The following is a 57671-nucleotide window of genomic DNA, read 5'->3' as shown; positions in this document are numbered from 1 at the left end:
GAACCGGTTTGGCCGTTCCGCCGGGACGGAGTCGACTTCGCCCTGAAGGTGCGAGGCGCCATCGAGGCGAACAGTGGCGAGACACTGGGCCAGCTGGCGCTCGACGGCGTCGGCATCGCCCGTGTCGGCAATTTCAGTCTCGGGGACGCGATCGCGGAGGGGCGCCTGGTCCCGCTTCTCGAACCGTTCAATCCTGGTGACAAGGAGATCTTCCACGCCGTCTTCGTCGGCGGGCCGAACATGCCTGCTCGCGTCCGAGTATTCGTGGACTATCTTGTGGAGTGCATGGGCGGCAGTCGTGTTGAGGGAAAATCTGGTTGGCACGCGAGGCGTGGAACGGAATCGGTTTCGACCTGACGCGACGGAGGCGGTCGCCGGTTTCGGTGCCGTCGACGGCGTCGATCTCACCCTGAAGCGCGGCGAATGCCTCGGCCTCGGCGATCTTCCCAATCCGCTCAATCCACCGAACGGATGTGCCTTCAGCCCGCGGTGCCGGCATGCGGAAGCCGTGCGTCGGAGCGAGCCGGGGCCGGTGCTGGAGACGCGGCCCGATGGACATTCGGTAAGATGCTGGCGTGCCGACGAGATTGCTGCAACGAGTTCCGTTCTATCCCCGTCATCCTGAGGTGGCCGCTTCTTCAGCGGCCCTCGAAGGACGACGGCCCGGCTGCAGCATCCGTGCCGTCTTTCGAGGCTCCGCCTGCGATGCGTTCACGTCGCATGCCTCGCACCCTTCAGCGCCAACGGCTTCGCTATTGCGCGGAGATGACGGGCATTGTTGACACTCCTTGGAGGAGCGAACGGAAACACACTGCCGGCGGGCTCGTCTTGCTGACCTTTAAAAACAGCAGCGGCGTCTTTCCGACCCTGCCACTAGCCACTCTCGTCATTCTGTGACCGACGAAGCCGGCGTCGAGGGCGCCCTTATCATGGCAGCCCGAGGGCGCCATTCTCTCTGAAAAACCGGTAGGGGCGTTCGGTAGCCGCGATCTCGGGGGTCCGAAACCACTTCAGGGAAAAGACAAGAATGAAAGATGCTCCGGGATAAGGCTTCACGTTCAGATCAATGTTGGCTCTCCAGAGCAGTCTCGCTTTGCGGTGTGGATTGGGTCGGCGCTTGTCCGATTGGGTGGATGGATGATCGGCTGTCGAATTGAGTCGATGTCGATGCAGGGACGCTATCTCCGCTGACCTTCAACTCCCGTCAGGGGCTCTCGCCCTTCTTCAGGTTCTTGGCCGTGATCAGTTAAAAAAGCTCTGTTCGAAACGAGTGGCTGTACTGCGCGCGAGATCAAGAAATTGCTCGAGAACGGTAGCGACTCGTTGCCCTTCAACTGGCTCGACCTTGGTGAAACCAATATCGCAGCCGAACTTAGTTTGTCCGCCCATCACAGTTGCGTTGGCTGGAAGTCGCCAGAGTCGCGCCACCTTGAATTCGTCGTAGCGGGGGGAGTTTACAAGATCCAAATCACCGGGCTCTGGGATATGAAATTTCAGATTGAACTGGAAGCCTGGAATCGTCGAAGCGATCGGCACCACGGTTTCGTGTGTGTCCATGTTTCGCAGAGTATTGAGGGACCAAAGAAGATCGTTGCCACCCCGATATGGATTCAGCTCGCCGATCATTGCCCACGCCTCAGCTCCGAACTTCTGCTCCCCTTGGAGTTTCTTGCTTTCGAATTTCTCCTTGCTGCCAGCAATCGGGAAATTTGAGTGATTAGCAGGTTGGCCGTTCCTGACAGCCAAGGCGCCGGCTAGATGATCCAGAGACGATCTCGTATTGCTGAGTGCATCCCCTATCCGGGTGTAGATTGTCCCCGGCAGGTCCCGCAGGTGTTCAACCTTGAAGACTTGCTTGTCTCCCTCAATATCAACGTAAGACCGGACGGGCTTGGGGTCTGTCGTGTAAAAGGCGTTGATGAGGACGACCAAGTCTTTGATATGGCTGTCGGCAGCATCGAGCTTAAGTTTGGTGCTGGCAAGTTTGTCGGATTCCACGGGCGCCTCTTTGTATGCGTCGGAGGACCAGCAACATGTCAGTGCGGCTTACTGGCTTTCAGCCGCACGGTCCCCAGCTTGCGAATTGCCGAACGGACACTGCTTCATTCGATTGTCCGTCCATCCAGGACGGTAATAGAAGCAATAAGCCGAGCGATCAGCCAAGCAATCGTCGGTAGTTCTCTTTTGGCTAAGTACGGCAGCTTACGGCAACCATAGATGCACCTCCACTCCCTAAGGGACCTGCCACCGACGCGACAACCGCCATCCTGACATCGTGCTCCTGTTTTGCCCGACGTATCAAGCGCAGTCGTGGCGCGGCTATGGATTGCCCGTCAAGCCTATCGTCGGACACCGATCAGACGAGGGCGGCGGTTTGTGTTCTCGGCCTGCAGCGCACGCAGCCACGCGCGAAAACTGACGACCTCAGGGCAATCCGCGGTGCCTTCAGGCGCAACCAGCCAATCACCCAAACCCGATCCCTCGTCGATCCGGTCGCAGCGATAGCCGGGATGGTGGCCGAGGCCGCGGGCGATCAGCAGGTCGACCTTGCCTTCGACCAATTCGTGCAGGCCGGCCGGATGCAGCACCCGCAAGCCGATCTCCGCATGCGTGCTGCGAAACGCTGCCAGTTCGAGGCGCCGCAGATCAAAGCTGCCATGGACCCCCAATTGCAGCAGCACTGCACCTGCCGGTTTCAATTGCGAGGTCGCCTCCGCAATGTGGCGAAAGCCTTCGGAGACGCCGGGCAGATAGGCCTGACCGGCCGCGGTGAGGATGAGCTGCTTATGCAGCCGCTCGAACAGCTGCACGCCGAGGCGCGCCTCCAGCGCCTTCACCTGCTGCCCCACGGCGGCGGGCGTCACGTGCAGCTCGTGTGCGGCCAGCTTGAAGCTGAGATGCCGGGCGGCGGCCTCGAAGGCGCGGAGCGCGTTGAGTGGGGGGAGGGCGTAGGTCATTGGGCTTTCACTTTGACACTGATGGGCTGTGGCCTTGCAATAGATTTTCTTGCGCTGAGCCGCAGCAATGATGCTTTGCGAAGCGGTGACGGCGCCGGATACGGTCGACCTGCAATCCGGAGAAACCCTATGCCCCCAGCTCACATCGTCAGCCACAATCCCGCAACCGTCCACGCTCCCGCCGGCGGCTACTGCATGGGACTTGAACTGACGCAGCATCGGCGCCTGTTGTTCATCAGCGGCCAGGTGCCCCAGAGATCCGACGGCACCGTTCCCGACGGTTTCGAGGCGCAGTGCGAGCAGGCTTGGCGCAATTTGATCGAGGTGCTCGCTGCCGCCGGCCTTGGGATCGCGCATCTGGTCAAGGTCAACACGTTCCTGACCGACCGCAATCAACTCGAGGCCAACCGCTCCATTCGTCGCGCAGTGCTGGGCGACCACCAGCCCGCGCTGACGGTCGTGATCGTCGAGACCGTCGACAGCAAATGGCTGCTGGAGATCGAGGCGATCGCCGCGGCGTGAAACCAGCCGAGTTTGCAATGAGCCAATCATATCAGGTGTCCCATGGCTGAAATCATCCATCCGTTCTACGAAGCGCATCGCGGTGCCATGGAGGCCGCCATGCGCGAGCGGCTCGATTTGGCCGAAGCGATGCTGCGTGAGCGCGCGCAGCTTGCCGAGATCGACGGCATCAGGCGGGAGGTGATGGACGAATTCGAGATCGTGCTGACCCAAATGCCCTATGTCGGCGGCGCGGCAAGCCGCATGAGCGATTTCTTCATGCGTCTGATGGGTTTCACGGCCATCAGTCGGGTGCTGCGACGCCACGGTGTGCCGGTGCCTGTGATCGGCGAGATCGAGCGGGAAACCTACAACGCGCAATTGCTCACCGTATCGGAAGCGGAACGTCTCGCCTCGGGTCGTCAATTCATGTCGCCGGAGAACCAGGCCCTGCTACGCGAGCAGGCGGCGAGAAGCACGACCGAAAGCCATCAGACCGAGTTTCCGGAAGATTTCGTCTACGATTTCGTCGAGCCGGATACGGGTGACAGTTTTGAATTCGGCATCAACTACAAGGCTTGCGGCTTCTGCAAGCTCGCGGCGCGCCACGGCGACAAGGACATCCTGCCGAATATTTGCGGGCTCGATTTCGTCGCCTACGCAGCGCGAGGCATCCGCCTGGAGAGGACGCAGACGCTCGCGGGCGGTGCGAGCCACTGCAATTTCCGGTTCTCGCGGCTTGGGTCGGATGAGAAGGCGGAGAGTTAGGCCGCGGTCCTCATGCTCTGCGATGAAGGTGAGGCTCGATTGCCCCTGCTGTCACCTCGTCATTGCGAGCGCAGCGAAGCAATCCAGAATCGTTCCGCGGCGGCAGTCTGGATTGCTTCGCTGCGCTCGCAATGACGGAGGTTGGGGCGCTGTCCGGAGCCGACCCGCGCACATCGCCATGATGACATCCTGCTCCTGTTTTGCCCGACGAGTCAAACGCCGCCACGGACGCAGCTACACAATTTCGGGTTTTTGTAACTCGTTGAATTCCCTCACAGTCTCTACTGTGCATGGGGTTGTTTTCGCGCTTTTTGTTTTGACGGGCGGCTACTCCACCGCCTTTTCCCTCAACCGCTGTGCATAGACGTTGATCACCAGCGCTGCCAGCAGGATCAGGCCGCGGATCAGGATCTTCAGGAAGCTGTCGATGTTGACGTGGTCGAGACCGTTGTTGAGAACGCCGAGAACGAACAGCCCGACGATGGTGTTGCCGATGCCGCCGCGGCCGCCGAACAGGCTGGTGCCGCCGACCACGACGGCGGCGATGGAGTCGAGCAGATAGGTATCGAACTCGTTCTGCTGCGCGCTGCCGAAATGCGCGACACCGAGCATGCCGCCGATACCGGAGCACACCGCCGAGATCACCATGACCGCGCCGAGGATGAGCTTGACGTTGAGGCCGGAATATTCGGCCGCCTCGCGGTTGCCGCCGACCATGTAGACGTAGCGGCCGAAGCGCGTGTAGGTCAGCACCAGATGTCCGCCGAGGAGCATGATCGCTGCGACGATGACGATCCATGGGATGCCGCCGATCGATCCGGAGCCGAGCGTGGTGATCACGCCGGGCACCTTGTAGGCGATCTGGCCGCGCACCAGCAGCGCCGAGATGCCCGCCGCGATCTGCATCATAGCCAAGGTCATGATGAAGGAAGGGATGCCGATCACGGTCAGCCCCAGCGCATTGACGAGGCCGAGCAAAGCGCAGAGCAAAATCGCCAGCAGGATCGCCGCGGCGCCGGGCAGGGGAATGTTGGGAATGTTGACGTAGGATTCCTGGAGCGTGAAGTAGGCGACCGCGATGCCGGTGACGTTGGCGATGCTGGCGATCGAGAGGTCGATCTCCGCGCAAAGGATCACGAAGGTGAGGCCGACGGCGATGATGCCTGTGACGGAGACCTGCGTCAGGATGTTGCCGAGATTGTCCAGCGTCGCGAAGGAGGGACTGGCCAGCGCAAAGAAGCCGGACAGGAAGATCAGCGTCAGGAACGGGGCGATGTTGCGCATCTGCGAGCGCAGGAATGGTGCAAGGCCCCGCGCCCGCGCACTCGCCGCTGGAACTGTCTCACTGCTCGCCATGGTGCTTCTCCGTCACGCCGCTTCCAGCAGGCGGTCCTTGCTGACCAGCTCGTTCGTGAATTCGCGCACCAATGCGCCGCGCTTGAGCACAAGGATGCGGTCGGCCAGCGACAGCACCGTTTCCGGCTCGGTCGACAGCACGATGATCGCGAGCCCCTTGGCGCGGAGATCGCGGACGATGTTGATGACGTCGTTCTTGGCACCGACATCCATGCCGCGGGTGGGCTCGCACAGCACGAGGAGCTTGGGCGGGTAGGTCAGCCATTTCGCCAGCGCGACTTTCTGCTGATTGCCGCCGGAGAGCATGCCGAGATCGAGCCCGACCACCGGCGGCCTGATCTGGAGCTGCTCGACCTGGCGCTGGGCAATGTCGCGCTCCTGCGCCGGCTTGAGCAGCAGCGCCGAGATGCGATCGAGAATACTGATCGAGATGTTCTTGTAGACCGGCTCCTGGTGAAACAGCATCGCGCGCCGGCTCTCGGGCACCAGCGCCACGCCGGCGCGCCGCGCCGCAGCCGTGCTCGCGAAGGTCTTGGGCTTGCCCTCGACCGCGAGCGTGCCGCCGTCCGGCTTTAGCTTGCCGAACAGGATGCGGGACAGCTCCTGCTGGCCGCAGCCCATGAAGCCGTAGATGCCGAGCACTTCGCCGGCGCGCGCCTCGAAGGAGATGTCCTTCAGGCTGCGGGCCAGCGACAGCTGGTCGACCTTCAGAACCACCGAGCTGTCGCTCGGCCGCGGCAGCATCAGATCGTCGCTATAGCTGTGCTCGAGCGCTTCGCCACCGCGACCGATCATGGCCTCGATCAGCGCGCCCTTGCTGGTCGCAGCACTTGCCGTCTCCGCGACCTTCCGTCCGTTGCGGAACACGGTCACCGTGTCGGACACCCGAAGAATGTCTTCGATGAAATGCGAGATGAAGACGATCGCCGTGCCTTCCTCGCGCAGCCGCCGCAGCGTTGCGAACAGTCGCTCGACCTCGGGCGGGGAGAGGGCGGAGGTCGGCTCGTCCAGGATGACGATGCGCGCGCCGGAGAACAGCACGCGCGCGATCTCGATCAGCTGCTGGAGCCCGATGGGTAAGTCGCCCAGCCTGCTCATCGGATCGACGTCGATGCCGAAGCGGGCGAGCTGCTCGCCGGCCTCGCGCGCCATCCGCCGCCATTGCACCAGGCCGAGGGCGTTGGTCGGCTGGTTGCCCAGAAACACGTTCTCCGCGACCGTGAGGTCGGGCGCGACCGAGAGCTCCTGGTGCACCATGGCGATGCCGGCGCTGTGGGCATCGCGGGCCGAGCGGAAATGCGTCTGCTGTCCGTCGATCAGGAAGCGGCCGGAGAATTCGGTGTGCACGCCGGCGATGATCTTCATCAGCGTGCTTTTTCCCGCGCCGTTCTCGCCGACGAGACCATGGATCTCGCCGGGTGAAAGCGCGAAGTCGACACCACGAAGCGCTTCGACGCCGCCGAAGCTCTTCGTGATGCCCTGCAGTTCCAGGATGGGCGAACGATCCTCTCGCATGGAGACTCAGATCAGGAAATGATCCTGCATCCACTGCATGCCGGCGGCGTTGGCCTTGGTGACGACCGGTCCGTCGGTGACGACGTTCTTGGGGATGCCCTGTCCGCTCTTTTCGCCGCCGACCACGGCGGAAACGCCCGCGATGACGGCGCCGCCATGAATCCGGCAGGACGGATTGCGAACGGTGGCGAACATGCGGCCTTCGCTGACGGCCTGGATCGCCGGCGGCATCGCGTCGACACCGCCGATCAGGATGTTGGTGCGGCCCCGCGCCTTCATGATGTTGGCAGCGGCGAGCGCCATGTCGTCATTGTGGAAGAACGCCGCGTCGATCTGCGGATACTTCGTCAGGTAGGTTTCCCAGAGACGTGCAGTCTTCGACACATCCCAGTCGGCCGGCTGGGTGTCGAGGACCTCGATCCCGGGGAATTGCTTCACGACATTGTTGAAGCCCTTCGCGCGTCCTTGCGCGCCGGTATGTCCGAGGGCTCCTTGCGTCATGATGATCTTTCCCTTGCCGCCCATGGCGTTGCACAGCGCCTGCGTCACGGAGGCGCCCATGAACTCGTTGTCGGGGGCGAGGAAGGAGTGGACGTTGATCTGGTCCAGCGGCGCGATCAGCGTGTCCATGTCGATCACCGGCGTGCCGGCGTCGATCATCTTCTGCACCGGCTGGGTGAGGGTGCCGATGCCGAAAGCCTGGATCGCGACGAAGTCCCATTTCTGCGAGGCCATGTTGTCAATAGCCGCGCGCTGCTTGACGGCATCGAGCTGGCCGTCGAACCAGGTGACCTCGACATTGAACAGCTTGCCCCAGAATTCCGCGGCCTGCTTGCCCTGCGCGCACCAGGTCGCCTGGAGTCCTGCGTTGGAGAACGCCGCCTTCAGCGGCTTCTCGCTGCGTCCGACTTCGGCTGCAAGGGCGGGGTTAATGCCCATGCTGCCGAGGATGGCAGTCGCGGCGCCGGCGGTTGCTGCCGCCTGAAGAAGATCGCGCCTCGTCGTCGAGAAATCTTTCGTCCCGGACATCGCTCGCTCCCATACAGTTTTATCTTCGGCGCGTCATTGATTGCGCGACCGATGACCGAAAGTGTCTCACAAGAGTTGGTGCCACTCAATCCGCAATCAACGGCGGGATTGCCGCGAGCCCGCGTTGGTGCAGCGCAAAGCGTCAGGCCTGAACGGCGGCGAACGCGTCGATCTCGATGAGCAGTCGGTCCCAGGCCTGCGCGATGTCCGGCGACCATTCATCGCGCAGCAGATCGCGCAACGTATCCCTGATGACGGCGAAGAAGGCGGTGAACAGCTCGCGCGGCGTGCCGTAGCCATCGTGCGAGGCGACCTCGCACGCGATCAGCCGGAATTGCCCACGGCGATCACCGGCGAAGTCGAGAATCGCCTCGATCGTGAGCGCCAGCATCGATCCCATCACGAGTTCGCAGCCCTGCGTGCGGAACATCGCCCGCGTTTCGGGATGCTGTTCGAACAGCCGTTGATAGACATGTGGCGTGAGATCGGTGCAGCGCGAGGCTGCAAGTTCAAAGCTCTGTTCGATCGGATTGGGAGAAGCATTCATCGGTGCTTTAGCCCCGCAGACAAAAAAAGAGCGGGGCCCTAGCCCCGCTCGAAAATTGTGTCGACCCTATTATCCCCGATTCTAAGATTTGATCTTGATTGGCGGGGCGACGCTGCATTTTGCGCGTCAGGGGCTCCTCCCGAGACTTGGACCACCAGACTTCGACCTCGCGGCCAGCCTGAGCAAGGGGATGCTAGATCAACTTTTCTCACTTGTCATCATTTTCGGCAACGAATGTTCAAAATTCGAGCAATTGACGAAATGATCGGGCTTTCGGCTCTGTAAGCACATGACAAATATAAGAAATCTGTGGATGGGGCCGGGTGCTCGACTGCCTCAAATGCCGGAGGTTCCCTCCCGCGCGCGGCCGGACCACAGTTTTCCGGGAAGTTTGCGCTGGATTAAGGAGGCGGCGGAACCGGGCTCGACTCGGCCATCCGCCGGTGTTTAGTTAGTAGACGAACAAACGGTTCGGCGGATGCGCGCACGGCTGCAAAAATTCCTCCCCCTGGTCCTGCTCGCTTTGGTGATGCAGGTGCTGGCGCCGATTGCCGCCTGTCTGGCGGCCGGCCAGTCCGTGGCCGATCCGCTTTCTGCTGCCGTCATCTGCCATAGCGCGAGCGAGCAGGGCGGCCTGAACGATCCGGCGGGTACGCCGGTCGCACATGCCGGTGCGTGCGCCCTCTGTTGCCTGGCGCAGATGGGCGCGTCGCTCGATTCGCCGCCGCACGCCGCGCTCTCCGTTCCCTTCCGCCACGCGGAGCGCGTGGTGTGGCACGCGGCGGAGGCATCCGCCGGCGCGGCCCATAAAGGCACAAACGCGCAGGCGCGCGCGCCGCCTCAATTTTCCTGACGACTCTCGTGATCGCCGCGGTCCGCCGCAGGCGATTGATGCTGTCGAATGGCCGGAGAGAAAGCCCGGCGTCAGGAATGCCCCATGTTACGTTGTCATGCCCGCCGTGGTGTGAGCGTCGTTGCCATTCAGGCCGCGCTGCTTGCGTCGTCGAGCGGAGCCTTTGCCCAAGGCAGCAGCGCAGTGCTGCCGCCAATCACCGTTGAAGCGCCTCAGCAGAAACGTGCGCCGGCGGTCCGACCGCCACGCAATTCTGCGCGATCGGCCCGCGTCACGCGAAGCCTGCGGACGACCCCATCCCCGCAGCAAACCGCGAGCGAACAGAGTGCCGGGGCTCCGGGTGCCCTGACGGTTCTGACGGCGCAACAAGCGCTGGCGGAGATTAACCAGGCTCCGGGCGGCGTGGCGCTCGTCTCGGCCGAGGCGTACAGGAACTCGACGCCTTCCAACACGATCAAGGATGTTCTGGATTACGTGCCCGGCGTGTACGCCCAGCCTAAATGGGGCGACGACACCCGCCTTTCGATTCGCGGGTCCGGCCTGTCGCGCAATTTTCATCTGCGCGGTGTGCAGCTCTATATGGACGGCATTCCGATCAACACTGCGGATGGCTATGGCGATTTCCAGGAGATCGATCCGAGCGCCTACAAATATGTCGAAGTCTTCAAGGGCGGCAACGCGCTTCAGTTCGGCGCCAATTCGCTGGGAGGCGCGATCAACTTCGTGACCCCGACCGGCCGCGACTCGTTTCCGAATGGTGTGTCCTTCGACGTCGGCGGATTCGGCTACAAGCGACTTCAGGCGAACGCAGGCGGCGTCAACGGGCCGTGGGATGGTTTCGTGACCGCTTCCACGCAGGCCGCAGACGGATTTCGCGATCACAGTTTTGGCTCGAGCAACCGTTTGAGCGGCAATATTGGGTATCAGTTCTCCCCGGATGTCGAGACCCGGTTCTACCTCAATGCCAACGAAGTGCGGCAGCGAATCCCCGGTACCGTGACCAAGACGTCCGCTTTGACCGATCCGGAAGCTGCTGCACCCGCGAATGTTGCGATGGATCAGCAGCGCAACATCGATACTGTCAGGCTCGCCAACAAGACCACCGTTCGTTTCGATGACACCAAAGTCGAATTCGGCGCCTTTGGCGTCGATCGGCATTTGATGCATCCGATTTTCCAGTGGCTGGACTACCGTTACAAGGACTATGGAGGATTTGCGAAGATCACGGATGACCGCACCATTGGCGGCTTCCGCAACAAGTTGGTCGCGGGCGTAAATGTGCTGAACGGCAGCATCGACAACCAGCAGTTCGCCAACATTGGCGGGCAGAAGGGCGCGCTGCTTTCTTCCTCGATCGATCGGTCGGAGAATACCTCCGCCTATGTCGAAGACAGCTTCTACGTCATTCCAAATCTTGCAGTTATCGGCGGCACGCAATTTCTGTACGCGACCCGCAATCGGCAGGATCGTTTCCTCAGCGACGGGGATCAATCGGGGGCAACGCGCTTTAATCTCTGGTCGCCGAAAGGCGGCCTGTTGTGGCAAATCGATCCGAGCTGGCAGGCCTTCGCCAATGTCTCGCGGAGTGCCGAGGTGCCGAGCTTTGGCGAAAGCGCGATTGGTCCCGGCATTCCGACGCTCCCGTTCACCAGCATCCGCCCGCAGATTGCGACCACGTACGAAATCGGGACTCGCATGAAGCGACCTGATTACGCCTGGGAACTGACGGCCTACCGGGCCAACATTCGCGACGAATTGCAATGCCTCTATAGTGCTTTCGGCAATTGCAATGTGACCAATGCCGATCGCACCATCCATCAGGGCATCGAAGCCGGCGCGAGCGCAGCAATCTTTCGTGACATCTTCGTCAACGGCCCGGCTCCGGACAAGATCTGGCTGAATGTCGCTTATTCCTTCAGCGACTTCCGCTTCGACAAAGATCCGACCTTCGGAAACAATCGATTGCCGGGAGCTCCAAATCACTACCTGCGCGCGGAGCTTCTCTACAAGCACCCTTTCGGGTTCTATGTTGGACCCAACATCGAATGGGTGCCACAGGCCTACTTCGTCGACAGCATGAACACGCTGACGACAGAGCCTTACGCCCTGTTGGGATTGAAAGCCGGCTTCGACAATGGTGGCCCGATGTCTGCCTACATCGAGGGGCGCAATCTCACCAACAAGACCTACATAGCCAGCGCGAGCATCATCGATCGAGCGACGGCGACGTCGGCATTGTTTGAGCCGGGTACGGGACGGGCAGTGTACGCTGGAATGAGGTATCGATGGTGACGTGCAAATGGGCGCTTGGGTCTATATTCGGCTCCGCGGCAGGCCGGCATTCCGAATGCCGATGCTGACGGTGGCGGAAGGTCGTCGTGGAAGAAGGCAGGGCCATTCTCGGCCCGATCAATCGCGAAAGAGGCAATCAACATGAAGACTATCGGACGAACTCTCCTCGCAATTTCACTGTTGCTGACCGCCTGTGCCGTCGCGCAGGCCGAGGACGTCAAGGCCGGCGATCTCGTCATCTCGCAGGCGTGGAGCCGGGCGACACCAGGCGGCGCCAAGGTGGCCGGCGGCTATCTCACGATCGAGAATAAGGGCACAGTGGCCGACAAGCTGGTCAGCGTTTCCGCCGATATCGCGGGGAAGGCTGAGGTCCACGAGATGGCGATGGACAATGGCGTGATGAAGATGCGCCTGCTCGACAAGGGGCTCGTGATCGATCCCGGCAAGACGGTGAAGTTCGCCCCCGGCGGCTACCACCTCATGCTTCAGGAGCTGAAGGGCCCCTTCAAGCAGGGCGACAAGGTGCCGGTGACACTTCAGTTCGAGAAGGCCGGCAAGGTCGCCGTCTCCCTCGACGTCCAGGGCGTCGGCGCCCAGGCGCCCGGCGATAGCGGACACATGATGAAGAAAATGCCGGATCATTCGGGAATGAAGATGTGATGAAACAGATCAAGCCTTCCATGACAATGCATCGAATCCTTGCGAGTCTGATCGGGGCGCTCGCAGCGTCGCCCGCGGCGGCGCATATCACGCTAGAGACCAAACAGGCGGCGGTCGGCTCCTACTATAAGGCCGTCTTCGCTGTGCCGCACGGCTGCAAGGGTTCACCCACGGTGAAGATCCGGGTGCAGATTCCGGAAGGCGTGATCGCGGTGAAGCCGATGCCGAAGGCGGGTTGGACCGTGGATATCGTCGAGGGCAAATACGCCAATGAGTACGACTACCACGGCAACAAGCTTTCCTCCGGCGTCAAGGAGGTGGCCTGGTCCGGCGGCAAGCTGCCGGACCACAATTACGATGAGTTCGTCATCAGCAGCTTCCTCACCACGAGCCTGAAGCCGAATACGACGCTGTATTTCCCCGTCGTCCAGGAATGCGAGATGGGCGTCAGCCGCTGGATCGAGATTCCCGCGGATGGAACCGGGCATTCGCACGAGGACAAGTCACCGGCGCCTGGCCTGAAACTCCTGCCGAAACCCTGATGCGCCTGCTCGCCGCGCTCGCGACGCTGCTCCTCTTTGTCGGCTTCGCGACCGGCGCCTCGGCGCACGCGGCGCTGGTCGCGGTCGAGCCGGCGCGCGGCAGCATGCTCGCGAGCGCGCCGAAGACGGTGGAGTTGCGCTTCAACGAGACGGTGACGCCGGGCGCGATCCAATTGATCGACGGCGCGGGCAGGGCGCGGGATTTGCGCGTCAACGCATCGGGCGAGACCATCTCGGTTGCGATGCCGGCGGACATGCCGCAGGGCACGGCGGTCGTCAGCTACCGCGTGATCTCGCAGGATGGCCATCCCGTCGCGGGATCGGTGATCTTCTCGATCGGCATGCCGACGGGGACGCAACCTCCCGCAACCGCCGATGCCGGATTGAACGTGCTGATCTGGCTGGTGCGGGTCGGTCTCTATCTTGGCCTGTTCGTCGGCGTCGGCGGCGTGTTCTTTGTACGCTGGGTTGCGTGGTCGATGACCGGCATAACCATTCCGTGCGTGGCGCTCGCCATCGGCGTCCCGAGCGCGGTGGTGTCCCTTGGTGTGTTGGGGCTTGATCTCCTCGGCCTACCGCTATCCGCTCTCGCGACGATGGCTCCCTGGAAAGTCGCATCCGGGACCAGCGCGGGCCCGGCCTTGCTCGTGGCCGTCGCTGCAATGCTGTTCGCATTGCTGGCGCTAGGCAGCGCGTGGTGCGCGCGCGCTCTGGCGATCATTGCCTTCGTCGGCGTCGGCTTGTCGCTGGCCATGACCGGGCACGCTGCTACGGCACCGCCCGAACTGTTGACCCGGCCGGCAATCTTTCTCCACGGTCTCGGTGTCGCCTTCTGGATTGGGGCCCTTGCGCCGCTGGTCGCCCTGTTGTCAAAGCGACCTGCCGCGACATTGCCCGTCGTGAACCGCTTTTCTCGCATCGCCGCGTCTGCCGTTGGCGTTCTCGCATTGACGGGCCTCGCGCTCGCCATCGTCCAGCTTGAAAAGCCGTCCGCATTGGTCGAGACACGCTACGGGCTTATCCTCTCGATCAAACTCGTGCTGGTCCTCGTGCTGCTGGCGCTTGCCGCGCTCAACCGCTTCCGCCTGACCCCAGCGCCGGCCGGGGATCACAAGGCCGCGCCGGCACTGAGGCGCTCGATCGTACTCGAATGCGCCATCGCGCTAGGCATCTTCGCCGTCGTGGCCGGTTGGCGCTTCACGCCGCCGCCGCGGACGATCATTCCGGAGACGCCGCTGGCGATCCACATCCACACCGACAGGGCGATGTTTCAGGTCCTGGTCTCGCCGGGCAAGGCGGGTATCGACGATTTCGTCCTGCAGCTCATGACCGGCGAGGGGGCGGTGCTCGAGGCCAAGGAGGTGACGCTGACGCTAAGCCTGCCCGAACGCGGCATCGAGCCGATGGAGCGGAACGCCTCGCGCGGGCCGGACCGCTACTGGCACGTGCGCAAGGTCGAGCTGCCCTTTGCCGGCCGCTGGCATGTGCGGATCGACGCGCTGGTGACCGATTTCGAGAAGATCACGCTGGAGGACGAGTTCGAGGTGGCGGCGCCCTGAACCCGGCTCTTCGGCACCTCGCGTCGAAGGTGAAGTCGACGGAAAATGACAGGAATTCCGCTGTGTTAGCGGGTTTTCCTCATTCCCGGTCTTGTGTTTTGGCTCCCAATCCGGTTTCACTGCAAGCCATCACTGATTCCTCGAGTATTGCCATGCGGTTGTCGCGGTTCTTTCTGCCCATCCTGAAGGAAAATCCGAAAGAGGCGGAGATCGTCTCGCATCGGCTGATGCTGCGCGCCGGCATGATCCGGCAGGAGGCCGCCGGTATCTATGCCTGGCTGCCGCTCGGCTTCCGCGTCTTGAAGAAGATCGAGCAGATCGTGCGCGAGGAGCAGGACCGCTCCGGCGCGCTGGAACTGTTGATGCCGACGCTGCAGCTTGCCGACCTCTGGCGCGAGAGCGGCCGCTACGATGCCTATGGCCCCGAGATGCTGCGCATCGCCGACCGGCACAAGCGCGAGCTGCTGTACGGGCCGACCAACGAGGAAATGATCACCGAGATCTTCCGCGCCTATGTGAAGTCCTACAAGAGCCTGCCGCTCAATCTCTATCATATTCAATGGAAATTCCGCGACGAGCAGCGCCCGCGCTTCGGCGTGATGCGCGGCCGCGAGTTCCTGATGAAGGACGCCTATTCGTTCGACCTCAACGAGGCCGCGGCGCGCGTCGCCTACAACAAGATGTTCGTTGCGTATTTGCGCACCTTCGCGCGGATGGGGCTGAAGGCGATCCCGATGCGCGCCGAGACCGGCCCGATCGGCGGCGACCTCAGCCACGAGTTCATCGTGCTCGCCGAGACCGGCGAATCCGGCGTGTTCATCAATCGCGACGTGCTGGACCTGCCGGTGCCGGGCGAGGACGTCGATTATGAGAGCGATTTGACGCCGATCATCAAGCAATGGACCTCGGTCTATGCGGCGACGGAAGACGTTCACGACGCCGGGCGCTTCGAGCAGGAAGTGCCCGCGGACAAGCGGGTGAACACCCGCGGTATCGAGGTCGGGCAGATCTTCTATTTCGGCACGAAGTATTCCGACGCGATGAAGGCGCTGGTGGCGGGCCCCGATGGTGTCGACGTGCCGATCCATGGCGGCTCCTACGGCGTCGGCGTCTCCCGCCTGCTCGGCGCCATCATCGAGGCCTGCCATGACGATGCCGGCATCAAATGGCCGGAGGCCGTTGCCCCGTTCCGGGTGTCGATTCTCAACCTCAAGCAGGGCGATGCCGCGGTCGATGCGGCCTGCGAGAAGCTCTACGCGGAGCTGTCCGCCAAGGGCGTCGACGTGCTCTACGACGACACCGACCAGCGCGCCGGAGCCAAATTCGCCGCCGCCGACCTGATCGGCATCCCCTGGCAGATCATGATCGGGCCGAAAGGGCTCGCCGACGGCAAGGTCGAGCTCAAGCGGCGAAGTGACGGCGCCCGCGAGACCATGTCGCCTGCGGACGCGGTCGCAAGACTTGTGGGCTGATAAGGCTGGTCGGCTGAATATTGTTCATCGCCCGAGATCGCGGCCGCCAATCCGGCCACATTTGACCCCGAATCATGGGACTATCGAGCGATGGATGAGACCATGAGCGAAACTGTTCAAACCGCGCCTTTTGCGCCATTCGAGTGGATGCTGTCGGCGCGTTACTTGCGGGCGCGCCGCAAGGAGGGATTCATCTCGGTCATCGCCGGGTTCTCCTTCCTCGGTATCATGCTGGGCGTGGCGACGCTGATTATCGTCATGGCCGTCATGAACGGCTTCCGCAAGGAGCTGCTCGACAAGATCCTCGGGCTCAACGGCCACATCCTGGTCCAGCCGCTGGAATCGCCGCTGACCGACTGGAAGGACGTCGCTGACCGCCTCAGCCAGGTCCAGGGCATCCGGCTCGCAGCGCCCGTGGTGGATGGCCAGGCGCTGGCGTCATCGCCCTGGAACGCCTCCGGCGTGCTGGTGCGCGGCATCCGCTCCGACGACCTCAACAACCTCACCTCGATCGCCAAGAACATCAAGCAGGGCTCGCTCGAGGGCTTTGACGACGGGCAGGGGGTCGCGATCGGCCGGCGCCTCGCTGACCAGCTGTCGCTGCACGCCGGCGACAGCATCACGCTGGTGGCGCCGAAGGGCGCGGTCACCCCGATGGGCACGACACCGCGCATCAAGCCGTACAAGATCGCCGCGGTGTTCGAGATCGGCATGTCGGAGTATGATCTCGGCTTCGTGTTCATGCCGCTCGCGGAGGCGCAGGCCTATTTCAACCGCAGCAACGACGTCACCTCGATCGAGGTCTTCACCACCAATCCGGATCAGATCGTCGCGTTCCGCCAGGCCGTGACGGAGGCGGCGGGGCGGCCGGTGTTCCTGGTCGATTGGCGCCAGCGCAACTCGACCTTCTTCAACGCGCTCCAGGTCGAGCGCAACGTGATGTTCCTGATCCTCACAATGATCGTGCTGGTCGCGGCGCTCAACATCGTGTCCGGCCTGATCATGCTGGTGAAGGACAAGGGCAGCGACATCGCGATCCTGCGCACGATGGGAGCCTCGCAAGGCTCGATCATGCGCATCTTCCTGATCACGGGCGCTTCGATCGGCGTGGTCGGTACGATGGTCGGCTTCATCGTCGGGCTGGTGATCTGCCTCAACATCGAGTCGATCCGGCAATTCCTGTCCTGGCTGACCAGCACCGAACTGTTTTCGCCAGAACTCTATTTCCTGTCGAAGCTGCCCGCCGAGATCGACATCGGCGAGACCTCGGCCGTCGTCATCATGGCGCTGACGCTGTCGTTCCTGGCGACGCTGTATCCGTCCTGGCGCGCTGCGCGCCTCGATCCCGTCGAAGCGCTGCGGTACGAGTGAGGGGCTGATGGAGAGCCAGGGGGCGGAAGATGTACCGGTCATTTATCTCCACGAGATAAAGCGCCAGTACTTGCAGGGCGAGGTGCCGCTGACGATCCTCGACGGCGCCAAGCTCGCGCTGTGGGCGGGCCAGTCCGTCGCGCTGGTGGCGCCGTCCGGCTCGGGCAAGTCGACGCTGCTGCACATTGCGGGGCTGTTGGAAGCGCCCGATTCCGGCGAGGTCTACGTTAACGGCGCGCCGACCTCGCAACTGCCCGACATCGAGCGCACCCAGCTTCGCCGCACCGACATCGGCTTCGTCTACCAGTCGCACCGGCTGCTGCCGGAGTTCTCGGCGCTGGAGAACGTGATGATGCCGCAGATGATCCGCGGCCTCAAGAAATCCGAGAGCGTCAAGCGCGCGAAGGAGATCCTTGGCTATCTCGGCCTCGGCGAGCGCATCACGCACCGTCCGTCCGAGCTGTCGGGCGGCGAGCAGCAGCGCGTTGCGATCGCGCGCGCGGTGGCCAATGCGCCGCGGGTGCTGTTTGCGGACGAGCCGACCGGCAATCTCGATCCGCACACCGCGGACCACGTCTTTCAGGCCCTGATGCAGCTCGTCAAGGCGACCAAGGTCTCCATGCTGATCGCGACCCACAACATGGAGCTCGCCGGTCGCATGGACCGCCGCGTGTCGTTGTCGAACGGCCAGGTGGTCGAGCTCGAGTAAAAACCCTCGAAAACAACCCCATGCACAGTAGCCAAGTGCTTGGCCGGACTGACGAAAAAAATGGTCGACAGCACGCCCGGGGCGCTCAAGGCCGGATCACCGTCAATTTGAACGGCCCGCCATTGGCGGCCGCATGTTCCACGGCCTCGTTGGCATGGTCGAGGTCGAAGGCGGTGGCCTCGTACTCCTCCAGCCTGAGCAGTCCCGCGCGCACCAGCGCGATCAGGCGGCCTGCCGCATCCGGCGGGTACATCCAGACGCCGCGGATGCTGATGCAGTTGCGCATGATCCAGGGGTAGGGCAGTTCGAGCCCCGCGCCGCCGGCCATGCCGACGCCGCCCATCAGCACGACACGGCCGTAAGGACGCACCGTCATGATCGCCGCGCGCACCACATTCGTGCTCACCGAGGGCGGCATGATGTCGAGCACGCAGTCGATGGGCCCTCGCGCCGCGCGCTTCATGCTCTCGCGGTCGTCGTCCTCGTTGCCGGAGAGCCTGACCGGCTTGACGCGGTCGCCGAAGCGGCGGACGAGGTCGGCCAGGATCTTGTCGTTGCGGCCGGGCGCGACCACGCAGGCCGCGCCCATCGCGAGCGCGACCGAGACGGCTGCGCTGCCGAAATTGCCGGTGGCCCCGCTCACCAGCACGGTCTCGCCGGGCTGAAGGTTGGCGGCGAGGAAACCGCCATAGGGCACCAGCAGCGTCCCCAGCGCGCACCATCCCGTGGCTTCGTCGGACGTGATTTGGCCTAGGGGCTTTACGTTCTCCGTCGGCACTCGCATCTGCTCGGCAAACGAGCCGTGGCGAAAATGCTGCTGCAGGCGCATGGCGCCGGCACCGGGAGCAGTGAGTCCTTGCAGGGCAATGTCGGGCGCTGCGGCGTCGTCGCGCGAGCGCACCGTCGGATCGCAGAACACCCAATCGCCAACGCTGAGCTTCGTCGCGTCCGGGCCGATGGCGCGGACCCGGCCGATGCCGCCAGGCCCGGGGATGATCGGCAGCTCGAGCGCATAGTTGCGCACCCCGCTGAAGACCTCGTTCATGTAGGACAGCACCCGCGTTGCGATGACGTCCACGATGACCTCGCCCGTGCCGAGCACTGGTTCGGGTGCATTCTCGATCACGAGCGGAGATCCCAGGGATTTGAGTACGGCGGCTTTCATGGTGGTCACCTCATGTTCGGGTGATGTCCATATGCACCGCCTTCCCAGGGCCAGGAAGGCCTGGTATTATCCTAGTATTCCCTAGGCCCTCCATCGAGGCACGTCACCATGGCCGATCCACGCCGCGTCGAATTCGGCGACTTTCTCAGGTCCCGCCGCGAAAAGCTGTCGCCGAAGACGGTCGGGCTTCCTGCCGGCCGGCGGCGCCGCACCGCGGGCCTGCGCCGCGAAGAGGTGGCGCAGCTCGCCGGCATCGGCGTCGATTGGTACATCCGCCTCGAGCAGGGCCGCACCGTCAGCCCCTCGGTCACCACCATCGACGCGCTGGCGCGTGCGCTACGCTTGACCAAGACCGAGCACGCCCATCTCAAGGCACTGGCCCGCGACGGCGACAGGCGCGCGTTCACGCGCGAGATCGTGCCGCCGCCAATTCGGCGGATGATCGAAAGCCTGAAGCAGCCGGCCTACATCACGGGGCGGCGCTGGGACGTGCTGGCCTGGAACGCGGCGGCCGAGGAGATCTTCGGGTTCGGACAATTGCCCGAACAGGACCGCAACACGCTGCTGCTGGTGCTGACGAACAAGCAGACGCGAAAGTTCTACGGTGCCGGCTGGGCGGATGTCGCGAAGAGCATGGTTGCGATGTTTCGCGCCACTCACGACGTCTGGGCCGGCGATCCTGCCTTTACGGAATTGCTGACGCGGCTGCGCCAGGGCAGTCCGGAATTCGTCAAATGGTGGGAAGCGCACGAGATCCGCAGCACCGCCGCGGGCCTCAAGACCATGAACCATCCGACCAAGGGCGTGCTCCGGTTCGAGCACACCAGCTTTCAGGCCAATGACGATCCGGCGCTGAAGCTCGTGATCTACACGCCGGTTTAGTTGCGGAAGCATAAGGCCCAAGCTCGTCACGTATGACGGTCGATGATCTGAAGCAGCCGGTCGCAGGATGCCTCGATCCTCTTGTGGGGAGATGTGGCGACGCCCAGCAACAGGCCGGATCGCGCCGAGGCCGCAGATGCATGCCATAGCGACAGGGGCGTGGGCGCCAATCCAAACGATGCCGCTTCCCGCGCGATCGCGACGTCGGAGGTTCCGTCCGGCAGTCTCAGGACCGCGGCCAATCCGGCGATCGCAACGTCCTTGGCGCGCGCCTTGAGGCATTTCAGCAGCGCATCGCCTTGCGCGGCATAGGCCCGCTTCGTGCGTCGAAGATGCCGTAGATAGTGGCCGTCGCGGATGAATTCGGCGGTTGCGATCTGTACGGAAGCCCCGGGCGCCGGAGCGAGGCATGCCGCAACCTCGGCAAAACGGGAAGCCAGCGAGGCGGGTGCAACGACGAAGCCCAGCCGCAAGGCAGGGGTCAGGGTCTTGCTGAAAGACCCGATGTGAATAACGCGCCCGAAACGATCGAGAGAGGCGAGCGCCGGTGTGGCCCGCCCCCTCAGCTGAAGCTCGCTCAGATAGTCGTCCTCGATCACCCACACCCGTTCCTGGGCTGCCCAGTCGAGAAGACGCGAACGTCGTGCCAGCGACAAGGTGGAGCCAAGCGGTGCCTGCTGTCCCGGGGTCACGACGACCAGTGCAGCATCAGGAGCGTGTTTCAGGCCGTAACCCACGTCAATGCCGTTCGCGTCGACCGGGATCGGCGTGATCGACAACCTTGCAAGCTCAAGGCCGTGCCTCGTGAAGGGGAAGCCCGGGTCCTCCATCCAGACCTTCTTCTGCTCGAGGCCGAGAACCCGCAGTGCCAGTCCGAGCCCGCTGCTGAAGCCGCCGGTGATAATGATCTGCGACGGTGCACATTCGATCCCCCGCGCCAGCGCGAGATAGGCCGCAATGTCGCGCCTCAATTCCAGCTCGCCGCGCGGATCCCGATAGATGGCCGGTGCGCTGGTTTCCGCGCGCACCGCCCGTGTGCGCATCCTCGCGAACAGCTTGGCAGGAAAGGTCTCGTGAGCGGGCACACCCATCTGGAAAACGGCCGGTCCCGCAGTGAGCTCCTGGTACATCTCCATGAACGAGCCGGGGTGGGGAGCTGCTTCCTGCCGAGGGGGAAAGGCGGGTCGATCCGCGACGTGCGTTCCGGTCGCGCGCGACGCGACGATCAGTTGCGCGGATGAGAGTTTTTCGTAAGCCGAACGCACGGTGCCGCGCGCGACACCCAGCTGAGCCGCCAAATCCTGCCAGGACGGCAGACGAGCTCCCGGCGCGAGCACGCCGCTCTCGATGGCAGCTCCGATACCTCTGCGGATTTGTTCCGCCAATGGCGTCTTCGCAGATCGATCGAGCTCCAGCCGCAGCGGTTTGACCATGCCTCCGTGGTACACGATTTTTGTCCATTCTTGGTGCTTTTTTGTAGACCAGCGCAGAGACATTTATCGGACAAGGAAAGTATCCGGCGCCAGCCGCCGAACAGAACCGATCATGGAGTATGAAAATGGCTAAGCGTCTCGATTACGACCGCATCGCACCCGCAGGCATGAAAGCGCTCGGCGGCCTTTACGGCTATGTCATGCAGAGCAATCTTCCTGCAACGCTCGTCACTCTGGTCTATCTGCGCATTTCGCAGATCAACAATTGCGCCTACTGCCTCGACATGCACACGCGCGATCTGCTGAAGAGCGGACAGAAGATCGAAAAGATCGCGCTGGTGCAGGCCTGGGCGGAAGGCGGGCATCTGTTCGACGAGCGGGAGCGTGCCGCCCTCGCATGGGCCGAAACGGTGACCCGCGTGGCCGAAACCGGCATCCCTGATCAAGCTTACGAGGCTGCCCGCGCCGTCTTCGAGGAGCGCGAGCTCGTCGATCTCACCATCGCGATCGGCCTGATGAACGCCTACAATCGCATGGCAATCAGCTTCCGAAATACGCCGCAGGCCGCGAAGGAGGAGATGGCAGCCTGACCGCGGTGCCGGACGGCAAGAGGGTGGACACATGCCTTCGACTGCGACGGCATGTCCTGAGATCTCAGCGATGCAAGGCAGGAGCTTGATATGACCATCGCAATTTCCGGCGTGAAGATTCCCGACAGCAAGATTGCACGGGAGGCTGCCGAGCTGGTGCGCCAGTACGAAAACGACATGTTGTTCAACCACTCGGTCCGCGTCTTTGTATTCGGCGCGATCAAGGGACATCGGCAAAATCTAAAATTCGATTCCGAGCTGCTCTACATCGCGGCGCTGTTCCACGATCTCGGACTCGTCGACCATTACCACACGCAGGCCAAGCGGTTTGAAGTTGATGGCGCCGATGCCGCCCGCGAATTTCTGAGGGGGCACGGCATTGACGAGCCAAAAGCCGATCTGGTTTGGGAGGCGATCGCGTTACATACGACACCTGGAATTCCACAATACATGCGGCCGGAAATCGCTCTCACGAATGCGGGTGTTTTGGTCGACGTCGTGGGGATTGGCTATGATGAATACACGCCAGAGCAGCGCGACCAGGTGACCACCGCATTTCCGCGCGGTGATTTCAAGAACGAGTTCCTTCAGATACAAACCTGCTCGGCCATGAAGAAGCCGCAGACCACATTCGGCACGGTCAATTTCGATTACATTGAAGATCACGATCCCACGTTTCACAAGCCGAACGCGTGCACGCGCATTCGCAACACGCCCTGGCAGAGCTGAGCCCCTTCGGCGCGGTGTTCGAGTCTTGCCTCGTTGAACTTACGGCGACGGGGTGGTCGGGAGCGTTACGCCGGGGTTCGGCCGCGGAAGGGCCGGCCAAGGGCTTTTCGGAGCCGGCGTCGCCGCCGCGCATGACGCCGCAAGCTGCGGCCACACTGACGTCAGGCCGCTCAAGTCGATGTCGAATTTTGTGATGTCCGCCTTGTCGTCGGATATCAGCGTGGTCTCGCGGACATGCAGGGAGCGGGACGCCAGTATCGCCTTGACCATGTCGGGATCGATGCTGCCGCGCCAGACTTCATATTTTCCGGCCCGCAATGCAGACCCTTCGGCCCTCTTCTCCGGAGCGGCGTCGGCCGTCACCAGGATGGTGCTCTTGCCGACGGCCGTCTCGTCGATCTCGCCCGCGAATGTCAGCGGCACGCGCTTTCCGCTTTCGCAGGACAGACGCCATTCCATGGGCCGGAACGACGCGCCGTTCTCCTTCTTCAGCATCGCGAACTTGCGGACGAAGGGGCGCGCTTCCTTTTCCAGCTTCCACGCCGTTTCGGCAAGCGAACGCGTGTCGATGCCGAAACGATAAAGCTCGGCGCGCGTCAGCATGTGCAGGTTTTCGAACTTCACCGTCCGGATCAGATCATCAAGCTCGTGGCTGATCCCCATCGCCGCGATGAATGCAGCGCGATCGCGATCGGCCCTCGCCATCCGCCGCTGTCTGTATTCCGCGACGGCCGCCGGGGGCGGATGCCCGTGAAAGGCAAGGACCAGCCTGGAATTATGGACCGCCAGCGCGGCGTCGGGGGCAACCTCACGCGACGTCGCCCCGAGCAACAGGTAACCGCAGGCAGAGTTGCACATCGCATGGTAGGTGGTGAGTTCAGCTTCCACCTCACCGCCCGCGTTCTTGATCTTCAGGCACGCGGCGTCCACCTGCGTGCCCGCGGCGCACGCCGTCGCGATGCTCCGGCCAACCCGGGCGATCGCCTTGCGGCTGCGCAACAACCGCCCGATGACATAGGACTGCTCCACGTTTCCGCCCGGTGAATAGAGGTAGATCGGACGCTGCGTGTCCTTGACGCCGGTGAGGAAGCGGCGAATGCGCGGCGCAGCGTCCTGGTCGATATCGCCCTCGATGGCGATCCAGCGGTCGCAGCCCGGTCCGCATGCGTCGGGTGGTCCCTTGGCAAGATAGATCGTCAGCCTGGACGCAAATCCAGTCTTCTCGGCCGGCGTCCCTTCGGCATGCAATGCGCCGGGAAGCAACAGCAAGGCCAGGACAAGCAGACGACGGGCGAGCATGAAACGATCGGGACCACGCGCGGTGAAAAGCAGAGATCGATGCTACACGACGATCCGCGCTGCCACAACTTGCGGTGGCGCATCCGCGCGGGTCCGTCCGCCACGTCTGGATTGGTAATCTGGCGGCCACGGGGGAGCAGGCAGAACGGCATCTCCCAGGGGGCGGTGATGGCGGGAACCTAAATGCCATCATGCGGTTATTGCGCAGACAATTTGCGCGACCGTCTGCATCACTCGAAGTTCAGGCGGGCTACCTGCGGTCGAAGCGAACAGCAGCGGGACGATCAAACAGCTGGCTCATCGTGGAGCCAGGAAAGTGGCAGGGGAAGACCAATGACGACAGCGACCGGGGTCCGCTCGGCCGATCGCAATTCCGTCTTAGCCACACTGGGCGACTACATCCGGGAGATCAGCAATCCCGACGATCTCGCCTATGCTGCGGCAGAGCTGCTTGGCCGCAGCCTGAACGTCAGCAGGGCGGGCTACGGCACGGTCGACACCTCAGCCGAGACCATCACCATTGTCCGCGACTGGAACGCACCGGGCATCTTGAGCCTCGCAGGCGTACTGCGCTTCCGCGACTATGGCAGCTACATCGAAGATCTCAAGCGGGGCGAGACCGTCATCTGTGCCGATGCCGAAAAAGATCCTCGTGTCGGCGATCGTGCCGAGGCGCTCAAGGCGATCTCTGCGCGCTCGCTCGTCAACATGCCGATCTCGGAGCCCGACGGGGTCGTGGCGCTGCTGTATTTGAACAATGCCGGGCCGCGCGAATGGAGCCCCGAAGAGCTGGAGCTCATCCGCGATGTTGCCGAGCGGACGCGCACGGCCGTCGAGCGTCGTCGTGCGGAGACGGCCGTGCGGGAGAACGAAGCCCGTCTGCTTTTCCTGGACGCACTCAACAAGGAGACGGCCAGGACTCGCGATGCGGACGGCGTGATGGCGGTCACGACCAAAATGGTCGGCGAGCATCTCGGCGTCTCGAACTGCGCCTATGCCGACATGGACCCGGATCAGGACGGCTTCACGATACGCGGCGATTGGGCCGCGCCCGGCGCAATGCATATCATCGGGCACTACAGTCTGGCCGACTTCGGCAAGAAGGCGGTGCGAGAGTTGGGCGCGGGCAGGCCGCTCATCATCAATGACAATTTAAGGGAGATTGCGCCGGACGAAGCCGCCACTTTCCAGAACATCGGGATCGGTTCGACGATCTGCATGCCCTTGGTGAAAGAAGGGCGACTGACCGCCCTGATGGCGATTCATCACCGCGGCCCGCACCAGTGGACGCCGCGCGAACTCGCCTTGCTCACCGAAGTGACCGAGCGATCGTGGGCCCACATCGAGCGCGTCCGATCGGAACAGGCGGCGCGGGAGTCCGCCGAACGCCTGACGCTTGCCAACAAGGCGGCCGGTATCGGCACCTGGGACTACGACCCGGTCAACAACGTCCTTCGATGGGATAGCCGCTGCAGGGAGGTGTTCGGTTTACCGGCCGATGCCGAAGTCAGCTATGAAGGGTCGTTCCTGAAGGGCCTTCATCCCGAGGACAGGCAGCGCGCCCACGAGGCCGTGTCCGCAGCCCTGACGCCGCACGCGCCGACAAGCTACAATATGGAATACCGAACCATCGGCATCGAGGATGGGGTCGAGCGCTGGATCGCCGCGACCGGTCAAGCCATCTTCGTCAACGGCCAGGCTGTTCGGTTCATCGGAACGGTTCTGGATATCACCGCGCAAAAGAAAACCGAGCGTCATCTCAGACTACTGAATGATACCGGGGCCTCGGTGTCTCGCGAGCGCGATCTCGAGAAGATCGTCCAGATCGTCACGGATGCCGGCGTCGAGCTGACTGGCGCTCAGTTCGGGGCCTTCTTCTACAATGTCGTTGCGCCGGATGGCGGCAGCTACATGCTGTATTCGCTGTCCGGTGTGCCGCGGTCCGCTTTCGAGAAATTCCCGATGCCACGCAACACCGCCGTGTTCGAGCCGACGTTCAAGGGCACGGGTGCGATGAGGTCCGACGACATCCTGCAGGACCCGCGCTACGGCAAAAACGCGCCACGGAAAGGCATGCCGGAGGGTCATCTTCCGGTCCGATCCTACCTGGCGGTCCCCGTGACCTCGCGAACCGGCGAAGTCCTCGGCGGACTTTTCTTCGGTCACGCCGAGACGGGTAAATTCCAGGCAGAGCATGAGGCCGCCTTGCTTGGTATTGCGGGCCATGCCGCCACCGCTATCGACAACGCCCAGCTCTTGACCCGGCTCGAGGCGCTCAATGCCGGATTGGAGCAACGTGTTGCCGACGAAATTGCCGAGCGCATGAAAGCCGAAGAGCAATTGCGGCAATCCCAGAAGATGGAAGCCGTCGGGCAATTGACCGGCGGTATTGCCCACGACTTCAACAATATGCTGGCCGTAATTCTCGGCAGCCTGAATCTTGCCAAGCGGCGGCTCGGCAGGGGAGAGGTCAGCATAGACCGCTTCATCGAGGGCGCCATCGACGGTGCAAATCGCGCCGCTACGTTGACGCAGCGACTGCTCGCATTCTCGCGCCAACAGCCGCTCGCGCCTGAGGTCGTGGACATCAACAAGATGGTCGGCGGGATGAGCGAGCTGCTCGAGCGGTCACTTGGCGAGCTGATCCGCCTCGAAACGGTGCTGGCGGATGGCCTTTGGCGGGTCAAGGCAGACCCGGCCCAGCTTGAAAGCGCCATGATCAATCTCGCGGTCAATGCGCGCGATGCCATGCCAAAGGGCGGCAGGCTGACGATAGAAACCAGCAACGCTTCGATCGACCGAAAATATGCTCGCGAGTACGCACTCGCACCCGGGCAGTACGTTCTCGTGGCCGTGACGGACAACGGCACGGGAATTCCGGCCGATGTGCTCGGCAAGGTGTTCGATCCGTTTTTCACGACCAAGGTCGTGGGCAAGGGCACCGGCCTCGGCCTTAGCCAAGTCTATGGTTTCGTGCGGCAGTCGGGCGGCCATGTCAAAATTGACTCGGAAGTCGACGTTGGCACGACCGTGAAGATCCACCTTCCACGGTTTGCCGGCGAGGAGACGGGCTCAGATCTGTCGCAGGAAGAGATGTCCGCCGGTGCAAACCATCAGAACGAAACCATTCTCGTCGTGGAAGATGACGAGCGAGTCCGCAGCATGTCGTCCGAAAGCCTGCGCGAACTTGGCTACACCGTCATCGAGGCAGCCAGTGCCAAAGAGGCGATCAGGACAATCGAAAATGGCTTCATTCCAGATCTGCTGTTCACGGATGTCGTCATGCCCGACATGACCGGCGCGGAGCTTGCGGCCGAGCTCTCGAAACGATACCCGGCGCTGAAAGTGCTGTTCACCACCGGCTACACGCGTAACGCAATCGTTCACAATGGCGTGCTCGATGCCGGCAGGCATCTGCTTCCGAAACCCTTCGCTATAGAAGACCTGGCTGCCAAGGTCCGCAGCTTGCTCGATGAGATCTGAACGCGGCTTGGAAACGATCTCTTCCGTTTGCAAGCCGCCGTAACAAGAGCTATGTCCCGGCTTTCGGAAGAGCATGACATGACAATCTCGGATGACGAGGACCTCGCGCGCCTGAAAGAGATCGGGCGCATCGTCGCCAATATCTTGGAGGCAATGGGGAAGGCGCTCGAGCCGGGCATGACCACCTCCGAACTCGACCGGATCGGGCGAACCCTGCTGGAGGCTGCCGGCGCACGTTCGGCTCCGGAGCTGGCCTACGATTTTCCGGGCGCGACCTGCATCAGCGTGAACGAGGAGATCGCTCATGGCATCCCGGGCGATCGGCGGATCGCGCGTGGGGACCTCGTGAACATCGACGTGTCAGCCGAGAAGAACGGCTTCTTTGCGGATACGGGAGCGTCGTTCGCCGTTCCGCCCGCAACCCGAGCGGTCGAACGTCTTTGCAGAGATGGCCGGCGCGCGATGTGGACCGGCCTGCAGCAGGTTGGAGCCGGCAAACCGATTGCCGGTATCGGTCAGGCCATCGGGACTTTTGCGCGGAAGAACGGTTACAGCCTGGTCAGGAACCTTGCCAGCCACGGCGTCGGCCTGTCGCTCCACGAGGAGCCGACGGAGATCGCAACATGGCCCGACCGCTCCGAACGCCGCGTCATGAGCGAAGGCCTGGTGTTCACCGTCGAGCCGTTCCTGTCCCTTGGCGCCGAATGGGCACAGGATGGCGACGATCCGTGGACGCTCTACAGCAGCCCCGAGGCGCCCACCGTTCAATACGAGCACACCGTGATCGCAACCCGAAGCGGACCGTTGATCGTCACGATGGCTGGTTAAGGAGGCGTCCTCAAGCCACCGGATCTCGGGCAGCATCCGAACGGCTTCGATCATCCGGCGCCAGCGGCGGTGCACGTCTCGCCGGAGGATTCTCCGATGGGGCGGTCTTGCTTCCTGAGCTGATATCGACCGGAACAGATCTGGCGTCGCGATAGGCGACGATCCAGATCAGGAAACCCAGAACCGCCAGCGCGGCGCCAACGGGGCCCGTGGAGGTCCAGCCCAGCCCCTCGCGAATGGCGATGCCGCCGAGGAACGGGCCGAGCGCATTGGCGGTGTTGAACGCCGAATGGTTGAGTGCGGCGGCGAGCGCCTGCGCGTCGCCGGCGACGTCCATCAGCCGCGTCTGGAGGATGGCTCCGAGCGAGACGCCGGCGCCGATGGCGAAGACGTCTGCCGCCAGCGCCCAGGGATTGCCGGCGGCGAGCGGAAACACTGAGAGGGCGACCGCTGAGAACAGCAGGATGCCTCCCGCCGTCGGCATCAGCGCGCGGTCGGCAAAGCGCGGCACGAACAGATTGCCGAGCGTCGCGCCGATGCCAAACACGGCCAGAAAAACTGGTATGAGCGCGGGGCTGACCTTGGTCACCTCGATCAGCGTCGTCGCGAGATAAGTGTAGACGGCGAACATGCCGCCGAAGCCGATGGCGCCGATTGCCAGCGTGATCCAGACGCGGCCGCTTCGCAGCGCGCCGAGCTCTCGCAGCGGATCGGACCGGCCAGCCTTGTCGCGCGGCGCGAACAAGGCGCACAGCAGCACCGTGAGCAACGCCAGCACCGACACGAGGCCGAAGCTCGCGCGCCAGCCGATCGCCTGCCCAATCAGATTGGCCAGGGGCACACCGACGATGGTGGCGCCGGTCAGGCCCAGCATCACCTGGCCGATCGCCTGCGAGCGACGATGTTGAGGGACCAGCGAGGCTGCGACCAGCGCGGCGATGCCGAAATAGGCGCCATGCGGCAATCCCGAGAGAAAACGCGCCGCGATCATCGAGCCAAAGCCCGGCGCCAGCGCAGTGAGGGCATTGCCGAGCGCGAACACGGCCATCAAGATCAATAGCTGCGCGCGCCGCGCCAACCGTGCGCCGAGCACGGCGATCAGCGGCGCGCCCAGCACGACGCCGAGCGCGTAGACGCTGATCGCGTGTCCCGCGGTCGGCTCGTCGACCCCGAGGTCGGCGGCGAAAAACGGCAACAGGCTCATCGATGCGAATTCGGTGGTTCCGATCGCAAAGCCGCCCATCGCGAGCGAGAACAGGACGATGGCGAGATGAGGGGGCGTGGATGCCGCGGTCGCGCGGGGCGAGGTCGCTTGCTGCGATGTCGCTTGCTTCGATGTCGTCATATGTCCTGCAATGGTGGCGTTAACGGGAACCAGCCCAGCGAACGTCGCCACCCCTGCAAGATTTCTCCGTCGTACTTAAACCCGGATCGGTCGGCGTCAACACTGGAAGCTCAACGCAAGGCAGGCCGCATATCAGCGTCCCGATTTAGTTGACCCGCCGCGGGCGGCGAGGGGGTTTCTTCTGCGCAAAATACGGGTTGGCCACGCACGTCGCCGACCGACCGACGGCCAAAAATCTGCACTGCTCGAGCGAGCGTAGCGGCAATCGAAATAGCCGACGGGACCGTAGATCTGCATGCAGACCGGATAGCTCGGATCGTAGGTCTGCGCGTGCGCAGGCGCGCCCGCGAGGAGCAGGCCGATCGCGAACAGCGCGAGACGAGCGCGACGCATCTCAACGCGGCACGTAGTAACCGGGTGAATAACCCGGCACCGGCGCGCGCGGCCTGTTCTGATATGCATAGGGATCGTCGCTCTGGCCTGCGAAATACGGGTTCGCGATGCAGGTGAGGGCGCGGCCCGATGAACTCGCCTGGCACTGCGCGTAAGTATCGAACGTGCAATTGCTCAGCCCCGGCCATTCATCGCCGGTCAGGCAGAAGGCATGGTGGGTCCCGAACGCGTGCGCAGGCACGCTTGCACTGAGGGTGAACCCAAATGTGGCGAGGGCAAGCGAAAATATGGCGACAATAGGGTGAGGAATTCGTCTGCGCATTCAATTCTCCAATCACGCGAACGTGCGCGCGACGTTGTCACGCGCACGTGCTGCAGATGTCGTGTAGCCGACGATGGAACTCATGAAAACACTTGTTTCAAAGGGTTTCCCGTACGCGCTGGTAAATCTTCATTAATGAAGCGCGATCCTTTGGCGCGGACTGTGGCGTCGAGGTTACAGCAATTCCGTCGAGCGCTGTTATGACGACGCCACGGCCCGGGGGCCTAACGACGAAACTGGAACGGGAATCAAATGAACAAGAATCTGTTGCTTGCTGCTGTGAGCCTTGTCGCGCTCGGCGCGGCTGCACCGGCGGTGGCTGCTGACCTCGCTGCGCGGCCTTACACCAAGGCGCCGGCGATGGTTGCCGCGATCTACGACTGGAGCGGCTTCTACATCGGTATCAACGGCGGCGGCGCGTCGTCGCATGCGACCTGGGATCTCGCTGCCGTTGGCCGCGAGGGTTCGCACGATGCGACTGGCGGCACGGTTGGTGGTCAGATCGGCTATCGCATGCAGTCGGGCCAGTGGGTGTTCGGCGTGGAAGGCCAGGGCAACTGGGCCGACTTCACCGGTGACAACGTCAGCGCGCTGCTCGCTCAGCGCAACCGCACCAAGATCGATTCGTTCGGTCTGATCACCGGTCAGGTTGGTTACGCCTGGAACAACGTGCTCGTTTACGCCAAGGGCGGCGCGGCCGTCGTCGGCGTCAAGAACGAAGTCTTCAGCACGGCGACCGGCGGTCTGCTCGCGTCGAACAGCGACACCCGCTGGGGTGGCACGGTCGGCGCCGGCCTCGAGTTCGGCTTTGCGCCGAACTGGTCGGTGGGCGTGGAATACAACCACATCTTCCTGTCCGACAAGGACATCACCTTCGCGGGCCTGAAGACCGACAGCATCAAGCAGGACGTCGACATGGGTCTCGTCCGCCTGAACTACAAGTTCGGCGGCCCGAGCCTCGGCCGTTACTGAGCAGAAGCCTAATATCGATCGCTCGACTTCGAGCGGTCGGCGAAAGCCCCGGCCATCGGCCGGGGCTTTTTTGTTGTTCAAGTTCAGCGGGTTAACCATTCGGTTTCGAGGTGGCGAAGATGGCTTGACTCCTGAGAACGAAATGAGAACAATGTTCTTCATACGTTCTCGCCATGGAGCAAGCCATGTTCAGGATTTTCGTCGAAGAAGCCGCCGCGTTGGCGTCGATCGCGCTGTTTGTCGGGATGATCGCGATCTGGGCCCAGGTGCTCCCGCAGCTCTAGGTGCGGGCCCAGGTTGGGGAAAAGGAGGACGACGCGGCTGATCGGCCGCTCCGGCGTGGACTCTGGCAGCGTGGCGCCCCACCATTGTGAGGCGAGTCGGCTAGGCGAGTGCAGGATGCCTCCGGTGCCGGCGACCGCTCCATCTCATCTGCAAGAGGCCGTCACGCGACCATGCCGAGCGCCGGATTTGTCCACCTTCACGTTCACTCGGCCTATTCGCTGCTCAAGGGCTCGATCAAGATCGCCAAGCTCGCCGAGCTAGCCAAGAAAGACCATCAGCCGGCGCTGGCGCTGACCGACACCGACAACATGTTCGGTGCGCTGGAGTTCTCCGACAAGATGGCGGGCTCCGGCATCCAGCCGATCGTGGGCTGCGAACTCGCGATCGAATTCGGCGATCAGGATCCCACTGCCCGCAACGCGCTTCTGCCCTCGCGTGTGGTGCTGCTGGCCGCGCAGGAGCGCGGCTATCGCAGCCTGATGCGGCTGAACTCGCGCGCGTTCCTGGAGACGCCCGACACTCATGCTCCCCACATCAAGTTCGACTGGCTCGAAGGCGAGACCGAAGGCCTGATCGCGCTGACGGGCGGTCCGGACGGGCCGATCTCGCTGGCGCTTGCCGGCGGTTATAGCGAGCTCGCGGCGGCGCGCTGCGAGCGTCTGGCCAGCCTGTTCGGGGACCGCCTCTACATCGAATTGCAGCGCCACAACATCGAGAAGGAGCGGCGGGTCGAAAGCAGCCTGATCGACATCGCCTACACCAAGGGCCTGCCGCTGGTCGCGACCAACGAGCCGTATTTCGCCGCGAGCGACGATTACGAAGCCCATGACGCGCTGCTCTGCATCGCCGGCGGCCGGCTGATCGCGGAGACCGAGCGCGAGCAGCTCACGCCCGATCATCGCTTCAAGACCCGCGCCGAGATGGCGGTGCTGTTCGCCGACATTCCGGAGGCGCTGGCCTCGACCGTCGAAATCGCCGAGCGCTGCTCGTTCCGGCCGATGACGCGCAAGCCGATCCTGCCGTTCTTCACGGTCGGCGCTGCCGCAAGCTCCGATGCCGCCTCCGTCGAGGCGGCCGAATTGAAGCGGCAGGCAGAGGAGGGGCTCGCCAACCGCCTGCGCGTGCACGGGCTGTCGCAAGGCACGACGGAAGAAGATTACAACGCGCGGCTTGCGTTCGAGCTCGACGTCATCATGCGCATGAAATACGCGGGCTACTTCCTGATCGTCTCCGACTTCATCAAATGGGCAAAGGGGCAGGGCATTCCGGTCGGGCCGGGCCGCGGCTCCGGCGCAGGCTCGCTGGTTGCGTGGGCGCTGACCATCACCGACCTCGACCCGATCAAGTTCGGCCTGCTGTTCGAGCGCTTCCTCAATCCGGAACGCGTCTCGATGCCGGACTTCGACATCGACTTCTGCCAGGACCGCCGCGGCGAGGTGATCAGGTACGTCCAGGAGCGCTACGGCCGCGACCAGGTCGCGCAGATCATCACCTTCGGTACGCTGCAGGCCCGCGGCGTGCTCCGCGACGTCGGCCGCGTGCTGCAGATGCCCTATGGCCAGGTCGACAAGCTCACAAAACTCGTGCCGCAGAATCCGGCCGCGCCGGTGACGCTTGCGGCGGCGATCGAGAGCGAGCCGAAGCTCCAGGCATTCCGCGACGAGGACCCGGTGGTGGCGCGCGCCTTCGACATCGCCCAGCGCCTCGAAGGCCTGACCCGCCACGCCTCGACGCATGCGGCCGGCATCGTGATCGGCGACCGCCCGCTGAGCGAACTCGTGCCGATGTATCGCGATCCCAAATCCGATATGCCGGTGACCCAGTTCAACATGAAATGGGTCGAGCCGGCCGGCCTCGTGAAATTCGACTTCCTCGGCCTGAAGACGCTGACCGTGCTCGACGTCGCGTGCAAACTGCTCAAGCCGCGCAATATCCATGTCGATCTCGCGACGCTGCCGATCGACGATGCCGAAAGCTACCAGATGCTGGCGCGCGGCGAGGTGGTCGGCGTGTTCCAGGTTGAAAGCCAGGGCATGCGGCGCGCGCTGGTCGACATGCGCCCCGACCGTTTCGAGGACATCATCGCGCTGGTCGCGCTCTATCGACCGGGCCCGATGGCGAACATCCCGACCTATTGCGCGCGCAAGCACGGCGACGAGGAGCCGGAATATCTCCACCCCGTGCTGGAGCCGATTCTCAAGGAGACCTTCGGCGTCATCATCTACCAGGAACAGGTGATGCAGATCGCGCAGGTGATGTCGGGCTATTCGCTCGGCGACGCCGACCTGCTGCGCCGCGCCATGGGCAAGAAGATCCGCGCCGAGATGGAGAAGCAGCGCGAGATCTTCGTCGCCGGTGCGGTGAAGAACGGCGTGCCAAAGGGGCAGGCCGACACCATCTTCGAGCTGCTGGCGAAATTCGCCGACTACGGCTTCAACAAGAGCCACGCGGCGGCCTATGCGCTGGTGTCCTACCACACCGCCTACATGAAGGCGCATTACCCGGTGGAGTTCATCGCGGCGTCGATGACGCTCGATCTCAACAATACCGACAAGCTCTCCGAATTCCGCGCCGAGGCGCAGCGCCTCGGCATCAAGGTCGAGCCGCCCAACGTCAACCGTTCCGGCGCGACTTTCGAGGTCGGCGACAAGACCATCTACTACGCGCTCGCGGCGCTGAAGGGCGTCGGCATCGCGGCGGTCGAGCAGATCATCGCGGAGCGGACCAAAAACGGCTTGTTCACCTCGCTCGCCGACTTTGCCGCGCGGGTGTCGCCGCGCGCGATCAACAAGCGCATCATCGAAAGCCTGGCCGCCGCGGGCGCCTTCGACACGCTAGAGCCGAACCGGGCGCGGGTCTTCGCCGGCGCCGACTCGATTCTCGCCGCGTGCCAGCGGGCGAACGAAGCTGCAACCATCGGCCAGAACGACATGTTCGGCAGCTCGGCCGACGCGCCGACCATCATGCTGCCGCAGATCGAGCCCTGGTTGCCGGCCGAGCGGCTGCGCCGTGAATATGATGCGATCGGCTTCTTCCTGTCGGGACATCCGCTCGACGATTACGCCACCGTGCTGAAGCGGCTGCGCGTGCAGTCCTGGGCCGAGTTCTCGCGCGCGGTGAAGACCGGCGCCACGGCAGGCAAGGTCGCGGCCACTGTGGTGTCGCGCATGGAGCGGCGCACCAAGACCGGCAACAAGATGGGCATCATGGGGCTCTCTGATCCCACGGGTCACTTCGAGGCGGTGCTGTTCTCCGAAGGCCTTGCGCAATATCGAGACGTGCTGGAACCGGGCGCCGCGGTGCTGCTCCAGCTCGGCGCCGAGCTCCAGGGCGAGGACGTCCGCGCGCGCGTGCTCCACGCCGAGCCGCTGGACGAGGCCGCGGCCAAGACGCAGAAGGGCCTGCGCATCTTCGTGCGCGACACCAAGCCGCTGGAATCGATCGCCAAGCGTCTCGCCGGCCCCGACATGGCCGCTTCGAACGGCGCCGCGCCGAAGGTCGGCAGTCCGGGCATCGCGCCCCGCTCCAACGGCGACGGCGAGGTCTCGCTGGTCATGATGCTCGATCTCGAGACCGAGGTCGAGATGAAGCTGCCCGGGCGCTTCAAGGTCTCGCCGCAGATCGCCGGCGCCATCAAGGCGGTCGCCGGCGTGGTGGACGTGCAGCAGCTCTAGCAACACGCACCGTGTTGCAGGCGGCTGCATGTTTTGCGCGGGTGATGCTGCGGCCCTGTTGCAACCTGTCGCTGATTTTGATTAGCATGCACTCGGGGAAAATCTGGGGGCGTGATGCTATTGCGTGGGCTGGTATTGCTCGTGGCTGCGGCACTGCTGTGCGGCTGTGAGACGGCGAGGAGCGGGCTCGGATATTCGGAGACGGTGCGAAAACTAGGTCCGCCGAAAGCCGGGCAGGCTCGCGTCGTCGTGTTTCGCGAGAAGGGCTTCGGCGGCATCGGCGATCCGGACTGGGAATTTTCCCTCGACGGTACGCCGATCAAGGGCCTGAAGACCGGGACATATGTCTATGTCGATCGCCCGGCAGGCCAGCACCAGTTCGTAGCAGAGGAAGCGGCGCTCGGCGTCACGCGCGTGGACTTCTCGGCTCAGTCCGGCCAGACCGTGTTCTTCGTAGCGCGCTTCAGTGAGCGCAAGAGCGCCATGATCGCGAATGCGAGCACTGGGCTGCTGGGCTGGGGGCTCACGCTTGCGATGACGTCCGGCTATAAAAACCAGGGGCCGCTGGATTTCCTGCCTTTGGATGAACCGGGCCGCCCGGACGACGATCGCAGAGCTTCGGTTGGCGCAATAGCCCCGCGCGAATTCGGTCCCGCCCGCACCGTCATTTGTGGTGTCGTCACAGCGTTGCGGCTATGATCGCCGTGAGGCCGTTGGTACACCGCGCCGGGGAGGGACGTGACATGTGCGACAAGTGCAATGAATCCCCACATGAGAGGATCGCGCCGTCGCGGCGGTCCGCGATGTTGTTGGGCGCCTCCGCGCTCGGCCTCGCCCTGACCGGCAGGGCCTTCGCCAAGGAGACGAAAACGCCGCCCAAGCCGCAGAACGTGCTGTCGCCCGACGCATCATTGAAGCGCCTGACGGAAGGCAATGCGCGCTATGTCGACGGCGTGTCGCGGCGGCACGATTTCAAGCACGAGCGCGAGGCGCTGGTCGGCGGACAGAATCCGTTCGCGGCCGTGCTGAGCTGTGCCGATTCGCGCATCGCCCCGGAATATGCCTTCGATACCGGCCGCGGCGATCTGTTCGTTTGCCGCGTCGCAGGAAATTTCGCCGGCACCGAAACCGTCGCCAGCATGTAATACGCGGTGGCTGTGCTGAATACGCCGCTGATCCTCGTGCTCGGCCATGACGCTTGCGGTGCGGTCGATGCGACGCTGAAGGCGATCAAGGACAACAAGCCGCCGCCGGGCCATATTCCCTCGCTGGTCGATGCGATCGCGCCGGCCGCCAAGGCTGCAATGCAGCAGGGTGGTGGGGACGTCCTCGACAAGGCGATCCGGCAGAACGTCATCGACAACGTCGCGAAGCTGAAGTCGGCAGCGCCGATCCTCAATGCGGCCGTGGAGCAGGGCAAGCTGAAGGTCGTCGGCGGCATCTATCGGCTCACGACGGGAACGGTCGACCTGATCGCGCAGATCTGACGAGGCGGACCGGCTCGCGCCGGTTCGTTGTCGCGAGGCTGACGCAGGCGCCCTGGCGTTGGTGCCGGGCGCCATGCCGCCGCCTCAATGCAAGCCTTCGCTATTTGGAAGCCTTTCGTTCAATTGGAAGCCTTTCGTTCAAGTGCCATTCAGCTGACCACGCGTCTGATGCGTGGCGGCACCTCAACAACAAAAACGGGCAAGCAAGCCATGCGTGGGACGCTCAGAGCCTTCATTTGCCTCCTCCTGCCGATCGCGGTCCTTGCCGCGGGCGCGCCGGATCCGGCGCGTGCGCAGCAGCAGGAAAAGCGTATCGCGCTCGTGGTCGGCAACGGCGCCTATGCCAAGTCGCCGCTGGCGACGACGGCAAACGATGCCGGCCTGATCGCGCAGACGCTGCAGGCGGCGGGCTTCGACGTCGTCGGCGCCCGCGATCTCGACGGCGACACGCTGCGCAAGAGCTTTCGCGATTTCATCCAGAAGGCGCAGGCCTCAGGCCCGGGCACCGTCGCGATGGTCTATCTCGCCGGCTATGGCGTGCAGCTTGCGGGTGAGAACTACTTCATCCCGGTCGATTCCAACATCGCCCGCGACACCGACATTCCGACCGAAGGCCTGCGCATCGGCGACTATCTCCGTCAGCTGGCTTCCGTTCCGCTCAAGGCCAACATCATCGTGCTCGACGCTGCGCGGGCGCAGCCCTTTGTGGAGGGCGGCCAGCAGATCGCGAGCGGACTTGCGCTGGTCGAGCCCGACGCCAACATGCTGATCGCGTTCAATGCCGCGCCCGGCACGGTGGCGCCCGAGGAGCCCGGACCTTACGGCATCTATGCGCAGTCGCTGGCGGAGATGATCCGCACCGGCGGCCTGCCGCTGCCCGAGGTGTTCGACCGCGTTCGCCTGCGCGTCAACGAGGCCAGCAAGGGCGCGCAAGTGCCCTGGAACGAGCAGAAGATTTCCGCTCAATTCTCGTTCTTCGAGCGCGGGCCCGACGCGCCGCCGCCGGAGGCCGCACCCGACCAGGTCGCCGCGATACGCAACAAGCCGATCCGCGATCTCGGCGTGCAGGATGCCTATGCCGCCGCGCTCACGCGCGACACGCTGCCGGCCTACGAAGAGTTTCTCACCGCCTATCCCGGCGACCCGCTGTCGAAGCGCGTGATGGCGATCGTCGCGGCGCGCCGTGAGGCCATCACCTGGCGGCGAACCTATCGCACCGACACGCCGGAAGCCTATTGGTCGTATCTGCGTCGCTATTCGCGCGGTCCGCATGCGGCAGATGCGCGCCGGCGCCTGGCGATTCTCACCGCGCCGGCCGAGCCGCCGCCGAGCTTCGCGATGATCGACTACGACGTGCCGCCACCGCCGCCAGAGGAGGTGGTCTATGTCGATCGTCCGGTGCTGTATTTCAGCGATCCGGATTTTGGCTTCGCGCCGCCACCGCCGCCGCCGGTCTATTATCTGCCGCCGCCGCCGCCGGATTTCGTCGTGCTGTCGCCGCCGATGCCGGTGATCGGCCTGTTCGTGCTGCCGCAGCCGATGTTCGTGCCGATTCCTGTGTTCGTCAGGCCGCCAATCTATGTTGCACCGCCGCCGAACAACATCATCTATCAGAACATCCATAATAGGACGGTCATCAACACGGTGATCAACCAGCCGCCGGCACCGCCGACGGGTGCCGGTGCCGGAGCGGGCAATCTCACGCCGACCATGGCCGGGCGCACCAATCCGGCCAGTCCAGCCATGCCGCAGGCGGTCGTGCAGCGCGCCGCCCTGATTCAGCAAGGCAAGGCGCCGATGCCGCCGAGCGCGACGATGCAGCCGACGGCGAGGCCAGGAACGCCCCCGGCGACGCCCGCCAATGCCGCGCCGACCGGGACGCCACCCGCCGCTCCACCTGCCAGTCCACTTGCCACGCCACCGGCCAAGTTGCCCCAAGCCAACACGCTGCCGGTTCCCGGCACCCATGGCGGTCCGCCCGTACCGCCAGCGGGAGCCGGCCCTCTGCCGGGCGGCAGACCCGGGCTGCCCACAGCCACTGCACCCGGCGCGCCGCTGCCGAACCATTCGGGAGGGCCTGCGGGAGCGCCGACGACTGCTGCTCCCGGCACCACGCCGCCAGCCCATCCCGGTGCGCCGACCGGCGCGTCGGCGACTGCGCCCACGGCGACAAACCCGGCCGCTGTCCCCGGCCAACTGCCGAAGCCGCCGGTGGCCCAGGGCCCGCCCGGGACCGGGCCTGGGGACCATGGCAAGTCCGCGACCCGCGAGCCAGCTGGTTCGCCGCCGGCTGCCCGCACGCCTCCGCCTCCTGGCCCGGTTGGACGACCGGTTACGCCGCCGCCCTCGGCGGCGCGGGAGCCGATCCGGCCGCAGCATCAGCCGACCGCTGCTCCCGCCCAGGCTGCCCGGCCCTCGGCACCACCACCGCGGCCTCAGGCCGTGGCCCGGCCGGCGCCTCCGCCTCCGCCGCGTATTGCGCCGCCGCCACCGCCACGGGCGGCTCCGCCCGTCGCGGTCGCTCGGCCGGCGCCGCCGCCAATGGCGCGACCCGCGCCGCCGCCGCCGGTCGCCCGGCCGGCGCCACCTCCGCCGCCCCGGATGGCCGTCGCGCCACCGCCGCCGCCGCGCCCGGCAGCACCCCCACCGCGTCCTCCGGCTCCGCCGCCGGCGGCAAAGAAGTGCCCGCCGAACCAGCCCAGATGCTAGGCAGGGGCTAGGCCGCAGCGTGGTCTTTACGGAAGAGGGCCTCTCGCGGGCGAAAGCCGCCCCGAAAGGCCCTTATTTCCTTGCTTCTGGCCGAAATCGCGCTATACACCGCGCCATCTCACACGGAAGCATGGCTCACAAGGCCGTCCGGTGGCAGCCGGGGCGACAACGCTCTGTCCTGCTCACACGCTTCCGGAGGAACCAACCGGAGAATTAGAACGATGGCACTACCCGATTTCACTATGCGTCAGCTCCTCGAAGCCGGCGTGCACTTTGGTCACCAGTCTCACCGCTGGAATCCGAAAATGGCGCCGTTCATTTTCGGCGCTCGCAACAACATCCACATCGTCGACCTCGCGCAGACCGTGCCGTTGCTGCACAACGCCTTGCAGGCGGTCAGCGACACCGTCGCCAAGGGCGGCCGCATCCTGTTCGTCGGCACCAAGCGCCAGGCGCAGGACGGCGTTGCCGACGCAGCCAAGCGCTGCGCTCAGTACTTCGTCAATTCGCGCTGGCTCGGCGGCACGCTGACCAACTGGAAGACGATCTCGGGCTCGATCAAGCGCCTGCGTCATCTCGACGACGTGCTCGCCGGCGGCGATGCCTCCTCCTACACCAAGAAGGAGCGCCTGACGCTTCAGCGCGAGCGCGACAAGCTTGACCGCTCGCTCGGCGGCATCAAGGACATGGGCGGTCTGCCCGACCTGATCTTCGTGATCGACACCAACAAGGAAGACATCGCGATCCAGGAAGCCCAGCGGCTCAACATCCCGGTCGCCGCCATCGTCGACACCAATTCGGATCCGAAGGGCATCACCTATGTGGTGCCGGGCAATGACGACGCCGGCCGCGCCATCGCGCTCTATTGCGATCTGATCGCGCGCGCAGCGATTGACGGTATTTCGCGCGCCCAGGGCGATTCCGGCATCGACGTCGGCGCTTCGGTTCGGCCGGTCGCAGAAGAGCTGCCCGCCGCCACGAGCGGCTTCCAGGGCCTCGCCGGTCCGCGCGGAACCTCCGACGACCTCAAGAAGCTCCCGGGCGTGTCGGGCGCGATCGAGAAGAAGTTCAACGACCTCGGCATCTTCCACTTCTGGCAGCTGGCCGAGCTCGATCACGACACCGCGCACAAGATCGGCGAAGAAGTCGGCCTGCCGAGCCGCGCGGACGCCTGGGTGGCCAAGGCCAAGGCGCTGACCGCGGAAGCGGAATAGTCAAAAAGAGCGATGGGTTGGCCGGACAAGCTCCGGCCACCATTTCAGTTGACGCGAATTCCTGAGATGGACCGCGGCGAGGCGATCTGGCCGCGCCGCGGCAAACCGGCAGGCAAAAAGGATTTTGAACGATGGCAACGATCACAGCTGCGATGGTCAAGGACCTGCGCGAGTCGACCGGCGCAGGCATGATGGACTGCAAGGCCGCGCTGACCGAAAACGACGGCAACATGGAAGCAGCGCAGGATTGGCTGCGCAAGAAGGGCCTGTCGAAGGCCGCCAAGAAGTCGGGCCGCGTCGCCGCCGAGGGTCTGATCGGTGCGCTCATCAAGGGCAACAAGGGCGTCGTGGTCGAGGTCAATTCCGAGACCGATTTCGTCGCGCGCAACGGCCAGTTTCAGGGCCTCGTCAAGATGATCGCCCAGGTCGCATTCAACGTCGGCGCCGATGTCGAGAAGATCAAGGCCGCCAAGGTCGGCGACGTCACGATCGAAACTGCGATCAATGACGCGATCGCCACCATCGGCGAGAACATGACGCTGCGCCGCGCAGCTTCGCTCGAAGTCAGCCAGGGCGTGGTGTCGAGCTACGTCCACGGCGCCGTCGTCGAGGGCGCCGGCAAGATGGGCGTGATCGTGGCGCTGGAATCGCCGGGCAAAGCGGACGAGCTCGCAACGCTTGGCCGCCAGATCGCGATGCATGTCGCGGCCGCCAACCCGCTGGCGCTCGATCCGTCCGGTCTCGATCCGGCGGTCGTCAAGCGCGAGAAGGACGTGCTCGCCGACAAATATCGCCAGCAGGGCAAGCCCGAGAACGTGATCGAGAAGATCGTCGAGTCCGGCCTGAAGACCTATTACAAGGAAGTCTGCCTGCTCGAGCAGGCCTTCATCCACGACACCGGCAAGTCGGTGGCGCAGGCGGTGAAGGAAGCCGAAGGCAAGGTCGGCGGCGCGGTGAAGATCGCGGGCTTTGTGCGCTATGCTCTCGGTGAGGGAATCGAGAAGCAGGAAAGCGACTTCGCGGCCGAGGTCGCGGCCGCCAGCGGCAAGAAGTAAGCGCCGGAACGTTCCTTCCGGCGTGCCGCCGGAAGCGGCGCCCGGACAAGGAAAGTGCTCATGACTGATCCGGTCTATCGTCGCGTCGTGATCAAGCTGTCCGGCGAATATCTCGCGGGACCGCAGGGTTTTGGCATTGATCAGCCGACCATCGACCGGGTCGCCGACGATCTGATCGCAGCCCGCCATCTCGGCACCGAAGTCGCCGTCGTGATCGGCGGCGGCAACCTCTTTCGCGGCGTCGAGGTCTCCTCGCGCGGGGTGTCGCGCCCGACCGGCGATACCATGGGCATGCTCGCTACGATGATGAACTGTCTCGCGCTCGAAGCCACGATCGAGCGCAAGGGCACGCCTGCGCGCACGCTGTCGGCCTTCGTCATGCCCGAGATTTCCGAGCTGTTCACCCGCACCGCGGCACACAAATACCTCGCCGAGGGTCGGATCGTGCTGCTCGGCGGCGGAACCGGTAATCCGTTCTTCACCACCGACACGACCGCGGTGCTGCGCGCAGCCGAGATCGGCGCCCAGGCGGTGCTGAAGGCGACCAATGTCGACGGTGTCTACTCGGCCGACCCGAAGAAAGACCCGACGGCGACGCGATTCGACCGTCTGACCCATTCGCAGGCGATCGAGGGTGGCTACAAGGTGATGGATGCGACCGCCTTCGCGCTTGCCCGCGAGACGTCGCTGCCTATCATTGTGTTCTCGATCGCGGAGCCGGGTTCGATCGGCGCTGTACTGCGTGGCGGCGGCCACGGAACCATTGTCGCCGGCTGACGGCTTGTCGTTGCGCCCTCGAGGGAAGGGTGCGGAGAGGTCGCCGGGATTTTGAAGGAGAAACGTGATGGCCACGGATAATTTCGATCTCAACGAAGTCAAACGCCGCATGCAGGGCGCGATCCAGTCGCTCAAGCACGAACTTGGCGGCCTGCGTACCGGTCGCGCCTCAGCCTCGATGCTCGATCCGGTGCAGGTCGACGCCTATGGCAGCCACATGCCGCTGAACCAGCTCGCCACCGTCAGCGTGCCGGAGCCGCGCCTGATCTCGGTGCAGGTCTGGGACAAGTCGATGGTCAAGGCGGTGGAGAAGGCGATCGTCGATTCCAATCTCGGCCTGTCGCCGGCGACCGAAGGCCAGGTGCTGCGCCTGCGCATCCCCGAGCTCAATGAGGAGCGTCGCAAGGAGCTCGTCAAGGTCGCGCACAAATACGCGGAAGCCGCCAAGGTCGCCGCGCGCCATGTCCGCCGCGACGGTCTCGACGTCCTCAAGAAGCTCGAGAAGAATCACGAGATGTCCGAGGACGATCAGAAGCGCCACGCCGACGACGTGCAGAAGGCGACCGACGGCACGATCTCCGAGATCGACCAGTTGCTGGCCGCCAAGGAAAAAGAAATCCTCACCGTTTAAAGCGCGCTGGATCGCGCTTTAGGTTATTGTTCGCGCATGATCTTTTCGGAAAGCCGCTTCGCACTCTTCCGGATCATGCTTTAAGGCAGCCTCATGTCCAACGCCGCCGCGCCCGCAACGGAAGGACCCGATCGGTCCGATGCGCCTGCGCATGTCGCCATCATCATGGATGGCAACGGACGTTGGGCGGCCGCGCGCGGCTTGCCACGGGCGGAGGGCCATCGTCGCGGCGTCGAGGCCCTGCGCCGCGTGGTTCGCGCGTCGCATGAGCTTGGCATCCGCTATCTCACCATCTTCTCCTTCAGCTCGGAAAACTGGTCGCGCCCGGCGAGCGAGATCGGCGATCTGTTCGGCCTGTTGCGCCGCTTCATCCGCAATGATCTGGCAAGCCTGCATCGCGACGGCGTCAAGGTACGCATCATCGGCGAGCGGGACGGGCTGGAGGGCGACATCTGCGCACTTCTCAACGAGGCGGAGGAACTGACGCGCGATAACACGCGCCTCACGCTCGTCGTCGCCTTCAATTACGGCTCCCGGCAGGAGATCGCGAAGGCGGCGCAGAAGCTCGCGCGCGAAGTCGCCGAGGGCCGGCGCAATCCCGACACGATCGATGCCGAGACCCTGGGGGCGCATCTCGACGCACCCGACATTCCCGATCCCGATCTCATCATCCGCACCAGTGGCGAGCAGCGCCTGTCCAACTTCCTGATGTGGCAGGCCGCCTATAGCGAGCTTGTCTTCGTGCCGATCCACTGGCCCGATTTCGACAAGGCGGCGCTGGAAGGCGCAATCGCCGAATTCGCCAGGCGCGAGCGCCGTTTCGGCGGCCTGGTCGCGAAAACCGCCTCGTGAGCGACCCCGATCCCGCGCCGGCCGGCTCTCAGCCTGCCCCGAGCAATCTCGTGATGCGAATCCTCGCAGCGCTGGTGCTGGCGCCGCTCGCCATTGCGCTCGCTTATGCCGGCGGCTGGATGTGGGCGCTGCTCGTCACCCTGGTATCGATCGGACTGTTCGCGGAATGGCTGATGGTGGTGGGCGCAGGCTCGACCGCGCTGACCGGGGCGGGGACGATCGTCATTGCCACGATGGGCTTGTGCGTTGCCTTCGGCGCGCTGAAGACCGCAATCATCACCGGCCTGATTGGCGGCGCGATCGTGACGGTGATCGCGCGGGGCAAGTTCGTCTGGGCTGCGTCCGGATTCGCCTATGCGTCGGCGGCGCTACTGGCCTCGATCCTGCTGCGGAAGGATCTCGTGAACGGCTTCGCCGCGCTGATGTTCGTGCTGCTCGTGGTGTGGGCGACCGATATCGGTGGCTATTTCGCCGGCCGCGGCATCGGCGGACCGAAGCTGTGGCCGCGCGTCAGCCCGAAGAAGACCTGGTCAGGGGCGTTCGGCGGCTTTGCCGCGAGCCTTTTGGTCGCGGTCGGCTTTGCCGCTTGCGGGCTTGGAAAGATAGTTCCATTGCTGCTCGTCGCCGCGGTCCTGTCGGTCGTGTCGGCCTGCGGCGATCTGTTCGAATCCGCGGTCAAGCGGCGCTTCGATGTCAAGGATTCCAGTCACTTAATTCCCGGCCACGGCGGGCTATTGGACCGTCTGGACGGTTTTGTCGCTGCCATCCTGGTGGCATGGATTATCGGCTTCCTCCGCCATGGTGTGCATAGCGCCGGAAGCGGTCTTATGGTTTGGTGAAGATATGAGCGCGGTTCCATTGCGTAACAACAAGGCTGCGGCGTCGACCGTCCGCAGCGTCACGGTTCTCGGCGCCACCGGCTCGATCGGCGACAGCACGATGGATCTGCTGCGCGCCTCTCCCGAGCGCTACCGTGTCGAGGCGCTGACGGCGAACAGCAATGTCGAGGCGCTGGCAAAGCTCGCCAAGGAGTTTTCCGCGCGCTACGTCGCGATCGCCGACACCTCCAAATTTGCCGAACTCAAGGCCGCGCTCGCGGGCACCGGCACCGAATGCGGCGCCGGCGAAAGCGCGGTGATCGAGGCCGGCGCGCGTCCGGCCGATTGGGTGATGGCCGCCGTGAGTGGCGCGGCCGGGCTGAAGCCGGCACTGGCGGCGGTCGATCGCGGCGCGCATGTCGCGCTCGCCAACAAGGAATGTCTCGTCTGCGCCGGCGATTTCTTCATGCAGCGCGCGGCGAAAGCGGGCGCCTGTATCCTGCCCGCGGATTCCGAGCATAACGCGCTGTTCCAGGCGCTCGCCTCGGGCAATCGCGACGAGCTCGTCCGTGTCATCATCACGGCCTCCGGCGGTCCGTTCCGGACCTGGAAGCCTGCCGACATCGAGCAGGCGACACTCGCGCAAGCCCTGAAGCATCCGAACTGGAGCATGGGCCAGAAAATCACGATCGATTCCGCCTCGATGATGAACAAGGGGCTCGAGGTGATCGAGGCCTCCTATCTGTTCGCGCTCTCGCCCGACGAGATCGACGTCCTCGTTCATCCGCAGTCGATCATCCACGGCATGGTCGAGTTCTCCGACCGCTCAGTCATGGCCCAGCTCGGCTCACCCGACATGCGCACGCCGATCGCGCATTGCCTCGGCTGGCCCGACCGCATCAAGGGTCCGGCCGCCAAGCTCGATCTGGCCAAGATCGGCCAATTGACCTTCGAGGCGCCGGATTTCGAGCGCTTCCCCGGGCTGCGCCTGGCCTTCGATTCGCTCCGGACCGGGAAGGGGGCGACCACCGTCTACAACGCCGCCAACGAGGTTGCGGTCGCCGCCTTCATCGCGGGCAAGATCCGGTTTGGCGCGATTGCCCGGCTGGTGGAGGCGACGCTGGACGACTGGATTCGTGGCGGGAACCAGGCCCCGCTGACGTCAGCGGACGATGCAATCGCTGTTGACCATGTTGCGCGAAATAGGGCTGCCGCCCTATTGCCTCAAATTGCCTTAAAGGCATCCTAGATGGTTCGGGGCCAGGGCCTTGCGGCGCTGGATGAGGGAATTCGATGATCGACCTTTTCGTCCATAGTTTCAATACGTTGAGCCATGGGCTCCTCGGCTACGCGGTTCCCTTCCTGTTCGTCCTGACCATCGTCGTGTTCTTCCATGAGCTCGGCCATTTTCTGGTCGCGCGCTGGGCTGGCGTTCGCGTGTTAACTTTTTCGCTCGGTTTCGGACCTGAGCTGGTCGGCTTCAACGATCGCCATGGCACCCGCTGGAAGATCTCGGCGATCCCGCTCGGCGGCTACGTCAAGTTCTTCGGCGACGAGAGCGAGGCTTCGACCCCGTCATCCGAGAAGCTTGCGGCCATGACGGCCGAGGAGCGCGCCGGCAGCTTCCATCACAAGAAGGTCGGCCCGCGCGCCGCCATCGTTGCCGCCGGACCGATCGCCAATTTCATCTTGGGCGCGCTGATCTTCGCCGGCATGGCGCTGTATTACGGCAAGCCGAGCACGATCGCGCGCGTCGACGGTGTGGTCGCCGACGGCGCTGCGGCGGCAGCCGGCTTCAAGATCGGCGACGTCGTCGTCCAGATCGACGGCAAGCCGATCGAAAGCTTTGCCGACATGCAGCGCATGGTTGCGATGAATGCCGGTTCGCCGCTTGCTTTCCAGGTCAAGCGCGACGGCGCCATCGTATCGCTGACCGCGACGCCGGCGCTGCTCGAGCGCAAGGATCCCTTTGGCAACAGCCACCGCCTCGGCGTGCTCGGCGTCGAACACAAGTCCCAGGCCGGTGAAGCCTCGACGTCGCCGGTCGGCGTCGGCGAAGCGCTCAAGATCGGTGTGGAGCAGGTCTGGTTCATCATCACCAGCACCTTCAAGTTCCTGGGTTCTTTGTTCGTCGGGAACGGCAATCCGAACGAGGTCAGCGGCGTACTTGGCATTGCCAAGATGTCGGGGCAGGCGGCCAGCGCCGGGTTCCAGTTCGTGATCAACCTCTGCGCGGTGCTCTCGGTGTCGATCGGCCTGCTGAATCTGTTCCCGATCCCGCTGCTCGATGGCGGTCACCTTATGTTCTATGCGGCGGAGGTTGCCCGTGGTCGGCCCCTGTCCGAGCGGACTCAGGAGATGGGGTTCCGAATCGGGCTGGGCTTGGTGCTGATGTTGATGGTGTTTGCGACCTATAACGACATCCTGCGGATGGCCGCATCCTGATAGGGGCTTTTTTGTGGCGTTGCCCGGGCGTTGCTCTTGGGCAACGTCTTGGAATGAAAATGAAATTGCGGCGCGCTCGGCCGTTTGCGGCGTCGGTGAAATTGTCTACAAGCGGCTTGAACTTGGGGAATCTCCAGACCGGCGTTGGGGTTGGGTCTGGTACGGAATGATAAGGCAGCGTTGCGCAATGAAGTTTGGACTGCGACTCCGGGGGGGCTTGCTCGCAACCCTGATCATGTTCGGCGCGCCGGTGCTTGCCCCGGTTGGGGCTGCCTTTGTATCTTCGTCTGCGCTTGCTCAGACCGTGCAGTCGATTTCCGTTGAAGGAAATCGCCGGGTCGAGGTGGAGACGATCCGCTCCTACTTCAAGCCGGGTCCCGGCGGTCGCTTGGATCAGGGTGCCATCGACGACGGCCTCAAGGCGCTGATCGAGACCGGCCTGTTCCAGGACGTCAGGATCAACCGCGGTGCCGGTGGCCAGATCGTCGTCTCCGTGGTGGAAAACCCGGTGATCGGCCGCATTGCCTTCGAGGGCAACAAGAAGATCAAGGACGAGCAGCTCACCGGTGAAGTCCAGTCCAAGGCGCGCGGCACCTTCTCCCGCGCCATGGTGCAGTCCGACACGCTGCGAATCGCCGAAATCTATCGCCGTTCCGGCCGCTACGACGTCCGCGTCACGCCTGAAGTGATCGAGCAGCCGAACAACCGCGTCGATCTCATCTTCACGGTCGAGGAGGGCGCCAAGACCGGCGTCAAGTCGATCGAGTTCGTCGGCAACAACGCGTACTCGTCGTACCGCCTGCGCGACGTCATCAAGACGCACGAATCGAACCTGCTGAGCTTCCTCGCCAGCAGCGACATCTACGATCCCGATCGGGTCGAGGCCGACCGCGACCTGATCCGCCGCTTCTATCTCAAGAACGGTTTCGCCGACGTCCAGGTCGTCGCCGCGCTCACCGAATACGATCCGGAGAAGAAGGGCTTCAACGTCACCTTCAAGATCGAGGAAGGCTCGCAATACCGGGTCGGCTCGATCGACTTCCGCTCCAGCATTCCGAACTTCGATGCCACCTCGATGCGCAACTATTCGCGCGTCAATGTCGGTTCGCTCTACAACGTCGAATCGGTCGAGAAATCGGTCGAGGAGATGCAGATCGAAGCCTCGCGGCGCGGTTATGCCTTCGCCGTGGTCCGTCCCGGCGGCGACCGCAACTTCGAGGCGCACACCGTGTCGGTCGTGTTCAACATCGACGAGGGTCCGCGCACCTATATCGAGCGCATCAACCTGCGCGGCAACACCCGCACGCGCGACTACGTGATCCGTCGCGAGTTCGACGTCTCCGAGGGCGATGCCTACAACCGCGCGCTGGTCGACCGTGCCGAGCGCCGCTTGAAGAACCTCGACTATTTCAAGAGCGTGAAGATCACGACGGAGCCCGGCTCGTCGAGCGACCGCGTGATCCTGCTCGTGGACATGGAAGAGAAATCGACCGGCGACTTCTCGGTCTCGGGTGGTTACTCCACCACCGACGGCGCGCTGGCCGAAGTCTCGGTCTCGGAACGCAATTTGCTCGGCCGCGGCCTGTTCGCCAAGGCGGCGGTGACATACGGTCAGTATGCCCGCGGCTACTCGCTGTCCTTCGTCGAGCCCTATCTGCTCGACTACCGGGTCGCGCTGGGTCTCGACCTCTATCAGCGCGAGCAGAGGTCCAACAGCTACATCTCCTACGGCACCAAGACGCTCGGCTTCTCGCCGCGCCTCGGCTTCTCCCTGCGTGAAGATCTGTCGCTGCAGGTGCGCTACTCGATCTACAGGCAGGAAATCACGCTGCCGTCGTACCTGGCGAACTGTAACAACGTAGTTGGGTCGGCGGCATTCAATCCAAGCCCGGCTTTCTCGGCGGCGAGCGGTATTCCTCTGGATGCCTCGACCAACGGCCTCGGCTGCTACAGCGACGGCGAGGCCTCGCTGCCGGTCCGCAAGGAGCTTGCGAACGGCAAGACGTTGACCTCGGCGCTCGGCTACACGCTGACCTACAATACGCTGGACAACAACAAGAACCCCACCGACGGTCTCCTGGTCGATTTCCGGCAGGACTTCGCCGGTGTCGGCGGCGACGTCTCTTACCTGAAGTCGGTTGTCGATGCGAAGTACTACACTCCGCTCGTCTCGGACATCGTCGGCCTGGTCCGGTTGCAGGGCGGCATGCTGAACAAGATGGGCAGCGATCTGCGCATGCTCGACCACTTCCAGATGGGCCCGAATCTGGTCCGCGGCTTTGCCCCGAACGGCATCGGCCCGCGCGATTTGAACCCCTTCGGTACGCAGGACGCGCTTGGCGGCACCAAATATTGGGGTGCTTCGCTCGAATTGCAGATGCCGTTCTGGTTCCTGCCGAAGGAAGTGGGTCTGAAGGGCGCCGTCTACGCCGACGCCGGCGGTCTGTTCGACTATCAGGGCCCGACGACATGGTCTGTGACCAACGAAATGACCACGACCAAGAATTCGAGCTGCACGCCGTCGACCGTCAATCCAGCCTCGGCTGGAACCTGCACCGGCTTGGTGTATGACAACGGCAATGCCGTCCGGTCGTCGGTCGGTGTCGGCTTGATCTGGGCCTCGCCGTTCGGTCCACTGCGCTTCGACTACGCCGTGCCGCTGACCAAGGGCAAGAACGACCGTACGCAGGAGTTCCGGTTCGGCGGCGGCACCTCGTTCTAATTCGAACAGCACGGCACGATCCGGACTACGGAGCCGGTTTCCGAAAGGGATCGTGCCAATCCAGGAGATCAGGCATGATGCGGCTTGGCCGCTTCAGGCCGAAGCCGGACCGCGACGGGGTGGAATGGCGCAGCCGACCTTCTTCATACAGCCGCCCGCCTCAGCGCTGGCTGACATAGCCACGCTGACCAAGGCGGAGCTGGTCGATCCCGCCAGGGGCGGCCAAATCATCAAGGGCCTTGCTTCGCTCGACGAAGCCGGCCCGATGCACCTGACGTTCTTCGACAATCTCAAATATGCCGATGAGCTCAAGGCGACCAAGGCCGGTGCTTGCCTGGTGAGCCCACGCTTCGAGGCCCGGGTGCCCGCGCACGTGGCCGTGCTGCGGGCGCCACAGCCGTTCCGCGCCTTCGTCAGGATCGCGCGGGAGTGGCATGGCGACGCGCTCCGGCCGCAATCCTGGACCGGCAACGACGGCATCGCGCCGTCGGCCATCATCGATCCAACGGCCAGGCTGGAGGACGGCGTGATCGTCGATCCCCTGGCCGTGATCGGCCCCGACGTGGAGATCGGCAGCGGCACGGTGGTCGGCGTGGGGGCCGTGATCGGCCCCGGCGTCAAGATCGGCCGGGACTGCAATGTCGGGGCACGCACCGCCATCCAGTGCGCGCTGATCGGCAACGACGTGCTGATCCACCCCGGCTGCTCGATCGGCCAGGACGGCTACGGCTTCATCTTCTTCGGCCCCGAGGGCCACCTGAAGGTGCCTCAGACCGGCCGCGTGCTGATCCAGAACAACGTGGAGGTCGGCGCCGGCACCACCATTGATCGCGGGTCCTTGCGCGACACCGTGATCGGCGAGGGGACCAAAATCGACAATCAGGTCCAGATCGGCCACAATGTGACCATTGGCCGGCACTGCCTGCTGGCAGCCCAGATCGGTCTTGCCGGCAGCCTCACCCTCGGCGACAACGTGGCGCTGGGAGCGAAGGTGGGCATCAACAATCACGTCAAGATCGGGGATGGAGCTCAGGTGACTGCCATGAGCGGCGTCAAGGACGACGTCCCTCCCAACGGACGTTGGGGTGGTTTTTTCGCCAAGCCGACCAGGCAATGGTTCAAGGAAATCTTGGCCGTCGAGCGCCTGGCGCGCGACAGCAAGGCCGATCCGAAGCAGGAGGAACGGGAGTGACGGACGAAGCACCGGTCAGGTTCGAGCTTGTGGACATCAACATGATCCTGCAAACGCTCCCGCACCGTTTTCCGATGCTGCTGATCGATCGCGTGATCAACATCCGCACCGATTACAGCGGCATCGGCATCAAGAACGTCACCTTCAACGAGCCGCCGTTCCAGGGCCACTTTCCCGATCGCCCGGTCTATCCCGGCGTCATGATGATCGAAGCGATGGCGCAGACCGCGGGTGTGATCGGCATCAAGTCGGTCGAGGGCACCGATAAGCCGCGGGCTGTGTATTTCCTGACCATCGACAAGTGCAAGTTCCGTAAGCCGGTGCTGCCCGGCGATACCATCGAATATCACATGCGCTCAATCGGCCGCCGCAAGGCCATGTGGTGGTTTCACGGCGACGCCAAGGTCAACGGCCAGGTGGTTGCGGAGGCCGATGTCGGCGCCATGCTGACCGACTGAGCGGGATCAACTTCTCTGGATGCGCTCGCGTGCAGGACACGCGTACCGGCTGCCGCTGACCTCGCGCTTGATGTTCTGCTTGAAGAACTGGCCCATGGACGGTGAGCCCAGCAGGCGCTCGACCGTATCGATTGGCACGCCGCAATAGCGGTCGTAAACGCCGTCCACTGCCACGACGAGGGCCTGCTGCGCACGGTCGTAACAGACCCGCTGGAGCACCGTGCTGCGGGTGATGTCGCGGCATTCGAATGTCTTGAGATCGACGAGGCGGTGTTCGCCGGTCTCGATCGTCTCGGATACGATCGGCGCGGTCACGAGCTGTGCGAGGAGAAGTGCCAAAGCCCTGACCAAGATACCTGAGCTCCGCATGAACTTGTTGATGAGCCGGGAAGGCTGCTTCACCCGGCACTTGAAACACGGAGAGATCATACGTCACTGGACAGATCGGGCATAGTCGCGCTAACCAGCGGAAAACCGAGCGACTTCAACACCTAATCAGACCTTCTTGATGAGTCAGATTGCTTGATGAGTAAGATTGATCCCACCGCACGGGTCGCGGACGGCGCCGTGATCGGCGAGGGCACCGAGATCGGACCCTTCTGCATCATCGGCGCGCATGTCGTGATCGGCAGCAACTGCAAGCTGATCGGACATGTGCATGTTACCGCGCAGACCACGATCGGTGACGATTGCACCATCTATCCGTTCGCCTCGCTCGGCACGCCGCCGCAATCGCTCAGCTATCGTGGCGAATTGACGAAGCTCAAGATCGGTTCGGGCTGCACGATCCGCGAGTCCGTGACCATGAACGCCGGCACGGTCGCAGGCGGCGGCATCACAGAGGTCGGCGACCGCAACTATTTCATGAATTGCAGCCATGTCGGCCATGACTGCCATGTCGGCAACGACGTGATCTTCGCGACCTCGGCCACGCTCGGCGGTCACTGCGAGATCGGCGATTTCGTCTTCATCGGCGGTCTGTCCGCGGTGCACCAGTTCACCCGCATCGGCCCGCAGGTTATGGTCGGCGGGGTGTGCGGCGTGCGCGACGATGTCATACCGTTCGGCCTCGTCAACGGCCAATATGCCGTGCTCGAAGGCCTCAACCTGATCGGCATGAAGCGGCGCAAGTTCACCAAGCAGCGGCTTGCGACCGTGCGCGCATTCTACCAGAAGCTCTTCCATGGCCACGCTACCTTTGCCGAACGCCTGGAGGCGGCGCGGCCGCTCGCCGGTGACGATCCGGCCATCGGCGAAATCCTCGACTTCATCGGCAAGGGCAAGCGCCCGCTCTGTCTTCCCGCCATCGCGAAGTGATGATGCGATGGCCCCGGGCATGACATCGGCGGCTTCGGAAATTTCATCGCCGGTCGGCGTGGTCGCTGGCGGTGGAGCGATGCCATTCGCGGTTGCCGACTCGCTCGCCGCCCGCGGCGTCACGCCGGTGTTGTTTCCGCTTCGAGGAGCCTGCGATCCCGCGAGGGTGGAGAAATTCCGTCATCGCTGGATTTCGGTCGGCCAGCTTGGCCGCGCCATGCGGCTGTTTCGCGAAGAAGGTTGCCGCGACCTGATCTTCATCGGCACGCTGATACGGCCTTCGCTCTCGGAGGTCCGGGTCGACTTCACGACGCTCCGGCTGCTCGGCAATGTCATCCGCGCCTTCCGCGGCGGCGACGATCATTTGTTGTCCGGCGTCGGGCGCATTCTCGAGCAGGGCGGCTTTCGGATGGTCGGCATCAAAGAAGTCGCGCCGGACCTCTTGATGCCCGAGGGCTGCATCAGCCGCGCCTGGCCGAGCGACACCGGCAAGACCGACATCGAGCGCGGACGCGCGGTGCTGACCGCGCTCGGTCCGTTCGACATCGGCCAGGCCGCGGTCGTGATCGATGGTCATGTGGTGGCGGTCGAGGATATCGAGGGCACCGATGCGCTGCTCGCGCGCGTGGCACGGCTGCGCGAAGAGGGCCGCATCCGCGCCGCGTCCGGGCGGGGCGTGCTGGTGAAGGTCCCAAAGAGCGGGCAGGATTTGCGCTTCGACCTGCCGACGATCGGCCCGCGCACCCTCGAGGGCGTCGCCGCGGCAGGGCTGGCCGGGATCGCCGTCGTTGCCGGCAACACCATCGCCGCCGAGCCGCAGGCGATGATCGCGCTCGCCGACGCCAAATATCTCTTCGTCATCGGCCTGCCGGCGTGATGCAAGGCCGCGATCCCCAGCGCAAGATCTTCCTGATCGCCACGGAGGAATCCGGCGACCGGCTCGGCAGCGCCTTGATGAAGGTGCTGCGCCAGCGCCTCGGCGACGGCGTGCAGTTCGTGGGCGTCGGCGGCCACACCATGGCGCGCCAGGGGCTGGAGACGCTGTTTCCGATCGAGGAGCTCTCGATCGTCGGCTTCGCCGCGGTCGTGCAGCAATTGCCGAAGATCCTGCGGCTGATCCGCGAGACCGCGGAGGCCGTGACCGAAGCCGCGCCGGACGCGCTCGTCATCATCGACAGTCCCGACTTCACTCACCGTGTCGCCCGCCGCGTGCGGGGGCGCAATCCGGCGATCCCAATCGTCGACTACGTCTCGCCGCAGCTCTGGGCCTGGCGGCCGGGACGGGCGCGGACCATGCTCGGCTATGTCGACCATGTGCTCGGCCTGTTGCCGTTCGAGCCGGAGGAATATCGCAAGCTCGGCGGGCCGCCATGCAGCTATGTCGGCCATCCCCTGATCGAGCAATTGCCCTCGCTGCGGCCGAACGCGGAGGAACAGGCGCGCCGCGACGGCGAGCCGCCGGTCTTGCTGGTGTTACCCGGCAGCCGCCGCAGCGAGATCAGGCACCATCTCGACGTGTTCGGGGCGGCGCTCGGTCGACTGCAGACGGAAGGCCGCGCGTTCGAACTGATCCTGCCGACTATGCCGCATCTCGAAGCCACCATCCGCGAAGGCATCGCGAACTGGCCGGTCAAGCCTCAAATCGTGGTCGGCGAGAACGAGAAGCGCGCCGCTTTCCGCGTCGCGCGCGCGGCATTGGCAAAATCAGGCACGGTGACGCTGGAGCTCGCGCTGTCGGGCATTCCGATGGTGACGGCCTATCGCGTCGGCGCGATCGAAGCCTTCATCCTGCGCCGCGCGATCCGCGTCTCCTCGGTGATCCTCGCCAATCTCGTGATCGGCAAGGATGTCATCCCGGAGTTCCTGCAGGAAGACTGCACGCCGGAGAAGCTGGCGCCCGCGCTCTCGGAGCTTCTGACCGATTCACCGCTGCGCCGACAGCAGGTGGAAGCGTTCGCGCAGCTCGACACCATCATGTCGACCGGCAACAAGTCGCCGAGCGTGCTCGCAGCCGACATCGTGCTGGCGACGATGCGCAAGGGCACGCGGGCTAGCTAGAACGAGTACTCACAAGCGTCGGCTTGCCAGCGCAAAGCGGAAGCCTCCTACTTGGGCCTGATCGGCGGCTTGTGACCCGTTGCAGACCTCGCGGAGAGTTGGCATTGTTGTGCGATGTTCAACTACCTGCTTGCCAATATGCGCACATGGTCGCTCTCACTGGCGGTCTATTGCATGACTTTCACGGGCGCGACCGCCTGCACCATCGTGATAGCACGTAGCATCATGTTCGAGCAGGTCCCGGCGGACGTCGATGCGTCCGAGATCATCGAGGCAACAATCCATGATCGCACGCACTTCATCGACGCGCGAGGTCTGCAAGGCGAGCTGTTGAACGCACGTGTTGATCGCGTGATCAAGGGATCAATCAAGACAGACACCGTGAAGATACTTTTGTATGAAGGCTGCCCCCGCGCTAGCGGGGGGCACGGAATCATTCTCGGTAATCTTCAGAGCGATCCGTTACTCGGTCTCGTGCTGATACCGAAGGATCACTTAGTCCGCTGATGGCCCAACTCGGACTCAGGGAGAGGTACGCCAACGCGACCGCTATCGGATACGGAGCGGACCTCTGCGAGGCAGCTCGGGTTGTGAGTACAGACTCTAGCCGAGACCAGCGTCGACCTGAAAACACTGGCGCGTGATGCGCTGGCTGTCGTCGGAAGCGAGGAATAGCGCCATGTTGGCGATGTCCTCGGGCGTCACCGCGTCGGGAATGGCCTGGCGCGTGCGCAGCTCGGCGATCGCCTGGTCATCCGGGTACCACAGCCGGCGCTGACGCTCCGTGATCACCATCCCCGGCGCGATCGCGTTGACCCGGATGCGGTCGGGCCCGAGCGACCGGGCCAGGGAGTTGGTGAAGCCGACGATCGCGGCCTTTGCCGCGGCGTAGACCGGCAGCCCCGGCGCGCCGCGCATCCAGGCAATCGACGACATGTTGATGATCGAACCGCCGCCGCGCGCCTGCATCTGCGGCACCACCGCTTGCGCGGCAAAGAAGACGTGCTTGAGGTTGACGCCGATCATCCAGTCGAACTCGGCCGGGGTCACCTCAGCCAGCACCTGGCGTTGATCATTGGCGGCGTTGTTGACGAGAACCGCGGCATCGCCAAGCGATCCGTGGACCTGCACCATGGCGCCGCGTAAGGCGTCGATGTCGAGCAGGTCGCAGGGCACGAACAGGGGTGCGGTTGCAGCCGCGGCCTTCACCTCCGCGACCAGCGCCCGGCCGGCTGCTTCATCGAGGTCCAGGAACGCGACGCGCGCCCCTTGGGCCGCGAACGCCCGCACGAAGGCGGCACCGATGCCGCTGGCGCCACCGGTGATCAACACCACGCGGTCCCTAAGACCGGCATAGCTCGTTGCTGTCATGCGATCAGTCGCTCCGTCTCGGGGTCGAACAGGCAGATGCTGCGCGTGTCGAGCGCGAACGGGGCGGCGGCGCCCGGTGTGGGGCGGATGTCCGGCGTGATGCGCGCCAGCGCCGGCTCGCCGCCAAGCCGCAGCAGCACGATCGTTTCGGCCCCCGTCGGCTCGACCATCTCCACCGGCGCGTTGACGACGACGGGCGGATCGGCGGAGAACACGCGGCTGCCCTCGGCGATGCATTCCGGCCTGATCCCGACCACCACGTCACGGCCGACGAAGGGTGCCGCCGCGTCGTATTGGCCAAGTCGGAGGCGGACCTCGTCCGGCCGTCCCGCGCCGATCACGACCACCGGGCCGCCGGCATCGGCCTCGAGCCGTGCCGGCATCGTGTTCATCGGCGGCGAGCCCATGAAACGGGCCACGAACAGATTGGCGGGATAGCGATACACGGTGTCAGGATCGGCAAACTGCTGCACCACGCCACGATGCATCACGGCGATGCGCGTCGCCATCGTCATCGCCTCGATCTGGTCGTGGGTGACATAGACGATGGTGGCGCCGATGCGTTGGTGCAGCCGCTTGATCTCCATCCGCATCTCGACGCGCAGCTTGGCGTCGAGATTGGAGAGCGGCTCGTCGAACAGGAAGAGCAGGGGATCGCGCACCAGCGCCCGGCCCATCGCCACGCGCTGGCGCTGGCCGCCGGAGAGCTGCGACGGCTTGCGACCGAGCAGCGGCTCGATCTGGAGCAGCTTGGCGACATTCGCCAGCGCCTTCTCCTGCTCCGCTTTTGGTACGTGGCGGCATTCCATGCCGAAGGTGATGTTCTGGCGTACCGTCATCGATGGATAGAGCGCGTAGGACTGGAACACCATGGCGATGTCGCGGTCCTTCGGCGGAATGTCGTTGACGACACGTCCGCCGATTTCCACGGTGCCGGCGCTCGGGAGGTCGAGCCCGGCGATGATGTTGAGCAGCGTTGACTTGCCGCAGCCGGATGGGCCGACGAGCACGGTGAATTCACCGCTCTCGATGTC

The 57671-nt window shown here is 64.1% G+C and carries 49 protein-coding genes and 3 pseudogenes (2 of these 52 cut by a window edge); 37 read left to right on the top strand and 15 right to left on the bottom strand.

Annotation, left to right across the window (positions count from 1 at the left end):
- Positions 1-357, top strand: the final stretch of a protein-coding gene (locus AC0L20_RS15215; protein ID WP_473289313.1) for a LysR family transcriptional regulator. Its footprint begins 603 nt before the window's first position; the window shows 357 of its 960 coding nt (coding positions 604-960); its start codon lies beyond the left edge, outside the window; it ends in the stop codon at positions 355-357.
- Positions 358-436: 79 nt separating this feature from the next.
- Positions 437-625 (top strand): annotated as a pseudogene (locus tag AC0L20_RS15210) (ABC transporter ATP-binding protein); the annotation flags it as partial.
- 617 nt (positions 626-1242) lie between these two features.
- Here the strand turns inward: AC0L20_RS15210 and AC0L20_RS15205 are convergent.
- On the bottom strand, positions 1243-1998 hold the full coding sequence (locus tag AC0L20_RS15205; protein WP_473289311.1) for a hypothetical protein: 756 nt from the start codon (positions 1996-1998) through the stop codon (positions 1243-1245).
- A 341-nt stretch (positions 1999-2339) separates the two neighbouring features.
- Positions 2340-2957 (bottom strand): LysR family transcriptional regulator, encoded by a 618-nt coding sequence (locus AC0L20_RS15200; protein WP_473289308.1) that lies wholly within the window; start codon positions 2955-2957, stop codon positions 2340-2342.
- A gap of 129 nt (positions 2958-3086) precedes the next feature.
- Between AC0L20_RS15200 and AC0L20_RS15195 the strand changes: the two genes are divergently transcribed.
- Both AC0L20_RS15195 and AC0L20_RS15190 read left to right on the top strand, forming a co-directional pair.
- On the top strand, positions 3087-3479 hold the full coding sequence (locus AC0L20_RS15195; protein WP_473289305.1) for a RidA family protein: 393 nt from the start codon (positions 3087-3089) through the stop codon (positions 3477-3479).
- Positions 3480-3521: 42 nt separating this feature from the next.
- Positions 3522-4226 (top strand): L-2-amino-thiazoline-4-carboxylic acid hydrolase, encoded by a 705-nt coding sequence (locus AC0L20_RS15190; protein WP_473289302.1) that lies wholly within the window; start codon positions 3522-3524, stop codon positions 4224-4226.
- Between the two features lie 327 nt (positions 4227-4553).
- On the opposite strand, the gene AC0L20_RS15185 is transcribed toward AC0L20_RS15190, so the two are convergent.
- The 4 genes from AC0L20_RS15185 to AC0L20_RS15170 all read right to left on the bottom strand — a co-directional run bounded on the left by AC0L20_RS15185 (position 4554) and on the right by AC0L20_RS15170 (position 8673).
- Positions 4554-5582 carry an ABC transporter permease gene (locus tag AC0L20_RS15185; RefSeq protein ID WP_473289298.1) on the bottom strand — a complete coding sequence of 343 codons (1029 nt, stop codon included), beginning with the start codon at positions 5580-5582 and terminating at the stop codon, positions 4554-4556.
- A gap of 12 nt (positions 5583-5594) precedes the next feature.
- On the bottom strand, positions 5595-7097 hold the full coding sequence (locus AC0L20_RS15180) for a sugar ABC transporter ATP-binding protein (RefSeq protein WP_473289295.1): 1503 nt from the start codon (positions 7095-7097) through the stop codon (positions 5595-5597).
- A gap of 6 nt (positions 7098-7103) precedes the next feature.
- Positions 7104-8126, bottom strand: a complete 1023-nt coding sequence (locus AC0L20_RS15175; RefSeq protein WP_199198585.1) for a sugar ABC transporter substrate-binding protein — start codon at positions 8124-8126, stop codon at positions 7104-7106.
- A 142-nt stretch (positions 8127-8268) separates the two neighbouring features.
- Positions 8269-8673, bottom strand: a complete 405-nt coding sequence (locus tag AC0L20_RS15170) for a globin (protein WP_473289293.1) — start codon at positions 8671-8673, stop codon at positions 8269-8271.
- A gap of 478 nt (positions 8674-9151) precedes the next feature.
- On the opposite strand from AC0L20_RS15170, the gene AC0L20_RS15165 reads away from it, so the two are divergent.
- From AC0L20_RS15165 to AC0L20_RS15130, 8 genes are all read left to right on the top strand, one after another.
- Positions 9152-9526, top strand: a complete 375-nt coding sequence (locus tag AC0L20_RS15165) for a DUF2946 family protein (RefSeq protein ID WP_473289291.1) — start codon at positions 9152-9154, stop codon at positions 9524-9526.
- 84 nt (positions 9527-9610) lie between these two features.
- Positions 9611-11818, top strand: coding sequence for a TonB-dependent receptor family protein (locus tag AC0L20_RS15160; protein WP_473289289.1), 2208 nt, complete (start codon positions 9611-9613; stop codon positions 11816-11818).
- Between the two features lie 141 nt (positions 11819-11959).
- Positions 11960-12478, top strand: coding sequence for a copper chaperone PCu(A)C (locus tag AC0L20_RS15155; protein ID WP_473289286.1), 519 nt, complete (start codon positions 11960-11962; stop codon positions 12476-12478).
- Positions 12479-12504: 26 nt separating this feature from the next.
- Positions 12505-13020, top strand: a complete 516-nt coding sequence (locus AC0L20_RS15150; RefSeq protein WP_473289540.1) for a YcnI family copper-binding membrane protein — start codon at positions 12505-12507, stop codon at positions 13018-13020.
- Positions 13020-14579: a copper resistance CopC/CopD family protein gene (locus AC0L20_RS15145; protein ID WP_473289284.1), complete on the top strand. Its 1560-nt coding sequence runs from the start codon at positions 13020-13022 to the stop codon at positions 14577-14579. The genes AC0L20_RS15150 and AC0L20_RS15145 overlap by 1 nt, the downstream gene beginning before the upstream one ends.
- 152 nt (positions 14580-14731) lie before the next feature.
- The gene (proS, locus tag AC0L20_RS15140; RefSeq protein ID WP_473289282.1) at positions 14732-16051 is read left to right on the top strand and encodes a proline--tRNA ligase; all 1320 of its coding nucleotides are present in this window, start codon (positions 14732-14734) and stop codon (positions 16049-16051) included.
- A gap of 90 nt (positions 16052-16141) precedes the next feature.
- The gene (locus AC0L20_RS15135; protein ID WP_473289280.1) at positions 16142-17422 is read left to right on the top strand and encodes a lipoprotein-releasing ABC transporter permease subunit; all 1281 of its coding nucleotides are present in this window, start codon (positions 16142-16144) and stop codon (positions 17420-17422) included.
- A 7-nt stretch (positions 17423-17429) separates the two neighbouring features.
- Entirely contained in the window at positions 17430-18131 is a 702-nt protein-coding gene (locus AC0L20_RS15130) for an ABC transporter ATP-binding protein (RefSeq protein WP_007603608.1), read from the top strand.
- A gap of 85 nt (positions 18132-18216) precedes the next feature.
- Here the strand turns inward: AC0L20_RS15130 and AC0L20_RS15125 are convergent, their stop codons facing one another.
- Positions 18217-19296 (bottom strand): zinc-binding dehydrogenase, encoded by a 1080-nt coding sequence (locus tag AC0L20_RS15125; protein ID WP_473289278.1) that lies wholly within the window; start codon positions 19294-19296, stop codon positions 18217-18219.
- Between the two features lie 108 nt (positions 19297-19404).
- Between AC0L20_RS15125 and AC0L20_RS15120 the strand changes: the two genes are divergently transcribed.
- The gene (locus tag AC0L20_RS15120; protein ID WP_473289276.1) at positions 19405-20178 is read left to right on the top strand and encodes a helix-turn-helix transcriptional regulator; all 774 of its coding nucleotides are present in this window, start codon (positions 19405-19407) and stop codon (positions 20176-20178) included.
- A 26-nt stretch (positions 20179-20204) separates the two neighbouring features.
- Here the strand turns inward: AC0L20_RS15120 and pdxR are convergent, their stop codons facing one another.
- Positions 20205-21611, bottom strand: a complete 1407-nt coding sequence (gene pdxR / locus AC0L20_RS15115; protein WP_473289538.1) for a MocR-like pyridoxine biosynthesis transcription factor PdxR — start codon at positions 21609-21611, stop codon at positions 20205-20207.
- Between the two features lie 125 nt (positions 21612-21736).
- Here pdxR and AC0L20_RS15110 point away from each other — a divergent pair, with 125 nt between their 5' ends.
- A complete protein-coding gene (locus AC0L20_RS15110; protein WP_473289274.1) occupies positions 21737-22201 on the top strand; it encodes a carboxymuconolactone decarboxylase family protein in 465 nt (154 codons plus the stop codon).
- Positions 22202-22291: 90 nt separating this feature from the next.
- A complete protein-coding gene (locus AC0L20_RS15105) occupies positions 22292-22930 on the top strand; it encodes an HD domain-containing protein (protein WP_473289272.1) in 639 nt (212 codons plus the stop codon).
- Positions 22931-22969: 39 nt separating this feature from the next.
- Here AC0L20_RS15105 and AC0L20_RS15100 read toward each other — a convergent pair whose 3' ends face one another.
- Positions 22970-24229: a hypothetical protein gene (locus tag AC0L20_RS15100; protein WP_473289270.1), complete on the bottom strand. Its 1260-nt coding sequence runs from the start codon at positions 24227-24229 to the stop codon at positions 22970-22972.
- 333 nt (positions 24230-24562) lie between these two features.
- Between AC0L20_RS15100 and AC0L20_RS15095 the strand changes: the two genes are divergently transcribed.
- Both AC0L20_RS15095 and map read left to right on the top strand, forming a co-directional pair.
- On the top strand, positions 24563-27712 hold the full coding sequence (locus AC0L20_RS15095; RefSeq protein WP_473289536.1) for a GAF domain-containing protein: 3150 nt from the start codon (positions 24563-24565) through the stop codon (positions 27710-27712).
- A 78-nt stretch (positions 27713-27790) separates the two neighbouring features.
- Complete coding sequence (gene map / locus AC0L20_RS15090) at positions 27791-28540, top strand: type I methionyl aminopeptidase (protein ID WP_456764129.1); 750 nt, start codon at positions 27791-27793, stop codon at positions 28538-28540.
- Positions 28541-28550: 10 nt separating this feature from the next.
- Here the strand turns inward: map and AC0L20_RS15085 are convergent, their stop codons facing one another.
- From AC0L20_RS15085 to AC0L20_RS15075, 3 genes and pseudogenes are all read right to left on the bottom strand, one after another.
- Positions 28551-29885: an MFS transporter gene (locus AC0L20_RS15085; protein ID WP_473289268.1), complete on the bottom strand. Its 1335-nt coding sequence runs from the start codon at positions 29883-29885 to the stop codon at positions 28551-28553.
- A gap of 145 nt (positions 29886-30030) precedes the next feature.
- Positions 30031-30278 (bottom strand): annotated as a pseudogene (locus AC0L20_RS15080) (DUF3551 domain-containing protein).
- 1 nt (position 30279) lies between these two features.
- Positions 30280-30600 (bottom strand): DUF3551 domain-containing protein, encoded by a 321-nt coding sequence (locus tag AC0L20_RS15075; protein WP_473289266.1) that lies wholly within the window; start codon positions 30598-30600, stop codon positions 30280-30282.
- A gap of 252 nt (positions 30601-30852) precedes the next feature.
- Here AC0L20_RS15075 and AC0L20_RS15070 point away from each other — a divergent pair, with 252 nt between their 5' ends.
- The 16 genes and pseudogenes from AC0L20_RS15070 to fabZ all read left to right on the top strand — a co-directional run bounded on the left by AC0L20_RS15070 (position 30853) and on the right by fabZ (position 51891).
- Entirely contained in the window at positions 30853-31572 is a 720-nt protein-coding gene (locus tag AC0L20_RS15070) for an outer membrane protein (RefSeq protein WP_473289264.1), read from the top strand.
- Positions 31573-32027: 455 nt separating this feature from the next.
- On the top strand, positions 32028-35531 hold the full coding sequence (gene dnaE, locus AC0L20_RS15065) for a DNA polymerase III subunit alpha (protein ID WP_473289534.1): 3504 nt from the start codon (positions 32028-32030) through the stop codon (positions 35529-35531).
- A gap of 249 nt (positions 35532-35780) precedes the next feature.
- The gene (locus AC0L20_RS15060; protein ID WP_473289262.1) at positions 35781-36230 is read left to right on the top strand and encodes a hypothetical protein; all 450 of its coding nucleotides are present in this window, start codon (positions 35781-35783) and stop codon (positions 36228-36230) included.
- Between the two features lie 44 nt (positions 36231-36274).
- Positions 36275-37018 (top strand): annotated as a pseudogene (locus AC0L20_RS15055) (carbonic anhydrase).
- 210 nt (positions 37019-37228) lie between these two features.
- Entirely contained in the window at positions 37229-39727 is a 2499-nt protein-coding gene (locus AC0L20_RS15050; RefSeq protein WP_473289260.1) for a caspase family protein, read from the top strand.
- A 221-nt stretch (positions 39728-39948) separates the two neighbouring features.
- Complete coding sequence (locus AC0L20_RS15045) at positions 39949-40941, top strand: 30S ribosomal protein S2 (RefSeq protein ID WP_007610895.1); 993 nt, start codon at positions 39949-39951, stop codon at positions 40939-40941.
- 131 nt (positions 40942-41072) lie between these two features.
- A complete protein-coding gene (gene tsf / locus AC0L20_RS15040) occupies positions 41073-41996 on the top strand; it encodes a translation elongation factor Ts (RefSeq protein WP_106944997.1) in 924 nt (307 codons plus the stop codon).
- A gap of 60 nt (positions 41997-42056) precedes the next feature.
- Entirely contained in the window at positions 42057-42773 is a 717-nt protein-coding gene (gene pyrH / locus AC0L20_RS15035; protein ID WP_018455040.1) for a UMP kinase, read from the top strand.
- Positions 42774-42840: 67 nt separating this feature from the next.
- Positions 42841-43404, top strand: coding sequence for a ribosome recycling factor (gene frr / locus AC0L20_RS15030; RefSeq protein ID WP_027518196.1), 564 nt, complete (start codon positions 42841-42843; stop codon positions 43402-43404).
- Between the two features lie 93 nt (positions 43405-43497).
- Entirely contained in the window at positions 43498-44256 is a 759-nt protein-coding gene (locus AC0L20_RS15025) for an isoprenyl transferase (protein WP_027518195.1), read from the top strand.
- A 53-nt stretch (positions 44257-44309) separates the two neighbouring features.
- Positions 44310-45095 (top strand): phosphatidate cytidylyltransferase, encoded by a 786-nt coding sequence (locus AC0L20_RS15020; protein WP_473289532.1) that lies wholly within the window; start codon positions 44310-44312, stop codon positions 45093-45095.
- A 4-nt stretch (positions 45096-45099) separates the two neighbouring features.
- Complete coding sequence (dxr, locus tag AC0L20_RS15015; protein ID WP_473289257.1) at positions 45100-46323, top strand: 1-deoxy-D-xylulose-5-phosphate reductoisomerase; 1224 nt, start codon at positions 45100-45102, stop codon at positions 46321-46323.
- Between the two features lie 44 nt (positions 46324-46367).
- The gene (gene rseP, locus AC0L20_RS15010) at positions 46368-47519 is read left to right on the top strand and encodes an RIP metalloprotease RseP (protein WP_473289254.1); all 1152 of its coding nucleotides are present in this window, start codon (positions 46368-46370) and stop codon (positions 47517-47519) included.
- A gap of 187 nt (positions 47520-47706) precedes the next feature.
- Positions 47707-50241, top strand: coding sequence for an outer membrane protein assembly factor BamA (gene bamA, locus AC0L20_RS15005; RefSeq protein WP_473289252.1), 2535 nt, complete (start codon positions 47707-47709; stop codon positions 50239-50241).
- A 124-nt stretch (positions 50242-50365) separates the two neighbouring features.
- A complete protein-coding gene (gene lpxD, locus AC0L20_RS15000) occupies positions 50366-51433 on the top strand; it encodes a UDP-3-O-(3-hydroxymyristoyl)glucosamine N-acyltransferase (protein ID WP_473289250.1) in 1068 nt (355 codons plus the stop codon).
- Between the two features lie 41 nt (positions 51434-51474).
- On the top strand, positions 51475-51891 hold the full coding sequence (gene fabZ, locus AC0L20_RS14995) for a 3-hydroxyacyl-ACP dehydratase FabZ (protein ID WP_051058562.1): 417 nt from the start codon (positions 51475-51477) through the stop codon (positions 51889-51891).
- Positions 51892-51897: 6 nt separating this feature from the next.
- On the opposite strand, the gene AC0L20_RS14990 is transcribed toward fabZ, so the two are convergent.
- Entirely contained in the window at positions 51898-52242 is a 345-nt protein-coding gene (locus AC0L20_RS14990) for a KTSC domain-containing protein (protein ID WP_473289247.1), read from the bottom strand.
- Between the two features lie 174 nt (positions 52243-52416).
- Here AC0L20_RS14990 and lpxA point away from each other — a divergent pair, with 174 nt between their 5' ends.
- The 4 genes from lpxA (at position 52417) to AC0L20_RS14970 (ending at position 55773) form a co-directional block, all read left to right on the top strand.
- Entirely contained in the window at positions 52417-53208 is a 792-nt protein-coding gene (lpxA, locus tag AC0L20_RS14985) for an acyl-ACP--UDP-N-acetylglucosamine O-acyltransferase (protein ID WP_473289244.1), read from the top strand.
- A 19-nt stretch (positions 53209-53227) separates the two neighbouring features.
- Positions 53228-54085, top strand: a complete 858-nt coding sequence (locus AC0L20_RS14980; RefSeq protein WP_473289530.1) for an LpxI family protein — start codon at positions 53228-53230, stop codon at positions 54083-54085.
- Positions 54082-55266, top strand: coding sequence for a lipid-A-disaccharide synthase (lpxB, locus tag AC0L20_RS14975; protein WP_473289241.1), 1185 nt, complete (start codon positions 54082-54084; stop codon positions 55264-55266). Before AC0L20_RS14980 ends, lpxB begins: the two co-directional genes overlap by 4 nt.
- A gap of 114 nt (positions 55267-55380) precedes the next feature.
- Complete coding sequence (locus tag AC0L20_RS14970; RefSeq protein WP_456764144.1) at positions 55381-55773, top strand: hypothetical protein; 393 nt, start codon at positions 55381-55383, stop codon at positions 55771-55773.
- Positions 55774-55869: 96 nt separating this feature from the next.
- On the opposite strand, the gene AC0L20_RS14965 is transcribed toward AC0L20_RS14970, so the two are convergent.
- On the bottom strand, positions 55870-56637 hold the full coding sequence (locus AC0L20_RS14965) for an SDR family NAD(P)-dependent oxidoreductase (protein WP_473289238.1): 768 nt from the start codon (positions 56635-56637) through the stop codon (positions 55870-55872).
- Positions 56634-57671: the 3' portion of an ABC transporter ATP-binding protein gene (locus AC0L20_RS14960; protein ID WP_473289236.1), read on the bottom strand. 72 nt of this gene lie beyond the right edge of the window; 1038 of the gene's 1110 nt are visible here — the last part of the coding sequence; its start codon lies off the right edge, out of view; the stop codon is at positions 56634-56636. The genes AC0L20_RS14965 and AC0L20_RS14960 overlap by 4 nt, the downstream gene beginning before the upstream one ends.

Source organism: Bradyrhizobium sp. Kon58 (genome assembly GCF_055807455.1).
Note: the sequence above shows the minus strand (reverse complement) of the source record. Positions and strands in the feature narration are given on the sequence as shown.

Bases quoted from the DNA above. Each gene is read 5' to 3' on its own strand.
- AC0L20_RS15130 (WP_007603608.1), top strand. From the start codon at position 17,430: ATGGAGAGCCAGGGGGCGGAAGATGTACCGGTCATTTATCTCCACGAG.
- AC0L20_RS15120 (WP_473289276.1), top strand. From the start codon at position 19,405: ATGGCCGATCCACGCCGCGTCGAATTCGGCGACTTTCTCAGGTCCCGC.
- AC0L20_RS15025 (WP_027518195.1), top strand. From the start codon at position 43,498: ATGTCCAACGCCGCCGCGCCCGCAACGGAAGGACCCGATCGGTCCGAT.
- AC0L20_RS15185 (WP_473289298.1), bottom strand. From the start codon at position 5,582: ATGGCGAGCAGTGAGACAGTTCCAGCGGCGAGTGCGCGGGCGCGGGGC.
- AC0L20_RS15095 (WP_473289536.1), top strand. From the start codon at position 24,563: ATGACGACAGCGACCGGGGTCCGCTCGGCCGATCGCAATTCCGTCTTA.
- AC0L20_RS15180 (WP_473289295.1), bottom strand. From the start codon at position 7,097: ATGCGAGAGGATCGTTCGCCCATCCTGGAACTGCAGGGCATCACGAAG.
- tsf (WP_106944997.1), top strand. From the start codon at position 41,073: ATGGCAACGATCACAGCTGCGATGGTCAAGGACCTGCGCGAGTCGACC.
- AC0L20_RS15045 (WP_007610895.1), top strand. From the start codon at position 39,949: ATGGCACTACCCGATTTCACTATGCGTCAGCTCCTCGAAGCCGGCGTG.
- AC0L20_RS15155 (WP_473289286.1), top strand. From the start codon at position 11,960: ATGAAGACTATCGGACGAACTCTCCTCGCAATTTCACTGTTGCTGACC.
- AC0L20_RS15190 (WP_473289302.1), top strand. From the start codon at position 3,522: ATGGCTGAAATCATCCATCCGTTCTACGAAGCGCATCGCGGTGCCATG.
- AC0L20_RS15170 (WP_473289293.1), bottom strand. From the start codon at position 8,673: ATGAATGCTTCTCCCAATCCGATCGAACAGAGCTTTGAACTTGCAGCC.
- AC0L20_RS15195 (WP_473289305.1), top strand. From the start codon at position 3,087: ATGCCCCCAGCTCACATCGTCAGCCACAATCCCGCAACCGTCCACGCT.
- bamA (WP_473289252.1), top strand. From the start codon at position 47,707: ATGAAGTTTGGACTGCGACTCCGGGGGGGCTTGCTCGCAACCCTGATC.
- lpxA (WP_473289244.1), top strand. From the start codon at position 52,417: ATGAGTAAGATTGATCCCACCGCACGGGTCGCGGACGGCGCCGTGATC.
- pdxR (WP_473289538.1), bottom strand. From the start codon at position 21,611: ATGGTCAAACCGCTGCGGCTGGAGCTCGATCGATCTGCGAAGACGCCA.
- AC0L20_RS15160 (WP_473289289.1), top strand. From the start codon at position 9,611: ATGTTACGTTGTCATGCCCGCCGTGGTGTGAGCGTCGTTGCCATTCAG.
- fabZ (WP_051058562.1), top strand. From the start codon at position 51,475: ATGATCCTGCAAACGCTCCCGCACCGTTTTCCGATGCTGCTGATCGAT.
- AC0L20_RS15125 (WP_473289278.1), bottom strand. From the start codon at position 19,296: ATGAAAGCCGCCGTACTCAAATCCCTGGGATCTCCGCTCGTGATCGAG.
- frr (WP_027518196.1), top strand. From the start codon at position 42,841: ATGGCCACGGATAATTTCGATCTCAACGAAGTCAAACGCCGCATGCAG.
- AC0L20_RS15145 (WP_473289284.1), top strand. From the start codon at position 13,020: ATGCGCCTGCTCGCCGCGCTCGCGACGCTGCTCCTCTTTGTCGGCTTC.
- AC0L20_RS15150 (WP_473289540.1), top strand. From the start codon at position 12,505: ATGCATCGAATCCTTGCGAGTCTGATCGGGGCGCTCGCAGCGTCGCCC.
- AC0L20_RS15075 (WP_473289266.1), bottom strand. From the start codon at position 30,600: ATGCGCAGACGAATTCCTCACCCTATTGTCGCCATATTTTCGCTTGCC.
- proS (WP_473289282.1), top strand. From the start codon at position 14,732: ATGCGGTTGTCGCGGTTCTTTCTGCCCATCCTGAAGGAAAATCCGAAA.
- AC0L20_RS15020 (WP_473289532.1), top strand. From the start codon at position 44,310: ATGCGAATCCTCGCAGCGCTGGTGCTGGCGCCGCTCGCCATTGCGCTC.
- AC0L20_RS14980 (WP_473289530.1), top strand. From the start codon at position 53,228: ATGACATCGGCGGCTTCGGAAATTTCATCGCCGGTCGGCGTGGTCGCT.
- map (WP_456764129.1), top strand. From the start codon at position 27,791: ATGACAATCTCGGATGACGAGGACCTCGCGCGCCTGAAAGAGATCGGG.
- AC0L20_RS15050 (WP_473289260.1), top strand. From the start codon at position 37,229: ATGCGTGGGACGCTCAGAGCCTTCATTTGCCTCCTCCTGCCGATCGCG.
- AC0L20_RS14965 (WP_473289238.1), bottom strand. From the start codon at position 56,637: ATGACAGCAACGAGCTATGCCGGTCTTAGGGACCGCGTGGTGTTGATC.
- dxr (WP_473289257.1), top strand. From the start codon at position 45,100: ATGAGCGCGGTTCCATTGCGTAACAACAAGGCTGCGGCGTCGACCGTC.
- dnaE (WP_473289534.1), top strand. From the start codon at position 32,028: ATGCCGAGCGCCGGATTTGTCCACCTTCACGTTCACTCGGCCTATTCG.
- AC0L20_RS15085 (WP_473289268.1), bottom strand. From the start codon at position 29,885: ATGACGACATCGAAGCAAGCGACATCGCAGCAAGCGACCTCGCCCCGC.
- pyrH (WP_018455040.1), top strand. From the start codon at position 42,057: ATGACTGATCCGGTCTATCGTCGCGTCGTGATCAAGCTGTCCGGCGAA.
- rseP (WP_473289254.1), top strand. From the start codon at position 46,368: ATGATCGACCTTTTCGTCCATAGTTTCAATACGTTGAGCCATGGGCTC.
- AC0L20_RS15135 (WP_473289280.1), top strand. From the start codon at position 16,142: ATGGATGAGACCATGAGCGAAACTGTTCAAACCGCGCCTTTTGCGCCA.
- AC0L20_RS15175 (WP_199198585.1), bottom strand. From the start codon at position 8,126: ATGTCCGGGACGAAAGATTTCTCGACGACGAGGCGCGATCTTCTTCAG.
- AC0L20_RS14970 (WP_456764144.1), top strand. From the start codon at position 55,381: ATGTTCAACTACCTGCTTGCCAATATGCGCACATGGTCGCTCTCACTG.
- AC0L20_RS15110 (WP_473289274.1), top strand. From the start codon at position 21,737: ATGGCTAAGCGTCTCGATTACGACCGCATCGCACCCGCAGGCATGAAA.
- AC0L20_RS15165 (WP_473289291.1), top strand. From the start codon at position 9,152: ATGCGCGCACGGCTGCAAAAATTCCTCCCCCTGGTCCTGCTCGCTTTG.
- AC0L20_RS15105 (WP_473289272.1), top strand. From the start codon at position 22,292: ATGACCATCGCAATTTCCGGCGTGAAGATTCCCGACAGCAAGATTGCA.
- AC0L20_RS15070 (WP_473289264.1), top strand. From the start codon at position 30,853: ATGAACAAGAATCTGTTGCTTGCTGCTGTGAGCCTTGTCGCGCTCGGC.
- lpxD (WP_473289250.1), top strand. From the start codon at position 50,366: ATGGCGCAGCCGACCTTCTTCATACAGCCGCCCGCCTCAGCGCTGGCT.
- AC0L20_RS15100 (WP_473289270.1), bottom strand. From the start codon at position 24,229: ATGCTCGCCCGTCGTCTGCTTGTCCTGGCCTTGCTGTTGCTTCCCGGC.
- AC0L20_RS15200 (WP_473289308.1), bottom strand. From the start codon at position 2,957: ATGACCTACGCCCTCCCCCCACTCAACGCGCTCCGCGCCTTCGAGGCC.